At 34.3% G+C, this 50771-nt stretch carries 50 protein-coding genes (1 of these 50 only partly in view); 24 read left to right on the top strand and 26 right to left on the bottom strand.

Going from position 1 to position 50771, the window contains the following annotated elements; all coding sequences use genetic code 11:
• Positions 1-292, top strand: a 292-nt coding sequence (locus BUC23_RS14365; RefSeq protein WP_139259895.1) for an IS3 family transposase, incomplete at its 5' end; no start/stop codon positions are given.
• Positions 293-341: 49 nt separating this feature from the next.
• On the opposite strand, the gene BUC23_RS14360 is transcribed toward BUC23_RS14365, so the two are convergent.
• From BUC23_RS14360 to dnaA, 11 genes are all read right to left on the bottom strand, one after another.
• Positions 342-875 carry a hypothetical protein gene (locus BUC23_RS14360; protein WP_073210600.1) on the bottom strand — a complete coding sequence of 178 codons (534 nt, stop codon included), beginning with the start codon at positions 873-875 and terminating at the stop codon, positions 342-344.
• 345 nt (positions 876-1220) lie between these two features.
• Entirely contained in the window at positions 1221-3359 is a 2139-nt protein-coding gene (scpA, locus tag BUC23_RS14355; protein ID WP_073210597.1) for a methylmalonyl-CoA mutase, read from the bottom strand.
• 68 nt (positions 3360-3427) lie between these two features.
• Positions 3428-4792 (bottom strand): methylmalonyl-CoA mutase subunit beta, encoded by a 1365-nt coding sequence (locus BUC23_RS14350; protein WP_073210595.1) that lies wholly within the window; start codon positions 4790-4792, stop codon positions 3428-3430.
• A 36-nt stretch (positions 4793-4828) separates the two neighbouring features.
• A complete protein-coding gene (locus BUC23_RS14345; protein ID WP_073210593.1) occupies positions 4829-5152 on the bottom strand; it encodes an FtsB family cell division protein in 324 nt (107 codons plus the stop codon).
• Between the two features lie 152 nt (positions 5153-5304).
• Positions 5305-5913 (bottom strand): uridine kinase, encoded by a 609-nt coding sequence (udk, locus tag BUC23_RS14340; RefSeq protein WP_073210591.1) that lies wholly within the window; start codon positions 5911-5913, stop codon positions 5305-5307.
• Between the two features lie 252 nt (positions 5914-6165).
• Positions 6166-7047 carry an SDR family oxidoreductase gene (locus tag BUC23_RS14335; RefSeq protein ID WP_073210589.1) on the bottom strand — a complete coding sequence of 294 codons (882 nt, stop codon included), beginning with the start codon at positions 7045-7047 and terminating at the stop codon, positions 6166-6168.
• 75 nt (positions 7048-7122) lie between these two features.
• Positions 7123-8253 carry a methionine aminotransferase gene (locus BUC23_RS14330; protein ID WP_073210587.1) on the bottom strand — a complete coding sequence of 377 codons (1131 nt, stop codon included), beginning with the start codon at positions 8251-8253 and terminating at the stop codon, positions 7123-7125.
• Positions 8254-8336: 83 nt separating this feature from the next.
• Complete coding sequence (locus BUC23_RS14325; RefSeq protein ID WP_073210585.1) at positions 8337-8864, bottom strand: hypothetical protein; 528 nt, start codon at positions 8862-8864, stop codon at positions 8337-8339.
• Positions 8865-9389: 525 nt separating this feature from the next.
• The gene (locus BUC23_RS14320; RefSeq protein WP_073210584.1) at positions 9390-10112 is read right to left on the bottom strand and encodes an SAM-dependent methyltransferase; all 723 of its coding nucleotides are present in this window, start codon (positions 10110-10112) and stop codon (positions 9390-9392) included.
• 93 nt (positions 10113-10205) lie between these two features.
• Complete coding sequence (locus tag BUC23_RS14315; RefSeq protein WP_073210582.1) at positions 10206-10673, bottom strand: low molecular weight protein-tyrosine-phosphatase; 468 nt, start codon at positions 10671-10673, stop codon at positions 10206-10208.
• 8 nt (positions 10674-10681) lie between these two features.
• The gene (gene dnaA, locus BUC23_RS14310) at positions 10682-12109 is read right to left on the bottom strand and encodes a chromosomal replication initiator protein DnaA (RefSeq protein ID WP_073210580.1); all 1428 of its coding nucleotides are present in this window, start codon (positions 12107-12109) and stop codon (positions 10682-10684) included.
• 186 nt (positions 12110-12295) lie between these two features.
• Here dnaA and BUC23_RS14305 point away from each other — a divergent pair, with 186 nt between their 5' ends.
• Complete coding sequence (locus tag BUC23_RS14305; protein ID WP_073210578.1) at positions 12296-12700, top strand: acyl-CoA thioesterase; 405 nt, start codon at positions 12296-12298, stop codon at positions 12698-12700.
• Between the two features lie 29 nt (positions 12701-12729).
• On the opposite strand, the gene BUC23_RS14300 is transcribed toward BUC23_RS14305, so the two are convergent.
• Genes BUC23_RS14300 through ribD form a run of 3 tightly spaced genes read right to left on the bottom strand, consistent with a single transcriptional unit; the run spans position 12730 to position 15011 of the window.
• Positions 12730-13359: an IMPACT family protein gene (locus tag BUC23_RS14300; protein WP_073210576.1), complete on the bottom strand. Its 630-nt coding sequence runs from the start codon at positions 13357-13359 to the stop codon at positions 12730-12732.
• A 13-nt stretch (positions 13360-13372) separates the two neighbouring features.
• Positions 13373-13975, bottom strand: a complete 603-nt coding sequence (locus tag BUC23_RS14295; protein ID WP_073210574.1) for an HAD family hydrolase — start codon at positions 13973-13975, stop codon at positions 13373-13375.
• Positions 13968-15011 (bottom strand): bifunctional diaminohydroxyphosphoribosylaminopyrimidine deaminase/5-amino-6-(5-phosphoribosylamino)uracil reductase RibD, encoded by a 1044-nt coding sequence (gene ribD / locus BUC23_RS14290; RefSeq protein ID WP_073210572.1) that lies wholly within the window; start codon positions 15009-15011, stop codon positions 13968-13970. Before ribD ends, BUC23_RS14295 begins: the two co-directional genes overlap by 8 nt.
• A gap of 117 nt (positions 15012-15128) precedes the next feature.
• On the opposite strand from ribD, the gene BUC23_RS14285 reads away from it, so the two are divergent.
• The gene (locus BUC23_RS14285; protein ID WP_073210570.1) at positions 15129-15614 is read left to right on the top strand and encodes a GNAT family N-acetyltransferase; all 486 of its coding nucleotides are present in this window, start codon (positions 15129-15131) and stop codon (positions 15612-15614) included.
• A 45-nt stretch (positions 15615-15659) separates the two neighbouring features.
• Positions 15660-16547 (top strand): peptide chain release factor N(5)-glutamine methyltransferase, encoded by an 888-nt coding sequence (gene prmC, locus BUC23_RS14280; protein ID WP_073210611.1) that lies wholly within the window; start codon positions 15660-15662, stop codon positions 16545-16547.
• A gap of 220 nt (positions 16548-16767) precedes the next feature.
• Here the strand turns inward: prmC and BUC23_RS14275 are convergent, their stop codons facing one another.
• Entirely contained in the window at positions 16768-18009 is a 1242-nt protein-coding gene (locus BUC23_RS14275; protein ID WP_073210569.1) for an ABC transporter permease, read from the bottom strand.
• A 370-nt stretch (positions 18010-18379) separates the two neighbouring features.
• Between BUC23_RS14275 and hisS the strand changes: the two genes are divergently transcribed.
• From hisS to BUC23_RS14230, 9 genes are all read left to right on the top strand, one after another.
• Positions 18380-19750, top strand: a complete 1371-nt coding sequence (hisS, locus tag BUC23_RS14270) for a histidine--tRNA ligase (protein WP_073210567.1) — start codon at positions 18380-18382, stop codon at positions 19748-19750.
• Positions 19751-20055: 305 nt separating this feature from the next.
• Positions 20056-20628, top strand: coding sequence for a nucleotide exchange factor GrpE (locus BUC23_RS14265; protein WP_073210565.1), 573 nt, complete (start codon positions 20056-20058; stop codon positions 20626-20628).
• Positions 20629-20708: 80 nt separating this feature from the next.
• Positions 20709-21824: a molecular chaperone DnaJ gene (dnaJ, locus tag BUC23_RS14260; RefSeq protein WP_073210610.1), complete on the top strand. Its 1116-nt coding sequence runs from the start codon at positions 20709-20711 to the stop codon at positions 21822-21824.
• A gap of 135 nt (positions 21825-21959) precedes the next feature.
• A complete protein-coding gene (locus BUC23_RS14255; RefSeq protein WP_073210563.1) occupies positions 21960-22880 on the top strand; it encodes an ABC transporter ATP-binding protein in 921 nt (306 codons plus the stop codon).
• 72 nt (positions 22881-22952) lie between these two features.
• The gene (locus tag BUC23_RS14250; protein WP_073210561.1) at positions 22953-24269 is read left to right on the top strand and encodes an ABC transporter permease; all 1317 of its coding nucleotides are present in this window, start codon (positions 22953-22955) and stop codon (positions 24267-24269) included.
• Between the two features lie 81 nt (positions 24270-24350).
• On the top strand, positions 24351-25514 hold the full coding sequence (locus BUC23_RS14245) for a sigma-54-dependent transcriptional regulator (protein ID WP_073210559.1): 1164 nt from the start codon (positions 24351-24353) through the stop codon (positions 25512-25514).
• A gap of 64 nt (positions 25515-25578) precedes the next feature.
• Positions 25579-26313, top strand: a complete 735-nt coding sequence (locus tag BUC23_RS14240) for a DEAD/DEAH box helicase (RefSeq protein WP_084538359.1) — start codon at positions 25579-25581, stop codon at positions 26311-26313.
• A gap of 21 nt (positions 26314-26334) precedes the next feature.
• Complete coding sequence (locus tag BUC23_RS14235; protein WP_073210556.1) at positions 26335-26553, top strand: DUF2007 domain-containing protein; 219 nt, start codon at positions 26335-26337, stop codon at positions 26551-26553.
• Between the two features lie 24 nt (positions 26554-26577).
• Positions 26578-27375, top strand: coding sequence for a Cof-type HAD-IIB family hydrolase (locus BUC23_RS14230; protein ID WP_073210554.1), 798 nt, complete (start codon positions 26578-26580; stop codon positions 27373-27375).
• 185 nt (positions 27376-27560) lie between these two features.
• Here the strand turns inward: BUC23_RS14230 and BUC23_RS14225 are convergent, their stop codons facing one another.
• Complete coding sequence (locus BUC23_RS14225) at positions 27561-28142, bottom strand: hypothetical protein (RefSeq protein ID WP_073210552.1); 582 nt, start codon at positions 28140-28142, stop codon at positions 27561-27563.
• 132 nt (positions 28143-28274) lie between these two features.
• On the opposite strand from BUC23_RS14225, the gene mtaB reads away from it, so the two are divergent.
• Entirely contained in the window at positions 28275-29603 is a 1329-nt protein-coding gene (mtaB, locus tag BUC23_RS14220) for a tRNA (N(6)-L-threonylcarbamoyladenosine(37)-C(2))-methylthiotransferase MtaB (protein WP_073210549.1), read from the top strand.
• A 133-nt stretch (positions 29604-29736) separates the two neighbouring features.
• Here the strand turns inward: mtaB and BUC23_RS14215 are convergent, their stop codons facing one another.
• Both BUC23_RS14215 and BUC23_RS14210 read right to left on the bottom strand, forming a co-directional pair.
• Positions 29737-30453 (bottom strand): 3-ketoacyl-ACP reductase, encoded by a 717-nt coding sequence (locus tag BUC23_RS14215; protein WP_073210547.1) that lies wholly within the window; start codon positions 30451-30453, stop codon positions 29737-29739.
• 131 nt (positions 30454-30584) lie between these two features.
• The gene (locus tag BUC23_RS14210; RefSeq protein ID WP_073210545.1) at positions 30585-31421 is read right to left on the bottom strand and encodes a DUF6929 family protein; all 837 of its coding nucleotides are present in this window, start codon (positions 31419-31421) and stop codon (positions 30585-30587) included.
• Between the two features lie 151 nt (positions 31422-31572).
• Between BUC23_RS14210 and BUC23_RS14205 the strand changes: the two genes are divergently transcribed.
• The 3 genes from BUC23_RS14205 (at position 31573) to BUC23_RS14195 (ending at position 35953) form a co-directional block, all read left to right on the top strand.
• Positions 31573-32454: a PPK2 family polyphosphate kinase gene (locus BUC23_RS14205; RefSeq protein ID WP_073210609.1), complete on the top strand. Its 882-nt coding sequence runs from the start codon at positions 31573-31575 to the stop codon at positions 32452-32454.
• A gap of 187 nt (positions 32455-32641) precedes the next feature.
• A complete protein-coding gene (locus tag BUC23_RS14200) occupies positions 32642-34090 on the top strand; it encodes a PhoX family protein (RefSeq protein WP_073210543.1) in 1449 nt (482 codons plus the stop codon).
• 87 nt (positions 34091-34177) lie between these two features.
• Positions 34178-35953, top strand: coding sequence for a cytochrome-c peroxidase (locus BUC23_RS14195; protein ID WP_073210541.1), 1776 nt, complete (start codon positions 34178-34180; stop codon positions 35951-35953).
• 53 nt (positions 35954-36006) lie between these two features.
• On the opposite strand, the gene BUC23_RS14190 is transcribed toward BUC23_RS14195, so the two are convergent.
• Positions 36007-36534 carry a hypothetical protein gene (locus BUC23_RS14190; RefSeq protein WP_244153813.1) on the bottom strand — a complete coding sequence of 176 codons (528 nt, stop codon included), beginning with the start codon at positions 36532-36534 and terminating at the stop codon, positions 36007-36009.
• A gap of 281 nt (positions 36535-36815) precedes the next feature.
• Here BUC23_RS14190 and BUC23_RS14185 point away from each other — a divergent pair, with 281 nt between their 5' ends.
• From BUC23_RS14185 to BUC23_RS14170, 4 genes are all read left to right on the top strand, one after another.
• A complete protein-coding gene (locus BUC23_RS14185) occupies positions 36816-38195 on the top strand; it encodes an MATE family efflux transporter (RefSeq protein WP_073210537.1) in 1380 nt (459 codons plus the stop codon).
• A 74-nt stretch (positions 38196-38269) separates the two neighbouring features.
• On the top strand, positions 38270-39178 hold the full coding sequence (locus BUC23_RS14180) for a prohibitin family protein (protein WP_139259893.1): 909 nt from the start codon (positions 38270-38272) through the stop codon (positions 39176-39178).
• A gap of 274 nt (positions 39179-39452) precedes the next feature.
• Positions 39453-39680 (top strand): hypothetical protein, encoded by a 228-nt coding sequence (locus BUC23_RS14175; RefSeq protein ID WP_073210534.1) that lies wholly within the window; start codon positions 39453-39455, stop codon positions 39678-39680.
• 226 nt (positions 39681-39906) lie between these two features.
• Positions 39907-40722, top strand: coding sequence for a hypothetical protein (locus BUC23_RS14170; protein WP_073210532.1), 816 nt, complete (start codon positions 39907-39909; stop codon positions 40720-40722).
• 35 nt (positions 40723-40757) lie between these two features.
• Here BUC23_RS14170 and meaB read toward each other — a convergent pair whose 3' ends face one another.
• Positions 40758-41846 carry a methylmalonyl Co-A mutase-associated GTPase MeaB gene (meaB, locus tag BUC23_RS14165; protein WP_073210530.1) on the bottom strand — a complete coding sequence of 363 codons (1089 nt, stop codon included), beginning with the start codon at positions 41844-41846 and terminating at the stop codon, positions 40758-40760.
• A 194-nt stretch (positions 41847-42040) separates the two neighbouring features.
• On the opposite strand from meaB, the gene BUC23_RS14160 reads away from it, so the two are divergent.
• The 3 genes from BUC23_RS14160 (at position 42041) to BUC23_RS14150 (ending at position 45125) form a co-directional block, all read left to right on the top strand.
• Positions 42041-42952 (top strand): AEC family transporter, encoded by a 912-nt coding sequence (locus BUC23_RS14160; RefSeq protein WP_073210527.1) that lies wholly within the window; start codon positions 42041-42043, stop codon positions 42950-42952.
• Positions 42953-43005: 53 nt separating this feature from the next.
• Entirely contained in the window at positions 43006-44223 is a 1218-nt protein-coding gene (locus BUC23_RS14155; protein WP_073210525.1) for an MFS transporter, read from the top strand.
• Between the two features lie 263 nt (positions 44224-44486).
• Positions 44487-45125 carry a peroxiredoxin gene (locus BUC23_RS14150; protein ID WP_073210524.1) on the top strand — a complete coding sequence of 213 codons (639 nt, stop codon included), beginning with the start codon at positions 44487-44489 and terminating at the stop codon, positions 45123-45125.
• Between the two features lie 91 nt (positions 45126-45216).
• Here BUC23_RS14150 and BUC23_RS14145 read toward each other — a convergent pair whose 3' ends face one another.
• From BUC23_RS14145 to BUC23_RS14120, 6 genes are all read right to left on the bottom strand, one after another.
• Entirely contained in the window at positions 45217-46098 is an 882-nt protein-coding gene (locus BUC23_RS14145) for a DMT family transporter (RefSeq protein WP_073210522.1), read from the bottom strand.
• A 3-nt stretch (positions 46099-46101) separates the two neighbouring features.
• A complete protein-coding gene (gene nudK, locus BUC23_RS14140) occupies positions 46102-46683 on the bottom strand; it encodes a GDP-mannose pyrophosphatase NudK (RefSeq protein WP_073210520.1) in 582 nt (193 codons plus the stop codon).
• 47 nt (positions 46684-46730) lie between these two features.
• A complete protein-coding gene (locus tag BUC23_RS14135) occupies positions 46731-47759 on the bottom strand; it encodes a cellulase family glycosylhydrolase (RefSeq protein WP_139259891.1) in 1029 nt (342 codons plus the stop codon).
• Between the two features lie 92 nt (positions 47760-47851).
• Entirely contained in the window at positions 47852-49123 is a 1272-nt protein-coding gene (locus BUC23_RS14130) for an adenylosuccinate synthase (RefSeq protein ID WP_073210516.1), read from the bottom strand.
• A gap of 44 nt (positions 49124-49167) precedes the next feature.
• A complete protein-coding gene (locus tag BUC23_RS14125) occupies positions 49168-49638 on the bottom strand; it encodes a Fur family transcriptional regulator (protein WP_073210514.1) in 471 nt (156 codons plus the stop codon).
• Between the two features lie 147 nt (positions 49639-49785).
• Positions 49786-50771, bottom strand: the 3' end of a protein-coding gene (locus BUC23_RS14120; protein ID WP_073210512.1) for a RelA/SpoT family protein. The gene runs 1240 nt beyond the window's last position; the window shows 986 of its 2226 coding nt (coding positions 1241-2226); its start codon lies beyond the right edge, outside the window; the stop codon is at positions 49786-49788.

The following is a 50771-nucleotide window of genomic DNA, read 5'->3' as shown; positions in this document are numbered from 1 at the left end:
ACACTCAGATCAAGGCTGGCAATATCAAATGAAACAATACCAATACTTGTTAAAAGAAAAAGGAATTAAACAAAGTATGTCTAGAAAAGGGAACTGTTTAGATAATGCCATTATTGAAAACTTCTTTGGAATACTAAAATCAGAACTGTTTTACATACAAAAATTTGCAAGTTTAGAAGAACTAAAGCGGGAAATTAAAAAATATATAAACTATTACAATAGCATAAGAATTAAATCAAATTTAAACAAAATGAGCCCGATACAATATCGAGCTCATTATTATCAAAATTAATTATAAATTTGTCCAAACTTTTGGGTTCAGTCTAAAAGACAGGTTTTTTTTATTTTATTAATGTTGGTTTACTTGTTTTGACAATATCTCCATTCGGTTTAACTACTAATTTAATAACGTCCTTATCTTTTTTGATTTTTAAGTTATACTGTTTTTTAGTAACATCACCTTTCTCTTGGGTATAAAGGAATTTGTCATTAACAATTGTCCATCCTGGATAGGTTCTGTAAACCGAGTAAATCACCTGATTAGGAAGTCTGACATTTTTGAATTCTTCTACCACACGGATCAATTTCCCTTTGTCATCATAAGTTGCTGCCAAAGAACCATTTTTTGCTTTCATAATCACAAGATATTCTTCAGCTCCTTCAGCGTCTTTACCAAGGTCATACGCAATGAATTTTTGTTCTACAGCTTTTACTCTTTGATCCGGACTATTACTTGGTAAATAAACGGAAAAATCTTTTCCTGCTCTTTTAATGATAACTTCGGGTAATTCTTCTATTTTAATTTTCCCAGTTTCTTGCGAATAGGACGAAGTTGATATGGCCAAAAAGACTAAAATAATAATAAATGTTTTCATAATGTTCAATTTTAAATTAGTAATGGTTTTTAATTTTTTAAAAATATTTAATTGAATTTTTGTTTATTATTTTTTAATGAATTGTAAATCAAATTTTTGTATTTATATCGCTGGCTAAAAGTAAAAGTGTTACTAGTAAATTTAGGTTTTTTATTAAGAACTTTCAGTTAATATTTACTATAAATTTTGTTAATATAAATTGACTTTATATTGTTTTTTTAACAGGAAAAATGTTGAGTTATTATGAGTAAATAAAAAAAGCACCAATTACTAAAATTGGTGCTTTCAAATATCATTATTGTACTTTTTTGAGTGTTGGGGCCAAAAAAAGATTGCTAGAAGGAATTATTCCAATCCGTCCATTAAGATTTCTAATATCTTAATTGCTGCTTCACTAATTTTAGTTCCAGGACCAAATACGGCAACCGCGCCTGCATCAAACAAAAATTGATAATCTTGCGCAGGGATTACCCCGCCAACAACTACCATAATGTCCTCACGACCGTATTTTTTAAGTTCTTCAATTACTTGCGGAACCAGTGTTTTATGTCCTGCTGCAAGAGAGGAAACCCCTAGAATGTGTACATCGTTTTCTATGGCTTGTTTGGCAGCTTCCGCCGGTGTTTGAAAAAGTGGGCCAATGTCTACATCAAAACCTACATCGGCATAACCGGTAGCGACAACTTTGGCTCCACGATCGTGTCCGTCTTGTCCCATTTTGGCAATCATAATTCTTGGTCGACGGCCTTCTTTTTTAGCAAATTCATCAGCCAGTTGTTTCGCTTTTTCAAAGCTTTTGTCGTCTTTTATTTCTTTGCTATACACGCCACTAAAGGATTTAATTTGTGCTTTGTATCTCCCGAAAACGGTTTCTAAGGCATCACTGATTTCGCCTAAAGTAGTTCGGTTTCTTGCGGCTTCAACGGCAATTTCCAGTAAATTACCTTCACCGGTTTGAGCACAAAGGGTTAGTTTTTTAAGTGAATTTCGTACTTTTTCGGTATCTCGGGTTGCTTTAATTCGGTCTAATTGTTCCAGCTGCTGTTTGCGTACCATTTGGTTATCAACATCCAGGATTTGCAAGGGATCTTCCTTTTCTAATCGGTATTTATTAACACCTACAATAATATCTTGGCTGCTGTCTATTCTTGCTTGTTTTCTGGCAGCTGCTTCTTCGATACGTAATTTTGGTATTCCAGATTCAATGGCTTTGGTCATTCCTCCAAGTTCTTCTACTTCTTCGATTAGTTTCCAGGCATTTTCGGCAATCTCATTCGTCAGACTTTCAACATAATAACTGCCTGCCCACGGGTCAACAGTTTTAGTAATCTTAGTTTCTTCTTGTAAAAATATCTGAGTGTTTCGCGCAATCCTTGCAGAGAAATCGGTTGGTAAGGCAATAGCTTCATCTAAAGCGTTTGTGTGTAAGGATTGTGTTCCTCCAAATGCGGCCGCTGAAGCTTCAATGCAGGTTCGAGCCACATTGTTAAAAGGATCTTGTTCTGTTAAACTCCATCCTGAAGTTTGACAATGGGTGCGCAAGGCTAATGATTTATCATCTTTTGGGTTGAATTGTTTTACCAGTTTTGCCCAAATCATTCTACCGGCGCGCATTTTAGCAATTTCCATAAAATGGTTCATCCCAATGGCCCAAAAGAAAGAAAGGCGAGGAGCGAACTCATCAATTTTCATTCCTGTGGCAAGTCCGGTTCTAATGTACTCCAATCCATCAGCAAGGGTGTATGCCAATTCGATATCAGCAGTTGCACCGGCTTCCTGCATGTGATAACCTGATATCGAAATCGAATTGAATTTCGGCATTTTTTTGCTGGTGAATTCAAATATATCAGCAATTATTTTCATTGAAGGAGTTGGCGGATAAATATAAGTGTTACGAACCATGAACTCTTTCAATATATCATTTTGTATCGTTCCTGAAAGTTTTTCCGGTTTTACACCTTGCTCTTCGGCAGCGACAATATAAAAAGCCATAATTGGTAAAACGGCACCATTCATTGTCATAGAAACTGACATTTCATCTAAAGGAATTTGATCAAATAATACTTTCATATCCTCAACCGAGTCAATTGCGACTCCCGCTTTTCCTACATCGCCCACAACACGTTCGTGATCTGAATCGTATCCTCGATGTGTAGGTAAATCAAAAGCGATTGATAATCCTTTTTGCCCTGCGGCAAGATTTCTTCTGTAAAAAGCATTGCTTTCTTCAGCGGTCGAAAATCCGGCATACTGTCTCACTGTCCATGGTCTGCGCACATACATCGTTGCATAAGGTCCGCGTAAATTTGGTGCAAAACCAGCTCCAAAATCAAGATGATTAAGGTTCCCAATGTCTTGTTTTGAGTACGTTTCTTTTAAGTCAATCCCTTCGGCAGTTATAAATTCTTTCGAATTTACAGTTCCAATTATCGAATTTAAATTAGATGTATTAAGGATTATATGTTGTAAGTCTTTCCTTTTCATTTTTTTAGCTAAAGTCCGAAGCGTCGGGATTATTAGTTGGAATGTTTTTATTTTCTTATGACTCTTAATTACTCTTTGTCCAGTCTCTCTTGCTCTATTTTTTCTGACAGACGTTTCTCGATTATCGGAGTGATTAAGGTTTTTCTAGGATTTTGTTTTACAAAAGGGAATAGTTCTAAATCGTGTTTCATTCTATCATCCTTATTAGGATATTTATTGGTTCCTAATAAGATTTCCTTTCCAGTATCAAATAATTCTTGTTCTTTGTCTGCGCTTTCCTGGATTTTGCGCTTGATTAAACCATCGTTTAATTGTTTTAAGAAACCACCGTTGGCTTCAATATCTTTGAATAAAGCCAAAGATTTTTCAGCTAATTGATTGGTAATATTTTCTATATAATAACTTCCATCGGCTGGATTATTTACTTTGTCAAAATAGCTTTCATGCTTAAGAATCAATAATTGATTTCTGGCAATTCGATCGCCAAATTCATTATCTTTATGATACAAGGCATCATAAGGTAAATTTGCAATAGCATTCGCACCACCTAGAATTGCCGACATACACTCTGTGGTGGTTCGTAACATATTTACGTTATAATCATAAAGTGTTTTGTTGCGTTTCGTTGGAGAAACTATAATATTACAGTCCAAGTTATGATTGTATTCTTTTGCAATTATATTAAAAAGCAATCGTAATGCACGAAGTTTTGCGATTTCAAAAAAGTAATTTGTTCCTACAGCAACTTCAAAAACAATAGGCTGATTTATGATTGTAATTTTGTTGAAATATTCATTGGCATGCGCTAAACTATAAGCGATTTGCTGCACCATGTTAGCTCCCGCATTTTGATATAACGCGGAATTAATACTTATTAAAGAAGTAGTTGTTTCTTCTTTTGAAAGTAAATTCAGTGTTTCAAAATTATTTTTTTCTTTGGTAATAAACCAGTTTCCGTCTTTAGCCAGTTGTCCGATAGGATCCAGATTGCAAAAGATTGTAGCGTTTTTTTCTTTTGCTATTATTTCAATTTTTTTTACGAAATCGATTGAAAGAAAAGTCAAATTAAAGTGAAGGGTTACCTTTTCTAAAGGAAGTTTAGCTAACAATTTTTCAATATCAATGGTATCATTTTCTATAGTAAAACGTAAGCTTTCTGCACCTCGATTTATGGAGTCTAAAGCTCTTTCGATGGATTTTTCTACATCATAAACAAAGATGTTTTGACATATTTTAAATTCGGTTGCTTTTGTAGAAACTGGATAAGCTTTCGTAAATTCATCTTTATGATAAAATGGTTTTACCTTAATATCTTCAGGTGAATTCCAAATTAAGGTTTCATTGTAGTCGGCTCCATTGAGTTCAAATTGGATTTTTTGCTTCCATTCTTTGGAAGAAACGGGATTGAAATCATCGAAAAGGTTTGTAGCCATTTTGCTTGTTAATTATGGTATTGTGAAAATTAAATTTTATTTTTTTTCAACTGTGTCACCTTCGAATTCGATGATATAAATATCTTCACTATCTTTTTTCATATAGTATTTTTCGCGGGCGTATTTTTCTATTTGTTCTGAATTTTTTAATTGTTTGATATTTTCTTGGTCTTTCTTTATTTCGCCTTTATAATAAGCAGCATTGTCTTCGAGTTCGTCCATTTGCTTGTCCAGAAAACGGTGATCGAAGTACGAATAGTTGTCAAGAAAAATCATCCAGGTACTAAAAAATAACAAGACCCAAACATACTTGTTACTTAAGAATTTAAACCAAGGTTTGTTTTTATGTGGATTTGTCATTTAAATATATTTTTATAGCCCCGAGTGAAGTGAAAATCCTTTGTAGTTCTGAACTTGTTTCAGGATACTGAAAACAAGTTCAGAACTACAAAGATTGTAACGTAAAGCGGGAAATAGCTCCTAATAATTAATGCAATAAAATTACAATAAAATTATAGAATTTTTTGATTTATTACCGCACGAACTACTTCTATAGCTACAGTATTGTATTTGTCGTTTGGTATTATGATATCGGCAAATGCTTTTGTAGGTTCTATAAATTGTTCGTGCATTGGTTTTAATGTCGTTTGATATCGATTGATAACTTCGTGCATGTCTCTGCCGCGTTCTACTATATCCCGTTTCATTCGGCGTATTAATCTTTCGTCAGAATCAGCGTGAACGTAAATTTTTACATCAAATAGGTCTCTTAATTCTGGATTTGCCAAAATTAAAATACCTTCGACAATCATCACTTTTCGGGGGTGTGTAAAAACGGTATCGTCAGTTCTATTGTGTGTTACAAAGGAGTAGACGGGTTGATTGATGTTGTTTCCTTCTTTTAATTCCTTAAGGTGTGCTACCAGTAATGGGAAATCAATGGCACGCGGATGATCAAAATTGATTAATGCTCTTTCGTCAAAGGATAGACCATGGTTTTCTTTATAATAGGAATCTTGAGAAATAATACCTACTTCCGTTTCCGGTAATTCATTCATAATTTGATGAACTACGGTTGTTTTTCCGCTTCCCGTTCCGCCTGCAATTCCTATAATGAGCATAAATTTTTTGTTATGTTTCTATCACGCAAAAATAGGAATTAAATTGCGAGTGAATTTTATTTTGGAGAAATATTTGCTAATTTAATATAGGTGTTGGTTAATGAGGTTTTTGTTTTTTTTAAACGTATTCTACACCGCGAAGTTTAAATTCACAACTGCACCAGACTTTTCTTTCTATAAAAATTCCCCCAAATAGCGTCTAACTTTTTGGGGGAACTGCAATTTATTTGAAGCTTTTTTTACTTGTAAAGCTTATTTGTTCTTCTTTGCTTTAATCATCATTTCCAATTGATCCCAAAGTTCTTCGGGAATAGCTTCAAGAATATTGAATTGCCCCGCGCCTTTTAACCATTCTCCTCCATCAATGACAACTACTTCACCATTTACATACGCTGAAAAATCAGAAACTAAATAAGCAGCTAAATTGGCTAATTCCTGGTGATCACCTACACGTTTCAAAGGTACTTTCTTTGCCATATCAAACTTTTCGGCTAAATCCCCGGGTAACAATCGATCCCAAGCGCCTTTAGTTGGGAATGGTCCCGGAGCAATCGCATTAGAACGTATTCCGTATTTTGCCCATTCTACCGCTAGGCTTCGTGTCATGGCTAGAACTCCAGCTTTTGCCGTTGCGCTAGGCACTACATAAGCGGAACCTGTCCAGGCATAAGTCGTTACGATATTCAAAATGGTAGATGATTTTTGTTTGGTATCAATCCAATGTTTTCCAAAAGCAAGGGTGCAATTTTTAGAACCTTTTAATACAATATCGATTACAGTGTCAAATGCATTGGCAGATAATCTTTCGGTCGGTGAAATAAAATTCCCTGCTGCATTGTTCAATAATACATCAACCTTTCCAAAAGCTTTTAAAACTTCTTGCAACATGTTTTCCACTTCTTCGTAATGACGCACATCACATTGAAGAGGTAAGCAAATTCCACCTGTTTCTGTTTCGAGTTCTGAAGCCGTATTCTTTAGTTTCTCTAAATCTCTTGAGGTAATGGCAACTTGCGCACCTAGTTCCAAAAAATATTTAGTCATTGCTTTGCCTAATCCGCTTCCGCCTCCGGTTACAACAATTACTTTGCCTTTAAGTGCATCATCGCGTAACATTTTATCTGTATAACTCATAGTGTTTTATATTTTGAATTGTAAATATAATTAAATAGTATGCGTGCATAGTAAAAAAACAATGTTTTATTTTTTTTACTGAATAGCACATAATCTTTTAGCTGCAGCCTCTAGTGTGGCATTATCTTTGGCAAAACAAAAACGTATTAGTTTAAGGTCTTTTCCATCGGCATGAAAAGTTGAAATAGGAATAGCGGCCACTCCATGTTCTACTATCAACCATTTACAGAAATCGACATCATTTTTATCAGAAAGTGAAGCGTAGGATGCGACCTGAAAATAAGTTCCTTCGCAAGGCATTAGTTCAAATTTACTTCCCTTTAATAATTGCCTAAAGTAGTTCCGTTTTTCCTTATAGAAGCTTCCGATTTCATTCACAGAAACTAAATCTAGATACTCGCTAATGGCAACCTGACAAATGCTGTTTACGCTAAAAACCAAAAATTGATGTACTTTTTTGATTTCTTTCATTAAATATTCCGGTGCGACTAAATAACCAATTTTCCATCCGGTAACATGAAATGATTTTCCAAACGAAGAAACCATCACGCAACGATTTAGTAATTTTTCTCTAGTATGTGCTGAAATATGTTTTTCTTCGAAAGTGATGTATTCATAGACTTCGTCCGATAGCACAGTGATTTTTGGATATTTTTCCAGTAATGATTCCAAAATTTCAAAATCGGATTCATTCAAAATTTTCCCCGTCGGATTATGCGGATTATTGATGATGATCATTTTGGTTTTCGAACTGCAAGCTTTTTCTATCCTGTCCCAATTTGGCGTGTAGTCATCGTTCAACGAGACCCGAACCGTATTTGCGTTGCATAACAATACGGGTGCTTCGTAGCAATCATAGCTTGGATCTAAAATAATTACTTCATCATTGGTTTCTACCAAAGCTTGAATTGTGGTAAAAATGGCTTGAGTAGCACCTGCGGTAATTAATAGTTCTGTTTCCGGTTGAATAGCTCGTCCATAGGAATTCTTAACTAGTATTGCTATTTTTGACAATAATGGAGGATATCCTGACATGGGTAAATATTGGTGTACATTTTGCTTTGCAAGCTTGGCTACAATATCTGTTAATCGTTCATCGACTGGAAAGTTTGGAAAACCCTGCGAAAGATTGATAGCATTATATTCGGTTGCCATTTTAGACATTATTGTAAATATGCTAGTGCCAATATGTGGAAGTTTGCTCATAAAAAAGACATTTGTTATTAATCAGAAAAGTATAAAAAAAAAGCCACCCGAAGGCAGCTTATGAAAATTAAAGTTAATTGTAGTTACTTGCCTTTCATGATTTCTCCGTCTGCGCTAACTACCAGTTTTCGAGTTTCTTTATCTTTTTTAATTTTAAGATTGTATTCTTTTTTAACGACATCACCTTCTTCTTGAGAATACAAATATTTGTCATTAATTATTTGCCATCCTGGAAATGCTTTGTAAACCGAGTAAACCACACTACTAGGAAGTTTTACATTTTGATATTTTTCAACAACTCGTGTTAATTTTCCGTTTTCGTTATAAGTAGCGGATAAGGAACCACTTTTAGTTTCCATTATCACCAAATAATTTTCGTATCCTTCATAATCTTTGCCCAGATCGTAGGCGATAAATTTATCTTCTAAATTTCTCACTTTTAAATCAGGGTTTCTGTCCGGTAAATATACAGAAAAGTCTTTTCCAGCTTTTTTAATAACAACGGCTGGTAATTCTTCTATTTTAATATTCCCATCAACTTTAAGCGTGTCTTGCGAATAGGAGATCGTAGTTATGCTTAAAAAAAACAAAATAACAATAAATGATTTCATAATAATAGTTTTAAAATTATAATTATTTACAAAGAATTATAATGATGTATTAATTATGACAAGGCTTACGGTTTTCTTCCCCTTTTAATTTATTAGATTAATATAAATCATTATTATTCAGAATATTAACAATTTTTTTTCTTAAATTTTAAAATCAAGAAAATGTTGGGCACAAGTAAAATTAACACTTTTTTTAGAATTTTAGGGTTAATGATTTCTATAATTAATGTTAAATAAAGCTGCTTTTTTCTTCTAATTATTAATCGGAAAAACCGTTATTAATAATATAAAGTTGGATAGTTTTGTTTTAAGAGAAACTATTTTTTAAGGTTCAAGAGTATTAAATAAAAAGTATTATTTACTTTTTTGTTTCTAAGATAGCTGAGTGTTTATTTTAGAATGAAATGTTTTTTTAAATAAAGAAAATTATAATTTATTGAGGATTTTCTATGTCTTTGGTAACTTATAAACAATAGAAATTACTGTAAATGGATTGTTTAAACGATAATTTGTAATGTACAAACTTTACATTTTGTGTATGATAAAAATTGTCGGACGTTTATGTAAATCGATGGTTTCTTTTTTCCAAGCTGCAATTTTCTTAGTCTTGATATATTCTGTTGGTAAAGTGATATCAGTTGCAATACATAAATGTGTCTCTGGATGGAGTGTTTGCAATAAATCTTCTAATAATTTATTGTTGCGATATGGAGTTTCGATGAAAATCTGAGATTGATTTTTTTCGAAAGATACTCTCTCTAAGGTTTTAAAACTGGCTTTCTTTTCGTCTTTTTCAATAGGTAAATAGCCATGAAACGTAAAACTTTGCCCGTTCATTCCTGACGCCATCATGGCCAAAAGAATAGAAGAAGGACCTACCAACGGAATAACCTGGATTCCTTTTTCATGGGCTAATTTTACAATTACTGCACCGGGATCTGCCACTCCGGGACAACCCGCTTCACTCATTAAACCTACATTTTTACCTTCCAATAAAGGTTTGATGAAATCTAAATGTTCTTTCGTTTCGGTGTGCTTGTTCAAAACATAAAGCTTTAGCTCTGATTGTTTCTTCTCGGGACTAACTTCTTTGATCGATTTACGAGCTGTTTTGTCATTCTCAACAATATAATAATCAATAAAATCAATACTTCTTTTTATGGTCTGTGGTAAAACATCCATAGGGTCACAATCACCCATAGTGGTAGGGATTAAGTAGAGTTTTCCTAAAAGAGTATTTGATTTCATAGGTCTAATTTTATATTTCGAAGCTAAATGTATGAGGATAGAATTAATTAAAAATAATGAAGCTGTTTTTAAAAATCTTTTTAAAGTAGAAATTTATTGATGTTTGGCTATTAATTCTTTGGCAATCACGTCGCATGCATTATCTAGCATATTGTAAATGATTTCAAAACCGTTTGGTAAGCCAAAGTAAGGATCGGGAACATCTACGTTTTCGTTAGGGAATAAAGAATTTAATACAAGATGAACTTTTTCCCTTTGTTCTTGGTTTTGGGCAAGTTGAACTACATCATCATAATTGGTATTATCCATTACAAAAATATAGTCAAAAGTATTGAAATCACTAGTACTGAATTGTCTCCCTTTTTGTTCTGAAATATCTAAATTATATTTCTTTGCAACAGCTATTGAACGATCATCAGGTGAACGACCTATATGCCATGACCCTGTTCCTGCTGAATCAACTTGGAATTTATTCTTTGGAAGTTTAGAAGCCAATATTCCTTCAGCCAAGGGTGACCGACAAATATTACCTAAACAAACCATTAAGATTTTTATGGGCATAATGCTTTTTATAGCGTTAATTTCTTATTAATGTCATCAACAAATTTTTTGAATTGTTTGTCGGTAGCCATCAAATTATCAACGGTTTTACAAGCGTGTAATACTGTAGCATGATCACGATCACCAATTTGTGAACCAATGTTCGCCAGAGACGCTTTTGTGAATTTTTTAGCAAAAAACATAGCTAATTGTCTTGCCTGAACAACATGCCTCTTTCTGGTTTTGGATTGAAGTGTTTCTAAATCCAATTGGAAGTAATCAGAAACAATTTTTTGAATGTAATCAATAGAAATTTCTCGTTTTACATTCTTGACAAATTTCTCAACGACGCTTTTTGCAAGTTCCAGCGTCACTTCTTTTTTATTGAATGACGATTGCGCAATCAAGGAAATAATAGCGCCTTCCAATTCCCGTACATTCGATTTGATATTACGGGCAACGTATTCTATAATTTCCTCTGGAATTTCTACACCATCTCTGTATAAAATATTTTTAAGGATAGAAATTCTGGTTTCATAATCGGGTTGGTGCAATTCAGCAGATAATCCCCATTTGAAACGAGATAATAAACGTTGTTCGATATCTTGCATATCAACAGGTGCTTTGTCCGAAGTCAAAATTACCTGTTTACCATTTTGGTGTAAATAGTTAAAAATATGGAAAAATACATCTTGAGTTCCAGATTTTCCAGAAAGGAACTGAACATCATCAATAATTAAAACATCAATTAATTGATAGAAATGGATGAAGTCATTTCGGTTATTTTTCTTAACCGAGTCAATGTATTGTTGGGTGAAAATTTCAGCCGAAATGTATAGAACCGTTTTCTCTGGATATTTATCTTTTATTTCAACGCCAATAGCATGCGCTAAATGTGTTTTTCCTAAACCAACACCACCAAAAATCAACAATGGATTAAATGAGGTTCCGCCTGGTTTATTGGCAACAGCCATTCCGGCAGATCTTGCTAATCTGTTTGAGTCTCCTTCCAGAAAATTATCAAAACTGTAGTTCGCATTCAATTGCGATTCAATTTTCAAATTGCGAATTCCCGGAATAACAAATGGATTTTTTAATTCAGGGTTTAAATTCTTGAACGGAGCATCAACTTCCTGAGGTTTCATTGGAACTCTGTTGGCACTTGGCAATTGCTCCGTAAACGGTTGTTTGTTGCCATAAGTGTTTTCCATTCTGATTTTATAAAGTAACTTAGCGTTTTTTCCAAGTTCTTTAGTAAGTGCTACTTTTAATAATTTAACATAGTGCTCTTCTAACCATTCGTAGAAAAATTTACTTGGAACCTGAATATATAATGCGTTATCGGTAAGTTCAACTGATTTGATTGGTTCGAACCAAGTTTTGTAAGCTTGATCCTGAATGTTGTCTTTTATAAAAGACAGACAGTTTTCCCATACTGATTGAGCAGTTTTGTTCATAGATTCTGTTAAATTATTTTTATTTGGGGTATTTATTATCCTACAAAAAAAAAAGAGTGTTTCTGTTATTTTTCAGGGTAACAAATATGTGAACAATTTTCTGTAAAAAAAAATATAATAGGTGATAATTTTATAAATTATTGTTGTAAGGAGCTTTTTAAATTTTAAATTTTTAATAAATAATTAATGAAAGATCATCAAATTGAAGTGCGGGTTCGCTACTCAGAAACGGACCAAATGGGCGTTGTTTATCATGGAAATTACATACCTTATTTTGAGATAGGAAGGGTTGAATGGCTCAGAAACAAAGGGATTTCATATAAAAAGATGGAAGAAAGCGGGATTGCTTTGCCAATAGTTTCTATGAATATAAATTATAAAAAATCAGCACGATATGATGAGTTGCTTACTGTTCATACGGTTTTCAAAAGTCAGACTTCTGTGAAGATAGAATTTGATTGCGCTATTTATAATGAAGCAGAGGAGTTATTAACAACTGCACAATTTATTTTGGTTTTTGTGTCCTTAAAAACGGGTCGTCCAATCGCTCCGCCGGATTATATTTTGGAATTGTTAAAAACTATAGAATAACTTATCAAAGAAGCAATTTCACATCAAAATTAGAGTCGTTTTATATTGATTTCAAAAATAGAATTAAAAATGTCGAAAATCATTTCGGCATTTTTTTTTCGAGTTTTAATTTCGATTTTCCCAATCGGAAGTCCTGAATTTTCATTTATTTCCATTTCCTGTGTCACAATTTCCAGTTTCTTTTCCTTAATTACTCGCATCACTTTATTCATGTTGATGTAATCAAATGAGATTATAAAATGGAGATCAATTGTTTTTTCTACTATTTCACACGTTTCAAGAATCATTTGGGCAGTAGTTTTATAAGCAGAGATTAATCCTCCTACGCCTAATTTAACGCCGCCAAAAATACGAACCACTATAATGAGTGCATTGGTGACAGAAAATGACTGAATTTGGCCATAAATTGGCATACCGGCACTGTTGCTTGGTTCTCCATCATCATTTGCTCTGTACGTTATGGAGTCAGTTCCGATTTGATAGGCATAACAAAAGTGTCCGGCAGTAGGATGTTGTTTTCGCAAGCTGTCAATGATGGGTTTAACTTCGTCTTCGGATTGAATTGGGAAAGCATAACCAAAGAATTTGCTGTTTTTTTCTTTGAATAATACTGCGGAAGGCGAAAAGTCAATGGTGTTGTAAGTGTCTTTAAATTCCAAAAGGGATTGTTTTCTAAATTATTTTTTTGTCAAATAAATCAACGATATCTTCTTTGCCAACTTTAAGATGCCAAACTTCAAGCCCTAACTTGTGTGCTGCATCAGTATTTTCTTTTTTGTCATCAATGAATAAAGTCCTCTTTGGAGACAATTCATGGTTGTTTAGTATGTAATTGAAAATTTCAGGACTGGGTTTCCTGAGTCCAACTTCAAAAGAAAAATATACTTTTTCAAAACATTGGTAAAAATCGCTGTAAAAGGAAACTCCAGTTTTCTGTTCGAAAGTTTCTATGTGAATGGAATCCGTATTACTCAGTAAAAATAATCGGTATTTTTTAGAAAGCATTTGAAGAAATTCCAAGCGATAAAGAGGAAAGTCCAAAAGTATCGCGTTCCACGCAGCTAATATTTCTTTAATACTTGCATTTGGAATGTGTTTTTGAATGCCAAAAAGGAATTTTTCTCGTGAAATTTTACCCATTTCAAACTGATGGTTTAGTTGGTCTAAATCATCATTCCACTCAGATAAGCCTAATTTTTTTAGCCCGTTCATAGTGGCATTCTTATCTAAATTGATAAATATATCTCCAAAATCAAATATAATAGTATTAATCATCGTTTCTAGATAGTATTAGTTCATCATTGCCAATTGAAAGTTTTTCGAATGATTTTTTAACCAATGTAGGAGCTTTTATTCCTTCCTTAATTTTGATGTTTCCAATAAAAATCCGTGCTTCGTCCCAGAGATTTGAATCAATAAAAGTCTGCAAAGTTTGTCTGCCACCTTCAATAATAACAGATTGGATTTGATGCTGATATAGTTTTTGAACTATTTGTGTTGCTATATTTTGTTCGAAATCAATTACTTCAAAGATAATATTTTCTTTTTCAACTGGAGATTTTAATTTTGAAAATACAATTGTTTTGGTCTGACCGTCGAATATTTGGCTGTCATTTGAAGCGCGATTGTTTTGGTCTAGAACGACCCGTATAGGATTGTTTCCGGTCCAATCTCTCACGTCTAATTTTGGATTGTCATCAATCACAGTTTGGGTTCCCACAAGAATGGCTTGCTCTTCGCTTCTCCATTTATGTACCAATTGTCTCGAATAACGATTGGTGATCCAAACTGGTTTTTTTTCTAATTTCTCTAAAGGAGCGATAAAACCATCTTGGCTTTCGGCCCATTTCAAAATGATGTAAGGCCTTTTCTTTTCGTGAAAAGTAAAAAAGCGTTTATTTAGTTTGTTACATTCAGCTTCAAGAATGCCAACTGTAACATGAGTTCCGGCTTCTAACAATTTTTTGATGCCATTTCCAGCCACTTTCTCATTAGGATCAACAGTTCCAATAACTACATTTGGAATTTTATTTTTGATAATTAAATCACAACAAGGTGGCGTTTTTCCAAAATGACTGCACGGTTCTAAACTCACGTAAATAGTCGCTTTTTTTAACAGCGATTTGTCTTTTACGGAATTTATCGCATTTACTTCGGCGTGAGGTTCGCCAGCTTTTTTATGCCAGCCTTCGCCAATGATTTTATCGTTATAAACAATCACGCTTCCGACCATAGGATTGGGATAAGTTGTTCCCAAACCGTTTTTGGCCAATTCGATGCATCGTCTGATATATTTTTCATGTATTTTCACAACACAAAAGTAGTTATTTTTGAGTTTAGCCCCGAAACTTCCCGATTTGTTTTAAAACTTTCGAAAATTACAATAAACAATTTCTACTTTTGTGAGTAAAATTAGCGGTGTTAAAAAATGGAAAATTACAGTATTAGAAAAATAAAAAAAGAAGACAATAGCGCAGTTGCAGCATTGATAAGAGCTGTTTTTGACGAGTTGAATATTCCAAAAGTGGGAACGGCCTATGAAGATCCTTATTTGGATTTAATGTTTGAGGAATATAGTAAGCCAAAATCGGTTTATTATGTTGTTGAAAAAGAAGGCAGAATTATCGGTTCGGCAGGAGTGGCACCACTTGAAAATGAAGCGGAGACTATCTGTGAATTGCAAAAAATGTATTTTTTGCCAGAAACACGAGGTTTGGGAATTGGAAGCCAAATGATGGCTAAATGCTTACAAAGTGCGAAGGATTTCGGTTTTGAAAAATGTTATTTGGAAACGATGCCGTTTATGCTCGATGCTCAGAAATTATATAAAAAAGTTGGCTTCGAATACATTTGCTCGCCAATGGGAAGCACGGGTCACACTTCATGTCCAGTTTGGATGTTGAAAGAGCTATAAGTTTTGAATTGAACGTTTTAATTCATGAATAGATATCCCAATAAAATGAAAATAAAAGAATACAGAACGCAATTTATTCAAGAACTCACTTCCATCTATGATGCGGGCGAGGCGGAGAGTTTTTTCTATTTAATTCTGGAAGAAAAAAAGCAGCTCAAAAGAATTGATTTGGCTTTGCGTCCTGAGTTAGATTTTTCAGAAGAAGAAATTGTGGTTTGGAACTCGATTTTGGAACAGCTAAAAAAGGAAATTCCAATTCAGTATTTGTTGGGTAAAACCAGTTTTTACGGTTTGGATTTTGAAGTAAATGAAAGCGTTTTAATTCCGAGACCGGAAACCGAAGAATTAGTGGATTGGATTTTGTCTACCAATCGAATAATCCAAGAGTCTAATCCCGAAACTTCGGGACTAAAGATTCTGGATATTGGAACGGGAAGCGGTTGCATCGCCATTTCATTGGCAAAAAATATTCCGAGTTCACAGGTTTATGCGATCGATGTTTCCGAAAGAGCTTTGGCTACGGCCAATAAAAATGCGGAACTCAATAACGTAAATGTTACGTTTATCAATCAGAACATTCTTGAAACCCAAGATTTGAAGCAGCAATTTGATATTATTGTTTCGAATCCGCCGTATGTTCGAAATCTTGAAAAAGAGGAAATCAAGAAAAATGTTTTGGATAATGAGCCTCATTTGGCTCTTTTCGTGGAAGATAATGATGCGCTGATTTTTTATAGAAAAATAGCGGAACTGGCTCAGAAAAACCTTTCTGAAAAAGGACAATTATTTTTTGAAATCAATCAATATCTAGGAAAAGAAATGATTGATTTACTGGAAAAAATGAATTTCAAAAAGATCGAACTTCGAAAAGATATTTACGGAAATGACAGAATGATTAGTTGTCATTGCGAGGAACGAAGCAATCGCATTTAGCTTTAGTTGTTGTATACCAAAAGTTCTGGTTTTGCAGGGTCTGCGTGAGGGGTAGAAGCTAGTTACCTTGTAACGCGAATGACCCGACCGCATTAAAAAAAGGGGCAACTAACGCGTATGATTAGTTAGCCCCTTTTTTTAATGGGGTCACGCCCAAATTATTTTGGAAAATACGGAATGTGACTGCCTCGTTCCTAGCAATTACTTTGACTACTGCAAACTATTCATATCGCAAAGCTTCAATTGGATCCAGCACGGCTGCTTTTACAGCAGGATATAGACCTGAAAATATTGCGACAAGAAAACTGGTAATAAAAGCTGCTAATATGGCGCCCCATGGAATTACAAAAACAAAATCAACGGCTGTTGCAATTCCGAAACCAATCAATATTCCAAAAATAATTCCTACTAAACCGCCTAATTGACCAATTAGCAAAGTTTCTATAAAAAATTGAACGGCAATTGTTGTTTTTTTAGCGCCCAGTGCCTTACGGACACCTATTTCACGGGTGCGTTCCGTCACGGAAACAATCATGATATTCATCAAGGCGATAGAAGACCCAAAAACGGTAATGATACCAATAAGCCAAGACGCAAGTCCAAGATATTTAGTGATTCCCAAGATTCGATTTATAAGATCATCACTGCGAACCACGCCAAAATTATTGTCTTTTACCGGACTTAATTTTCGAACACTTCGCATCGTGCTTATGGCGTTGTCAATGGCCTGATCCAGTAATTCTTTTCTGGAAACCATGACGCTCGTCGTATAATTTATATTCGGCGCCGTAAAAAGCGAACGCGCAACTTGAATAGGAATTAGAATCCTTAAATCTTGCTTATTGCCAAAAGTGGCTCCTTTTTCTTTTAAAACGCCAATGACTCTAAATCGGGCTCCTCTAATAGAAATGATTTTGTCAATTGGGTTGACATCTTTTAGTAATCCTTTTTCAAAATCAGAACCTACAACACATACGTAAGCATTATTTTGAATGTCAAATCCAGTGAAATTTCTTCCGCTACTTGTTTCCAAACCTGAATTAGTCATGAAATATTCGTCGACTCCAACAATTGCATTTTCAGGGTCGGTTTTAGCGCCTTCATACTTCACTTCGGCAGTAGTTGTAGCCGTAAAAGAAAGTGAAGTTTCGGTAAAAGGATATTTATATTTATTTTTGAAAGCAACGGCTTCCGGGTAGGAAATAACTGGATTTATGATTTTTCGTTCCTCACCACCTTGTCTTCGAGCGGTATTTTCATACTGATTTACATTAAATGTGTTGGCTCCCATAGAAGCAAAATCAGATGAAATCGTGTTTTCTAAAGCAGCAACAACAGTCAGAATTCCAACCAGTGCAGTAATTCCAATAGCAATTATCAAAACCGTAAGAATGGTTCTTAACAGCTGCGTTTTGATAGATCCTAAAGCGATCCGAATATTTTCTTTGAATAATTTTAGCATAGTTCTTATTTGACACGAAAATACAATTTTTGTTACAAATTTTCTTTTCTAAAAAACTAATTTATTTTTAGGAGCTGTTTCCGGCTTTCGTTACAATAAAGCTGTCAAAATAATTTATTTTCAATTGTCAAAAAGGAGCTTCCTTTGGTCGCTCTTTTCGCCAAGAAAACAATATTATTTCTAGCGCTTAATTTCCGCTCTAATCCGGGCTAGCGATTTGGGAAATAAAATGCGAATTTTTTTAGAAAGAAATATTTTAAAAAGTAAGATATTTGCAAGGAATTACAATTTTAGAAAATACAACCTTCGATTTTAAGGTTGATCCTTTTTTTAGATTCGTAATTCATAATTCGTAATTCGTAAATCAACAATGGCATCAAAACCGAGCATTCCAAAAGGTACAAGAGATTTTTCACCAACTGAGGTGGCAAAACGTCAATATATCATTCAGATTATAAAAAGTAATTTCGAGAAATTTGGTTTCCAACCTATAGAAACGCCTTCATTCGAAAACTCCGAAACCTTAATGGGAAAATACGGTGAAGAAGGCGATCGATTGATTTTTAAAATATTAAATTCAGGAGATTATTTGGCGAAAGCCAATGCAGCCCATTTAGAAAATAAAGACAGTACCAAACTGACATCAAGTATTTCTGAGAAAGCGTTGCGTTATGACTTAACTGTTCCCTTTGCTCGTTACGTTGTACAACACCAAAACGAAATTGAATTTCCGTTCAAAAGGTATCAAATTCAACCTGTTTGGCGCGCCGATAGACCGCAAAAAGGACGTTTCAGAGAATTTTTTCAATGCGATGCTGATGTGGTAGGTTCTAAATCGTTGTGGCAAGAAGTAGAATTAGTACAGTTATATGACACTGTTTTTACTGCTTTAGGTTTAAACGGAGTTACCATCAAAATCAACAATAGAAAAATATTATCTGGAATTGCCGAAGTAATTGGCGCCTCAGATAAATTAATTGATTTTACGGTGGCACTTGACAAACTGGACAAAATAGGCGAAGATGGTGTGAAGAAGGAAATGATGGAGAAAGGGATTTCTGAAGAGGCAATCCTAAAAGTGCAGCCGCTTTTCAGTTTTACTGGAACCATTTCTGAGAAAATAACGCAGCTTTCTGAATTGCTTTCTGAATCAGGAGAAGGAATGAAAGGAGTGGAGGAATTGCGTTTCATTTGTGAAAATGTGATGAAATTGGGATTGAATAATTCCATTTTAGATTTAGACGTTACATTAGCAAGAGGATTGAATTATTACACAGGAGCTATTTTTGAAGTGGCCCCACCAAAATCAGTTGCAATGGGTTCCATTGGTGGTGGCGGTCGATATGATGATTTGACAGGAATTTTTGGACTCAAAAATATGAGCGGTGTGGGAATATCGTTCGGATTAGACCGAATTTACTTGGTCATTGAAGAGTTGAATTTATTTCCGGAAACTGTTACAGCAACTTCTAAAGCATTATTTATTAATTATGGAGATCAAGAAGCTTTTTATGCTTTGCAAGCCATTCAGAAATTGAGAGCTTCAGGTGTAAAAGTAGAGTTATATCCAGATAATACAAAGGTGGCGAAACAATTTCAGCATGCTGACAAAAGAGGAATACCGTTTGCGGTTATAATTGGAGAGCAGGAAATGACTTCCAATTCTTATTCCCTTAAAAATCTGGTTACCGGAGAACAAGTTTCTGTTGATTTTGAAGGTTTACTAGTAGCACTTTCCTAATTTCATGACTTTATACCATAAAAAAAGCTTCGTTTAAAAACGAAGCTTTTTTTAATATAATACAATGGTGAATTAATAATTTTTTAGGGAACCTTCGTTTTTATTTTAAACTTAAAAAAAACTTACACAAATCTATGTAAACTATATCGAGATAATCATAAAATTATATTAAAATTTATAGATTAAAGATGAAATTGTTTTAAAAAGAATTTAATGAAAATTAAATGGCGTTTAATAAAAGAGTGACAATTTGACATTTTAAAAGAATTGGCAGTACTTTTGCAATCCATAGAAAAGAATAAAAAATGAAGTTTAAGAATATTTTTAAAAATATAAGTAATATGACTACTGAAAATACAGAAATCGATCAAGAAATAGACGAAGTAACATTAGAGAATAATGCGAACGGAGAACAACTTATTATTGAGGAATTAAGTGTAGAAGAGCAATTAACACAAGACTTAGCGAAGGAAAAAGATAAGTATTTGCGATTATTTGCTGAATTTGAAAATTACAAACGAAGAACTACAAAAGAGCGTATCGAGTTGTTTAAAACGGCAAACCAAGAGGTTTTATTGGCGATGCTTCCTGTTTTAGATGATTTTGACAGAGCTATGGTTGAAATAAGCAAATCTGAAGATGAACTTTTGTTGAAAGGTGTGGAACTTATTCACGAAAAATTGAAAACTACTTTAGTTTCCAAAGGATTAGAGCAAGTTGAGGTTAAGGCTGGGGATGTTTTTGATGCTGATTTTGCGGAAGCAATTACTCAAATTCCAGCTCCTAAGATGAAAGGGAAAATTGTTGATATTCTTGAAAAAGGATACAAATTGGGAGATAAAATCATTCGTTTTCCTAAAGTGGTTATAGGGCAGTAATTGAACCCTGAATTAATAATGTCTTTGATATTATGCGTAGAGACGCACTCCAGTGCATCTCTACAAAAGAAAAAATAAAAATGAAAAAAGATTTTTACGAAATATTAGGCATTTCAAAAAGTGCCGATGCTGCCGAAATTAAAAAGGGTTACAGAAAGCAAGCAATTGCGCATCATCCTGACAAAAATCCTGGAGACAAATCGGCAGAAGAAAAATTCAAATTAGCAGCCGAAGCTTATGAAGTACTAAGCGACCCTCAGAAAAAAGCCAAATACGATCAATACGGTCATCAAGCATTTGATGGTTCAGGCGGTTTTGGCGGAGGTGGTCACGGCGGAATGAATATGGATGACATATTCAGTCAGTTTGGTGATATCTTCGGAGGTGGTTTCGGAGGTTTTGGTGGCGGTGGCGGTGGCGGAGTTCGTCGCGCTAAAGGAAGCAACCTACGTATCAAAGTGAAATTGACATTAGAAGAAATCGCTAATGGTGTTGAGAAAAAAGTAAAAGTAAAACGTAAAGTTCAAGCTCCGGGTGTTTCCTATAAAACTTGTTCTACTTGTAATGGTCAAGGTCAGGTAATGAGAGTTACCAATACCATTTTGGGTAGAATGCAATCTGCTTCAACCTGTCCGACCTGCGGAGGTTCTGGCCAGATTTTAGATAGAAAACCAGCCGAAGCAGATTCACAAGGAATGATTCTTGAAGATGAAACGGTTTCAATCAAAATACCAGCGGGTGTCGTTGACGGAATGCAATTGAAAGTATCTAATAAAGGAAATGATGCTCCGGGAAATAGTATTCCGGGAGATTTAATTGTTGCCATTGAAGAACTGGAGCATGAGTTCTTGAAACGCGAAGGAGAGAATTTGCATTACGATTTATACATCAGTTTTGCTGAAGCTGTTCTTGGAATTTCTAAAGACATCGAAGCAATCAACGGTAAAGTGAGAATTAAATTGGAAGAAGGAATTCAATCCGGTAAAATTCTTAGATTAAAAGGAAAAGGTATTCCAAATATCAACGGTTATGGTAGTGGAGATTTATTAGTGCATGTGAATGTTTGGACGCCAAAAACATTAAACAAAGAACAAAAACAGTTTTTTGAAAATGCATTAACTGATGAGAATTTTATTCCAAATCCTGAAAAATCGGATAAATCATTTTTCGAGAAAGTAAAAGATATGTTTTCGTAATACAGACTTAATTTATTCTGTTTGTATTAAAATATAAAAAAACCCATCCCGGTAAAACAAGGATGGGTTTTTTATGTAACAATTATAAGTATTTCGGTACTAATTATTTACTTTTACACCAATTAAAAATTCAGCATGAGTAATATACTTGAAGTTAATAAAGTCGTGAAGCAATACGGTGATTATGTAGCGCTTAACGAGGTTTCATTAACTGTTCCTAAAGGCAGTATCTACGGACTTTTGGGTCCAAACGGAGCAGGAAAAACATCACTTATCAGAATCATAAATCAAATTACTTTACCTGACAGCGGCGAGATTATCCTTGATGGTGAAAAGCTACAGCCCAAACACGTTCAATATATTGGGTATCTTCCGGAAGAAAGAGGATTGTACAATACGATGAAAGTTGGGGAACAATGCTTGTATTTGGCTCAAATGAAAGGACTTTCAAAAGCAGAAGCCAAAGCGCAACTAGAATATTGGTTTGACAGATTAGAAATTCAAGGTTGGTGGAACAAAAAAATTCAAGAATTATCTAAAGGAATGGCTCAAAAAATTCAATTTGTTGTTTGTGTTTTACACAAGCCGAAATTGTTGATTTTTGACGAACCTTTTTCCGGTTTTGATCCTGTAAATGCGAATGTCATAAAGGATGAAATTTTGAAGTTGCGAGAAGATGGAGCTACGATAATTTTTTCGACTCACCGGATGGAAAGTGTGGAAGAATTGTGCGATCATATCGCTTTAATTCACAAATCAAATAAGTTGATTGAAGGAAAGCTAGATGATGTCAAAAGACAATTCAAAACCAATAGTTACGAAGTAGGCGTTTTATCGGATAACGTAGAAGGTTTGATGTATGATATTACACAAAAATTTACTGTTGGTCCTGCTAATTTCAAATCGCTTAACAACGAATTAAAACTAGAAATTCAATTAGGGAATGCCATGCCAAACGAGTTGTTGAATGTCCTTACACAACGTGGACAAGTAACGCATTTCGTAGAGAAAATTCCAAGTGTAAATGATATTTTCATTCAAACAGTTACAAAATAGGCTTTCAGATTATTTGACATTTCGATTTTTCGAAAAATCTAATAATCTAACAATCCAATAATCTAAATATAAATGAGCATAATTTCATTAATCATAAAAAGAGAATTTATTGCCAAAGTCCGTAATAAGTCTTTCATTGTAATGACTTTCCTGAGTCCGTTATTATTCGTTGGAATAGCGGCGTTTGTCGGGTATTTGAGTTCTATGAAAGCAGATACAAAACGAATTGCTATTCATGATGAATCGGGTTTATTTGCCAAAGAATTCACTTCGCAAAACACGAAGAAAGGGGAGTATAAATACCTCGATTTGTCTTTGATTGATTTGAAATTTCTTAAAGACAGTATCACAAATGAAAGCTACGAAGGTTTGTTATATATCCCAAAAGAAAAAAATATAAAGGATTTTGAAAGTAAGATACAGTTTATTTCGAACAACAGTCCGAGTATTTCTTTCATCGAGAATGTTCAGGATGTAATTGCGAAGAAATTGACCAAAACGAATCTGGAAAATGCACATCTTGATACTTTAGCCATAAAAAATGCCGAATCGAAAGTGAATATCAGCTTAGCAAAAGCTTCGGGAGAGGAAAGTGTAAAAGGACTCAACGAAATAAAAATAGGGATTGGCGGCGCCTTTGGATATCTCATTATGATGTTCATCATCATTTATGGAAACATGGTGATGCGCAGCGTAATAGAGGAAAAAACAAATCGAATTGTCGAAATTATCATTTCCTCTGTAAAGCCATTTCAACTGATGATGGGTAAAATCATAGGGACTTCATTGGCAGGATTATTGCAATTCTTTATTTGGGCCATTATCGGAATGTCATTAATGTTTGCCGCTTCTGTATTTTTTGGAGTAAATGTAGGACCTACAGCCAGAATTTCACCTGAATTAATGCAAAGTGCCCAACAAGAATTTGCCGGAACTGCTCAAATGTATATCAAAGAATTATGGAATTTGCCTATTGCAAGCATTCTGGTGGGATTCGTGATTTATTTCATTGGAGGCTATTTTCTTTACAGTTCATTTTATGCCGCAATTGGCGCTGCTGTTGACAATCAAACCGACTCACAACAATTCCTTTTACCTATCATTATGCCATTAATGTTGAGCGTATACATCGGTTTTTTTACGGTCATAAATGATCCACACGGGACAATTGCAATTATATTTTCTATGATTCCGCTCACGTCACCCATTGTTATGCTTATGCGAATTCCGTTTGGCGTACCTTTGTGGCAAATTGCAATATCGGTAACACTATTATTTGGTACCTTCTTTTCCGTAGTTTGGTTTGCTGCAAAAATATATCGAGTGGGAATACTTATGTATGGCAAAAAACCAACGTGGGGCGAATTGTATAAATGGTTGAAGTATTAAATCTAGGTTAATCGCTTAGCTGTTTATTCGTTTAATCGATTAAACAAATAACCGAATTAATGATTAAACAAATTATCAAAAATGAGTAAAATATTAATCATAGAAGACGAAGCCGCTATTCGAAGAGTACTTACAAAAATACTTTCCGAAGAAAATGACACCTATCAGGTTGAAGAAGCTGAAGACGGTGTTTCAGGCTATGAAAAAATAAAAAACAACGATTACGACCTCGTTTTGTGCGATATCAAAATGCCAAAAATGGATGGTGTCGAAGTTCTTGAAGCGGTCAAAAAAATCAAACCTGAAATTCCGATGGTTATGATTTCGGGTCATGGTGATATGGAAACAGCCATTAATACAATGCGTCTGGGTGCGTTTGATTACATCTCAAAACCACCAGATTTAAATCGATTGTTGAATACAGTTCGCAATGCTTTAGACAAAAAACAGCTTGTTGTAGAAAATAAAATTCTGAAGAAAAAAGTCAGTAAAAACTACGAGATGATTGGCGAAAGTGACGCCATCGATCATATCAAGCTGATGATTGAAAAAGTAGCACCAACCGAAGCTAGAGTTTTAATCACGGGACCAAACGGAACCGGAAAAGAATTGGTTGCGCATCAATTGCACGAAAAAAGCGAAAGAGCTAATTTTCCTTTAATCGAAGTGAATTGTGCCGCTATTCCTAGTGAATTGATAGAAAGCGAATTATTCGGTCACGTAAAAGGAGCGTTTACGTCAGCCGTGAAAGACCGCGCAGGGAAATTTGAAGCAGCTGATAAAGGAACCATTTTCTTGGATGAAATTGGAGATATGAGCCTTTCGGCGCAAGCCAAAGTATTGCGTGCTCTACAAGAAAGTATGATTACCAGAGTGGGTGCTGATAAAGACATCAAAGTAGATGTGCGTGTCGTTGCGGCTACCAATAAAGATTTGAAAGTCGAAATTGCCGAAGGTCGTTTCCGTGAAGATTTATACCATCGTCTCGCTGTTATCTTGATAAAAGTTCCATCGTTGAATGATAGACGGGATGATATTCCAATGTTGATTTCGCATTTTGCAGATAAAATTGCTTCCGAACAAGGGAATGCAATTAAAAAGTTTTCAAAAGAAGCTATTAATTTATTGAAAGAATACGATTGGACAGGAAATATTCGTGAATTGCGAAATGTTGTGGAACGTTTGATAATCCTTGGCGGAAGCGAAATTTCCGAAAATGATGTGAAGCTGTTCGCATCGAAATAAAATTAATTTAATGATTAAAAGATTTGGCAATAGCTTTAATCTTTTAATCTTTCAATCATAAGAAATGAAACTAAAAAAAATAAACGAAAAGTTACAAGAAGCCTTAATTGAAAACGGTTTAACCGAAGCTAATGCGATGCAAAAAGAAACATTTTCGACACTCAAAAGTGGTTCGGATTGTATTATTATTGCTCCAAAAGGTAGCGGGAAATCAACAACAATTGTGCTGAATGTGATTCAGAGATTGGCGGGTTCAAACGAAGAATCACCAAGAGCTTTGATTATTGTCGAAGACAAAGCCAAAGTATTGGAAATGGAATCGTTTTTTGAAAAATACGGAAAAGAATCTGATTTAGAAGTCTATGGTGTCCATGATAAAGGGGACATGGAGTACGATAAAAATTATATTTCCAGCGGAATTGATGTGTTGATTGGAACTCCGAATAAATTGAGCGAAATGTTTACCACAGCTGGATTTAATGTAAACCGATTGAAAATGTTTGTTTTGGATGATGCCGATCCCATTTTGAAATTGCGTCATGAAACTAAAATCATGCGCATTTCGAACAGTATCAATAAAACGCAGCGTATAATTTTTTCGGAACAATTCACAGAGCGAATAGAAATCCTTGCTGAAAAAATGCTAGTGGAACCTTTTGAATTCGATTTTGATGAGGATGATGAGGATGATGAGGATGAAGAGGAAGAAGAAGATTTTGAGGAAGAAGAAAATTTTGAACCTGAAGCAACAGATGATTTTGAGGAGCTAGAAGGAGATGAAGAAAACGGTAATAAATAATAATAAAAAATAAAGAACAAGATGGGATTAATGAAAGTGTTTTCGGGAAGTGAAATTCTAGCAATGGCTTTACAAGAAAAAATCGAAGCGATTGGTGTAGATGTAGTAGTGAAAAATAATATACAATCGGCTCGATTGGGTGGATTTGGAAATTCAGATTTAGCGGTTGAATTGTTTGTTCAGGAAACCGAGTTTGCAAAAGTAAACCCAGTTATTGAAGAATTCAGAATGAGTATTTAATTCATTCACAATAAAAGAAATAGAATGAAATATAAAATGTTGGTTTTGGACATGGATGATACTTTGTTGAACGACGATCATATCATTTCAAACGAGAATAAAGTGATGTTATCTAAGGCAAGAGAATTGGGTGTTCATATCGTTTTGGCTTCCGGAAGACCAACTCCAGCGATGACGGCATATGCCAAAGAACTACAATTGGATAATTCGTATATGATATCGTATAATGGCGCTGTTATTACAGATTTGAAGGAGGATCAAGTTATTTTTGAGCAAACGTTAACGCAAAAACAAATCCATGAATTGTATGATTACAGTTTGAAAAGTAAGACACACATTATTACTTACGTTAATGGGAAAATTGTAAGTGAAACGGATTCTGAATATATTGAAATCGAAAAGAACATCACCGGTTTAGTGCATAACAAAGTGGTGAGTTTTAAAGATGAAGTGCAGTCTTCAGCTGTCAAATGTATTTTATTAGAAGAGCCAAGTTATTTAAAAGAAGTAGAAAAAGACTTGAAAGCCGCAATGCCACATCTTAGTGTGAGTATGTCAAAGCCCTTTTTTCTTGAAGTAGCGCAAAATGGAATTGATAAAGGAGCCAGTATCAAATTTTTGGCTGAAAAACTGGACATACTTCAAAGTGAAATTATTGCTGTAGGAAATGCAGGGAATGATTTAACAATGATTGAATATGCTGGATTGGGCGTTTGGGTTGATAATGTAGATCCTGAATTGAGAGATAAAGGAGATTTTATCGTAGCGTCAAATAATGATCATGGTGTTGCAGAAGTTGTCAGGCGATTTATCTTGAATTAGAATTTTCAAATTATAATTAAAACCATTAAGAAATTAAGGTAATTTAAGAGCAGTTCTTAATAAACTTAATTTCTTAATGGTTTTTGTTTTTAGAAATTAGTTGAGTTGCAAATGCATTATCTTGTTTACGAAATAAGTTGGCACTCGACATAATCAGGCGCTAAAGTAAAAAGATCTATCTCTAACTAAGATTTTTTCTTTGGAGGTTTACAACTTTTGCAAAAATCAGGATATTCTTGTATTCTTTTAAGGATATCAGCTCGGATTTCTAAAAGTTTTTTCTCATTTTGTCCAAGGTCTGTTATTTTTGAAGCAGTTGCATGCTCATCGGTGTATTGTTTTTCAATAGTATTATAGATAACTTGTAAAAAACTGACGTCAGAAAAAGTGCCTTTTTGCATGTAAATTTCTTTTCGCAATTTTCGGGCATAGAGTTCAGATAAATCAAATTCATACTGCGCAAAATTTACTAAATAATTAGCTGTACTACTGTCAGTCGCAATAATGGATGCGGCATCACGCTTGAATATACAACTTACTTTAGAATTAAAATTTTTAGTGAACATAAACTCAACATTGCTCATTTGAAATGCAAAATCAAGACTTGAAGCAGTATGAATACTATTAATTTTTACATTCCCAATTTGCGTGGCAACAGATTGAAAATCGGAAAGTTGTAGTTGATATATACCATCCCATTCAATGGTGTTTTGGGCATTTATTTGAACTGCAACCAAAAGAAATAGAATAGTAATTATTTTTTTCATTTTTTATAGTCTAATTATTTGTGTAAAATATGCTAATATATAGAAAATTATTGATTTCGTTTTCCAGAATATTGTGCGTAAATTTGTAGACTTAAATTTTTTGACAACGATTTCATTAGTTTAAGACAAATTATGGAAAATAGAAAAAAAGTTGCTTTTTATACGCTGGGTTGCAAACTGAATTTTTCGGAAACATCAACAATTGCCCGTTCTATTCAGGACGAAGGATTTGATCGTGTAGATTTTGAAGAAGTGGCTGATATGTATGTAATCAATACCTGTTCGGTAACTGAAAATGCAGATAAACAATTCAAACAGATTGTAAAAAAGGCAATGAAGCTAAATAATAAGGCTTTTATTGCTGCGGTAGGTTGTTATGCACAATTGAAACCGGAGGAATTAGCTGCGGTTGATGGTGTTGACTTAGTTCTTGGCGCAACGGAGAAATTTAAAATTACCGATTATATAAATGATTTGTCCAAAAATGATATGGGGGAAGTTCATTCTTGTGAGATTTCGGAAGCTGATTTTTATGTGGGAAGTTACTCTATTGGTGACAGAACGCGAGCTTTCTTAAAGGTGCAAGATGGATGTGATTATAAATGTACGTATTGTACGATTCCATTAGCAAGAGGAATCTCGAGAAGTGATGAATTGGAAAATGTGTTGAAAAATGCAAAAGACATTTCAGCTCAAAATATCAAGGAAATTGTTCTTACCGGAGTCAATATTGGCGATTACGGAAAAGGAGAATTTGGAAATAAAAAACACGAACATACTTTCTTAGAATTAGTTCAGGAATTAGATAAAGTGGAAGGAATCGAAAGATTGAGAATTTCGTCTATTGAACCTAATTTGTTGAAAAATGAAACAATAGAATTTGTGTCGAAAAGCAGAACTTTTGTGCCACATTTTCACATTCCGTTGCAATCGGGAAGTAATGATATTCTGAAGCTAATGAAACGTCGCTATTTACGTGAGGTATATACCGAAAGAGTAAATAAAATACGGGAAGTAATGCCTCACGCTTGTATTGGCGTGGATGTGATTGTTGGATTTCCTGGTGAAACCGATGAGCATTTCTTGGAGACGTATAATTTCCTGAATGAAATGGATATTTCCTATTTGCATGTTTTTACGTATTCAGAACGTGATAATACAGAAGCAGCTGACATGAGCGGAGTTGTTCCTGCTAATGTTCGCGCAAAAAGAAGTAAGATGATGCGCGGTTTATCAGTTAAAAAGCGTCGTGCTTTTTACGAAAGTCAGTTGGGAACTGATAGAACCGTTTTGTTCGAAAGCGAAAATAAAGAAGGCTATATTCACGGATTTACCGAAAACTACGTGAAAGTAAAAACACCATGGAATCCAGAATTAGTCAATACGTTGCATGATATTAATTTGACTAAAATTGGTGAAGACGGAAGTGTGCGAATAGATTTTGTTACGGCTTTGGTTTAGTTTTTAAACATATAGGTATATAAGCAAAAAATTAAAAAACCATTAAGGGATTAAGTTCATTAAGTTTTACGCTTAATTTTCTCAATCCCTTAATGGTTTAAAAAACTTATATGACTTATATTGTTGAAAATTTTTATGGATTCGTAGACCAAATACTGCTGTTTTTGATAAATACTCGTCGGTTTAATTTGAGTTGTGCGATGATTAATTCGGCCATGTCTTCGGCTTGCATTACGGTTTCTGGATTTCCGTCAGTCAATTTTAATTCTTTGGCCATGTCAGTGGCAACAGTGCTTGGTGTTAATGCCGTTACGCGGATATTATGCTTGCGAACTTCCTGCATCAACGATTCCGTCAATCCTAAAACGGCAAATTTTGAAGCACTGTAGGCACTTGTTAAAGCATTTCCGCTTAATCCTGCTGTTGAAGAAATGTTAATAATATCACCTGTTTGTCTTTCGATCATATTGGGTAAAACGGCACGTGTCATATAATACGTTCCCATCAAATTTACCTGAATAATGCGTTCCCAATCCGTTGGTTCCAATTCTAAGAATTTTCCAAAAGCAGCTATTCCGGCATTGTTGATTAATATATCAATAGTTCCAAATTCAGCTAAGGCTTTTTCTACTGCACTATTTACCGAATTGATGTCAGCAACATCAGCGGTTATAGCTAATGCTTTTACTCTTAAAGAACGTACTTTTGCCGCTACGCTGTCTATTTCTTCTTGTGTACGTGCTACCAAAATTATATTTACGCCTTCTTTGGCTAAGGCCAAAGCGATTGCTTTTCCAATTCCTTTTCCTGCGCCGGTAATTAGGGCGTTTTTATTTTTTAAGTCAGTCATTTTTTAATTATTTATGCCAATAAATGGCTTAGTTTACTGTAAAAGTACCTCGTTTTAAATTTGAAATCTATTTTGGTTTTCTATTTAATCTAAATTTAACGTTATATTATTTTGGCAGAAAGAAACTTTTTTTATCTGATTGACTTTGATTTTAGATCTAATGTCAATTTGTAAATTGCTGTTTCCAAATCTTCGGTGTCTTTGTCTTCGCAGAGCAGGAATTCGATTTTTTCTTTTGAAGTGCTGAATAAAGTCAACCCTTCGAATTTATGAGTTTCCGAAATTTTTTGGGAAAATGTCAGTTCGAAAGTGTCTAATGACAACGCGCCAATGAAACTTCCCAGGACTTCTCCGTCATCATAGGTTGAGGTCGTGTTTTCGACAGCTGCCAAGAAATAGATTTTATCTTCTACGAGAATAGCATCGGTAAAAGTGGCTTCTATGTTTTGGATTTTTGGCAATGGGATTGGGGCAAAATGAATGTCATTTCCTTCTTTATCTAAAACAAAAATGCCATTTTTAGATTGTGCTCCATTTCCTCGTTGGAACAAATGCCATTTTTCATTGTGAAATAAAGCACCTTCCAAATTTAAATCATCATCCGAAATAGAAGCGGTTTGTTTTAGTTTTTCATAAATAGTGGATAAGTCTTTTTCTTCTATTGCTTTAGAAGTAAGATCGTAACTGACGCGTTTGTTTCTGTTAGGTGTGGAGCCAGAACCGAAAAGATATAATTTATTTCCTTTTTGAGTTATGGATTCAAAATCGAATTTGTCTTTTTTTGGAATGTTTTCCTGACTGTTTTCGAAGAGTTTTATTTTATGGAGTTCTTTTTCCTTGATCGAGTATTCGTAAAGGAAAGAGCTGTTATCAGAGATTATAAACAAGGAATCGTCTTTATGAATCAGTCCTGATGCTGAACCAATGCCGATGATTTGAAATAGTAATTCGAGTGTAAATTTTTCCATGATGTTTATTTTGAAAAGGAATGCCCTAGCCCTGATGGAAGCGGTATCCTTTTTCTTTTTTTCTTTAAAAAAAGAAAAAGATACAAGTGTACAGCAGGAAATAGCTCCTTATTATTTCTTATATTTGAGATGTAAAGATAAAATATTTCCTATGAAGTCTATAAATCCCGACGATTTTAAAGTGACTGGCAAAATTGATTTGTCCAGTATTCCTACGAACCTATTTAGTGGAAATAGTGATGATGAAAAGGAAGAGAAATTAGATAAGGTGCAAGTGAAATTGAGTGAGATACAGGATGTCATGTATGCGCACAATCGCTATGGTGTTTTGATTTGTCTGCAAGGCATGGATACTTCAGGGAAGGATAGTTTGATTCGGGAAGTTTTTCAGGAGTTTAATTCTCGTGGTGTTGTGGTGCATAGTTTTAAAACACCAAATTCAAGCGAGTTAGAGCATGATTATTTGTGGAGACATTATTTGGTTTTGCCTGAAAAAGGAAAGTTTGCGGTTTTTAACCGATCGCATTATGAAAATGTTTTGGTCACGAGAGTGCATCCCGAATATATTATGAATGAAAATTTGCCGGGTATTGCAAAAGTAGAAGATATTACACCTCAGTTTTGGGAAAATAGAATGCAGCAAATCAATAATTTTGAGAAGCACATTACCCAAAATGGAACTATTATTCTGAAATTCTATTTGCATATGAGCAAAGAGGAGCAAAGACAGCGCTTGTTACGCCGACTGGAAGAACAAAAACACAATTGGAAATTCTCGACAGGCGATTTGAAAGAAAGAGATCGTTGGGATGATTACATGCATTATTATGAAGAAGCAATTAATAATACTTCTACTGAATATGCGCCTTGGTATGTCATCCCAGCTGATGATAAAGAAATGGCACGTTATATTGTAGCCAAAATTATTTGGGAAGAAATGCAAAAACATACTGATATACAAGAGCCTAAAATGGATGAAAAAGTTAGGGAAAATATCGAAATGTATAAAGAGATGTTAAAGAAAGAGGATTAGATTAAAATGCTATTTCATTCTGTGTTAAGCGAAATTCATTATATAATTACTATAAAGTTAGTACGTTAATTAATTGTTTTTTTGAATTAAAAACCAGCTAAATTATTGGTTTTTTCTTAATATTCTATTCATTTAAAGTTAAAATTCAGTGCATTTCTTTGCCTTGAATTTTAAACTATCGACCAAAATGAAAAGAATTATTTTACCAATGTTATTTTTAGCCTCATTAATTTCTTGTGAGAATGATGCTAAATCTTCAAGCGAAACTACAAGTGTGGTTTTAGCCAATCAATCGACAACTCCTGTATTATTAAAAAAGCAAGCCGGTTTTGAAAGCTTGGAGCTTTTTTCATTAATTACTTCAGATGATGTTTTGGCAGGGAGTCCAAATTATGTTTTTGGGGGTTCTGCAGATGGATCAGGATTATTAAAAAATGAGGATGGTACTTTTACTTTTTTAGTAAATCAGGAAGATAACTTTTCGGTTTCCAGAATTACTTTAGACAAAACATTCAAACCTACAAAAGGAGAGTATTTATTGAATTCTAATGGAGGAACCTGGAGATTGTGCGGTGCTACTATGGCAACTGTTGCTGAACATGGTTTTGGACCATTGTATTTAACCTGTGGAGAATCTGGCGAAGAGTCTCGTACTCATGCCGTAAATCCTTTTGGAGATGTTGGAGCTGCTTCGGTTTCTAAAGAATTACCAGGTTTAGGAAGATTGAGTGCAGAGAACGCTTTACCATTAAGAAAGACTGCTTTTGCAGGTAAAACAGTTGTTGTGATAGGTGATGATGATTCAGGAACTTATGGAGGTCAGGTGTTCATGTATGTTTCCAATACTGTTGGTGATTTGGCAAATGGTTCTTTATATATGATGAAAAGAACAGATGATAATCAGAGAGAAAAAGATATGGTTACTGGGCAAACCTATCCTGTTTCGTTTGTAAAAATTGAAAATCATACTACAATGACCGGTGCTCAAATTAATGCATCAGTAAATACATTGAAAGCAATAAAATTTGGTAGAGTAGAAGACTTAGATTATAGAAAAGGTGGAGATGCGGCTGATCGTGAGATCTACTTTAACGCTACAGGACAAAATACTACAGGGACAAATGCCGATGCTTCAAGAACAAAATACGGTAGAGTTTACAAGTTAAATTTAGACGCTGCAAACCCATTGGCAGGAACTTTACAAGTAATTCTTGATGGAGATGATCGCACTGGAATTGCAGGGAAATTTCAAAATCCAGATAACATTTGCGTAACTAAAAACTATGTATATGTGGAGGAAGATGCAAACGGATATGGGGATGAAACGCATGACGGGTACATTTATCAGTACAATATTGCTACTAAACAATTGAAAGTTGTTGTAGAATTAGATCACCGTCGCGATGCTACTGATGCTGCAAAGTATAATGTAGGCGGAACAAGTAAATTTGGAGATTGGGAATATGGAGCATTAATTGATATTTCTGAACAAGTAGGAATTGATCATACTTTTTTATTAAGTGTTCAACCCCATACTTGGAGAGGAACAAAATACAAAGGAGTTGATGGAGGAACAAATCGTCCAAATGAAGATCAAGCCAGCCAAATTGTAATCATCAAAGGACTTGCCAGATAATTTATTTCTAAAGTAAATAGTTATAAAAATCCACGGTTTCTTATTTGAAATCGTGGTTTTTGCTTTTCTCCATTTTTAAAATTTATTATGAAAAAAATCTTTTTTCTTTTACCATTGATTCTCTTTTTCTCTTGTAAAAACCAACCTAAACATAAAGAAATTAATGATTTGTTTCAATCCGATATTCAGGTTTTGATTCAAGATGTTTCGCGGCTGGAGCTTTTGGTGAAATCGGATTCGATTTCGACACAAATTCAAAAACAGTTTCTTAATGCACATCAAAACTATAAAAAAGTAGAAATGCTCAGCGAATATTATTTCCCTGTTGTTTCTAAAGCGATTAACGGCCCTGCATTAGATGAATATGAAGAAGATGAAGGTAAAACGGTACCTCCAGAAGGATTTCAAGTAATTGAAGAATTGCTTTTTCCTAAGTATGACCATAGATCAAAAGAGGAACTTTTAAAAGAGCTTGGGATTCTTTCGGCTAATTTAAAACGATTGGATAAAGTGTCGCAAACCAATGAGTTGACAGATTCTCATGTTTTTGATGCAATGCGTTTGGAGGTTTTTAGAATCATAACTTTGGGAATTACGGGATTTGATTCTCCAATTGCTCAAAATTCCGTTAGAGAAGCATTATCGTCATTAGAAAGTGTCGAAAAATATTACCAAATTTATGCTGACAATTCAGAGGTTGCCAATTCTAAATCAGTTTTAAAAACGATTGAAGACGGGAACGAATATTTGAAAAAAAACACCAAGTTTAATGAATTTGACCGAGCTGTTTTTATTCGGAAAATTGCTAATCCGTTAAGTATAGGTTTGTATAAAACGCAAATGGATTTGAAAATTCCCTTGATTAAAGAAACAAGAGGATTAAAAACAACTGCCCAAACACTTTTTGATAAAAATGCTTTTGATGCAGAAGCTTTTTCTGCATTTCCAGATTATGAAACGACCCCAGAAAAAGTTGAATTAGGGAAATTATTGTTCAATGATCCTATTTTGTCCGGAAATAATTCTCGTTCCTGTGCTTCCTGTCATCATGCTGACAAAGCATTTACCGATGGATTAGAAAAAGCAGTTTCATTAGACGGAAAATCATTGGTAAAAAGAAATACGCCAACACTTTCTAATATTGCTTTTCAACGTGTTTTCTTTTCTGATTCCAGAGTTAATTATCTGGAAGACCAAGCTGTAGCGGTAATAATTAATGAAAATGAAATGCACGGTTCTTTGAAAAAAGCAGTTTTGGCTTTGAGTAAAAATGAAAATTATAAAACGAAATTTCAAAAAGCCTTTCCGAAAAAAGTAGTAGATGAATTTGCAATAAAAAATGCATTAGCATCTTACATACGTTCGTTGAGTGACTATGAATCCAAGTTTGATGGATATATGCGAGGAAATGAAACGTTCAATTTGGATGAAATTACTGGATTTAATTTATTTGCTGGAAAGGCAAAATGTGCAACCTGTCATTTTATTCCATTGACAAACGGGACAGTGCCTCCAAGTTTTGTAAAATCTGAAAGTGAAGTATTGGGTATTCCTGATACCCATAAAAAATTAGATGCTGATTTAGGAAGATTTGAATTGACACATGCAGAAGTCAATCGCTATTCATTTAAAACGCCAACAATCCGTAATATAGAATTGACAGGACCTTATATGCACAATGGTGTTTTTAAAACTTTGGAAGAAGTAATGGATTTTTATAATGATGGAGGAGGAAAAGGATCGGGATTTAATTTGGAAAATCAAACGCTGCCAGAGGATAAACTGAATTTGACATCCATAGAAAAAAAGCAACTTATTGCCTTTATGAGAACCCTAACGGATAAAAAATATTTAAAAAATTAAAAAAAAAATGCGCTGAAACTCAGCGCATTTTTTTTAACTAATTCAAAATAGTTTTATAGTTCAAAACCATAAGCTAAACGAACACCTACTTGTCCAACTCCTCTACCAAGAGAACCGTTACTGTTTAAACGATCAAAATGATTGTAGTGTGTATAGTTCAAAGAAATATCTATGTATTTAGTAGCGTAACCTAAACTTGGAGATAACAATAAAGAAGTTTTGTCTCTTGTATTGTCTACATTACTTACTGCAAATGCTGCACCAGCTTCTCCCATAACGTAAAATTGGTCATTCCATACGAAAGCTTTAAAACCTGCTTTAGCTGGGATGATACCTAAATCTTTTCCTTCTTGACCAGTAAACCCTTCAGCTTTGCTTACAAATAAATTAGTGTAACCTGTAGTCAACGTCAATGAGTATCTTTTTGATAAATCATATTGTCCTCTTACATCTGCACCAAGTGATAATTTGTAAGGATCGTTAACTGAATATCCTGCATTTGCACCTACTCCTAAACGGAAACTTTGATCGTAATTTTTAACTTCTTTTGTTTCTTGAGCTTCAACGTTGCTTGCGAACATTGCTGAGATTGCTAATACTAATACTGTTTTAATCTTTCCTGAAATTTTCATAATTGTAATATTTTATTTAATAATTGGTTTTGTCATTTTGTTTCTTAATCTTACAAAACGACTCTGCAAATGTAGTAGTAGAGTAAGTCTGCAATGTTATAGAATTATTGGGTTTTGTTATAGAATTCCTTGTTTTGTGCAGATAACGGCTTTGATTAGGGTGATATATTACTAATAGTACTGATAAAATTGAAACCATATAATTATCTTTACCAAAAAAACAGCAAAAAGTGAATTTATCTCAATATACTAAAGAGTTTTCTTATAATATCAAATTGGCGTATCCTGTGATTTTAGGAATGCTGGGACATACATTAATAGGTATAGTTGATAATTTCATGGTCGGAAAGCTTGGTTCGACAGAACTAGCTGCAGTTTCGTTAGGTAACAGTTTTATTTTCATAGCCTTATCTTTGGGAATAGGATTTTCTACAGCCATTACGCCATTGGTTTCTGAGGCTAATGCGGAACAAAACGAGAAAAAGATACGCACCACTTTTCACCACGGTTTATTATTATGTACCGTTTTGGGAGTTGCTCTATTTATTCTGACGGTATTGTCTAAACAAGTGATGTATCTGATGCACCAACCTAAAGCAGTTGCCGATATGGCTGCTCCTTATATTGATTGGGTGGCTTTTTCTTTGATTCCAGTTATTATTTATCAGGGCTATAAGCAATTTGCAGACGGTCTAGCGGAAACTAAATATTCCATGTATGCTATATTTATGGCTAATGTGGTTCATATATTTTTCAATTACGTATTGATTTATGGAGTTTGGATTTTTCCAAAACTTGGGATTCTGGGCGCAGCATTAGGAACTGTGATTTCCAGGATTATGATGGTAGTTTTTATGGATTTACTGATGAGACATAATAAAGCATTTAAAAGCTATTTTAAGAATTTTAGTTTCAAAGAAATCCGCAAATCAATTCTAAAAAAAATCATAAATCTTGGTTTACCTTCAGCAATGCAAATGTTGTTTGAAGTAACCTTGTTTACCGCTGCAATTTGGCTTTCGGGCTCATTAGGTAAAAATAATCAGGCAGCCAATCAAATTGCACTTATTCTGGCATCATCAACTTTTATGGTTGCTATGGGTTTGAGCGTAACCGCTATGATTAGAGTGAGCCACACTAAAGGAATGAACGATTATAAAGGTTTGATTGTTGTAGCTCGATCTATCTTTTTATTGGCCATTATTCTAGAAACTTTTTTTGCGGTAATTTTTGTAGTATTCCATAATTTTCTGCCTCATTTATTTTTGAATATGAATGATTCTGCTCAAATTATTGATAACTCAGAAATAATAGTAATAACTTCCAAGTTGCTTTTAGTAGCCGCTGTTTTTCAAATTTCAGATGGAATTCAGGTAGTGGTTCTGGGAGCTTTAAGAGGGTTGCAAGATGTGAAAATTCCAATGTATATCACTTTTGTGGCGTATTGGGTGATTGGTTTTCCCATTTCATATTATTTAGGAAAATACACGTCATTACAAGCGGTAGGAATTTGGATTGGGCTCCTGGCAGGATTGTCTGCTGCAGCTTTGTTTCTGTACATTCGTTTTGCAAGATTAACAAGAAAATTAGTTTTAGAGAATCATAAATAATAATAATGTTCTTACAATGTAACTTCTAATTTCTTTTCTCGTATAATAAGCATACAAACCAAACCAATCAAAAAATGATACTATTTATTATTCTTGGAATAATTTTATTAATTGTAAGTTTTACATTAAAAAGTAATGTAAATCCATTTTCGAAATTTGCAAATGTTCTGAAAATTATTGGAATTTTAATAATTACATTGGGATTTTTTTCTTCCATGTTCAAACAAATTGATGCAGGAAAAGTAGGAGTTCAATCTCTTTACGGTAGTGTGCAACCAGATGTTCTGGAGAGTGGATTGCATTTGATTAATCCGCTTTTGGATGTAACCGAATTTGATATTCAAACTCAAAATTATACCATGTCAGCCGTTCATGGCGAAGGTGCTCAAGAGGGAGATGATGCAATTCGTGTTTTGTCAAATGATGGACTGGAAGTAGTAATTGACTTGACAGTTTTATTCAGAGTTTCACCAGAATCAGCTCCAAAAATTTTCAAACAAATTGGGGTAAATTATTCTGATAAAATTGTGCGTCCCGTAACCAGAACCCGTATTCGTGACAACGCTGTTTATTATGATGCAGTAGCATTATATTCTACCAAAAGAAATGAATTTCAACAACGAATTTTCAAAACTATTGAAGCTGATTTCAAGTTAAGAGGATTAGTTCTAGAGCAATTGTTAATTAGAAACATCAATCTTCCAACATCAGTAAAAGCGTCGATTGAAAGTAAAATTAACGCCGAGCAAGATGCTCAAAAGATGACTTTTATTCTTCAAAAAGAAAAACAGGAAGCCGAACGTAAAAGAGTGGAAGCACAAGGTATTGCTGATTATCAACGAATTATTTCAACTGGTTTATCCGATAAGCAATTGCAATACGAGCAAATAAAAGCGCAAAAAGAATTGGCTGCTTCTCCGAACACTAAAATCATTTTTATGAATGGTAGAGGGAATGCACCGGTTATTCTTTCTGATAAATAGGAGGTTTTGTAGCAGAAAATAAGTGTTTTCAAAACATAATTCCACCCGCCGTGCGCTATATCTTTGTGCCCGAAACCCGGGCACAAAGGATGCCGCTTCCATCGGGGCTAAACTACAAGGTAGGTGTGTTTTACACCTTCTGTAAAAAGAAGAAGAAAGACAGTTTCAAACGTATTAAATATATTTTTAGATTTCAATCCCTATAAAAAATTAATAAATTACCTATTTTTACAGCATTACAATTTACAGCAATACATTATACAAAATTTGAAATATGGAATTACCAAAGTTTTTACTAGGCGACAATACTGATTTCCCGGAAGATATTTTTATCATTCACTTGGATTACCCTCGATTTATTATCAATCTAAAAGATGATGAAGTAGAGTTTATGGAAGAGGCAGAAGACCTTGATGAAGGGGAATTAAATGCAGAAATGGAGGGATTAATCGTTCTTGCCAACGAATTTTACGATAGAGAGATTAAGCTTTACGAGGAGTAAAAGTTTTTTCAAGAAAATTGAATGGCGGTTGCAAAAGGTGAAATGTCATCTTTTGTAACCGCTTTTTTCTTTGTAAATACATATGTTTTTGATGATTTAAATCTAATTTAGTAACTTTAATGCTTTAGTGTTGAGGTGATTCAAGTAGGATTGCTTTATAAATCTAAATAAGGTACTAAAAATGATTCTTAATTGATAGAGTATAAACCATTAAAAATAAATTACGATGATACATTTAAAAACAATTTCAAAAGTTCTTATTGTTCTTCTTTTATTGGGGCAAAATAGTTTTGCTCAGCAGAAAAGTTCAGATCAATCTATGACAGACAAAAAAGTACAAATGGGCGCTAATATAAATGAAAAAGAAGCAAAGGCAATGCCCGTCATGACAGTTAATAGTAAAAGCAATATAAACAACATTAATGGAGGAATGCCAAACCGAATCTCGATGAATGTAACGGTGGCTAAACAGACACAAGGTGCAACATTTGGTGAGAAAGTAAATGCAAGTAAAATAAACGTTACGTTAATTGAAAATGGATGTGTGGTTTTGTTTCCTGCGAATGCAGGGTATAAAGTTAATATTCGCAACATGAGCATTACGGAATTGTCAGTAAACGAAAGCCTTGCTTTTGGTGAAAAAGTGAATCAGGGCTTACATGCTTCGGGTAGTGCATTATCGCAAGGCGCTTCTTTATTGGGTGGCGCTTTACCAGGTGGCGCAATTATATCTGCAGCGGTTTCCAGTGTGGGCAATTTAGCGGGTGGTGCCGGAGGTGGTGCTGCTGCAGCTTCTTATGCGAAAAATGCAAAAATAGTTTTGAAAATACAAGACGCAGATAGTGATTCAGTAATGGAATTGCCAGATGGTGAATATCAATTGGGATTCGTTATTGTTGAAAATCAAACTGCCGGTGTAAAAGCGATTTCAGGTGTAAAAGATACTTTGCAAACTCAAGTTCTTATTGTTTTTACCATAGAAAACGGTGTGTTAAAAACGAAACATGATACTGCTAAAAATTCGGTCGGGAACATTCGTTAGAAAATATTTTTTGTAGAAAGTATACCCTTTGTGCACTAATCTTTAAAATACGTTTTCAATAGTAAACTGGCGGCTGCAAAGGGTGAAATTTCATCATTTTGCACCGCTTTTTTCGTTGAATCCAGTAATTTTTGAATTTCAGGATGGTTGTAAAAATTCAGCTTTAATTGTTCATTGATGGTTTCCAACATCCAATATTGGTTTTGTTCTTTTCGTTTTTCAAATAAGGAATTGTTACCTTTTGTAAGTTCAAGAAACTTTTGAATGGTTTCCCATACCTCTGGAATGCCCTCATGAGTGATAGCACTACAGGTAGAAGTTGTAGGTGTCCATCCGGATTTTTTGGCTGGGAAAAGATGTAGTGCTCTATTGAATTCCAATTTAGCAAATTGGGCTTTTTTGATGTTATCGCCATCAGCTTTGTTGATGACAATAGCATCGGCCATTTCCATAATCCCGCGTTTGATACCTTGTAACTCATCGCCGGCACCTGAAATTTTCAAAAGTAAAAAGAAATCTACCATGCTGTGAACAGCAGTCTCGCTTTGACCAACCCCCACAGTTTCAATAATAATTGTATCAAAACCACATGCTTCACAAAGCGTAATGGTTTCCCGTGTTTTTCGAGCCACACCGCCCAAAGTTTCTCCCGAAGCCGAAGGCCGGATATACGCGTTTTTATCTTTTACCAATTCCTCCATTCGGGTTTTATCTCCCAGAATGCTTCCGTGCGAAATCGTACTGCTGGGATCAACAGCAAGAACTGCCACTTTTTTTCCTAAACCAGTTAAATATTTTCCGAAAGCTTCAATAAACGTACTTTTCCCAACGCCGGGAACACCGGTAATTCCTATTCGGACCGATTTGTTGGCATGAGGCAAACAGGCATTGATTACTTCATTGGCTTTTGCCAAATGGCCACCATTAGTACTTTCCACCAAAGTAATCGCACGACTTAATGCCGTTATATTTCCTGCTAAAATTCCGTCAACTAATTCTGTTGATGAAGGTTGTACTTTTCTAAATTGCTGAATATTTTTCACGGATTCAGAACTGATCATTTCCGGTGGAGAAATTCCAGCTTTTTCGTGTAAAGCACTTGGATGGGATTTTTTATTTGGCAAAGTGTAGTATTTGAAAAGTAAAAGTAGTGAAAATACTTATTTCTGCGGTGATAAAAGTTTTAGGATATTATATATTGCAGTATAAAAACCCCAAAGGAATAAGCGGCGTGAAATCCGCGTTTTTTATTGAAACTTAAAGTGCAATTTCTTTCTTGCAATAATTTTAATAGTATTTTTGTGGTCAATTCAGTGCTATGTACAACTTCATTATAATCTTCGTTTTTTTACTGCTGGGAATTGTATTGCAAAAGGCAAAATGGGTGCCGTTCAATACTCATAAGGTCATAAACAACATTGTGATTTATATTTGCCTTCCTGCTTTAGCTTTATATTACATACCTAAAATAGAGTGGAGCAGCGAATTGTTATTTCCCATAAGTGTGGCGTGGATTGGATTTATTGTTTCGTACTTGTTTTTTAGTTTTTTGGGCAATAGATTGGGATGGTCTAAAAAACTTACTGGTTGTTTAATTATAACTGCCGGACTAGGAAACACATCGTTTCTCGGTTTTCCCATAATTCAAGCATTATATGGCGAAGAAGGTTTAAAAACGGCTATTTTGGTTGATCAGCCGGGCTCCTTTGTGGTTCTTTCAACTTTAGGAATTCTGGTGGCTACTTTATATTCTACAGGAAGCCCGAACGGACTTCATATTGCAAAAAAAATACTTTTCTTTCCGCCATTTATTACTTTTCTGGTAGCATGCCTAATGAATAATTTTAACTTCGATTTCCACCAATATATTCAGTTTGGCTTGCAAAAAGTAGGTAGTTTGATGACTCCTCTGGCAATGCTTTCCGTAGGATTGCAATTGCGATTTGATAAGAGAAGCCAACACTGGCGATTTTTAGGGTTGGGACTTTTGTATAAATTAATATTGACTCCGGCCCTCATTTATTTATTGTATGTCGTAATTTTGCACCAGCATTCAAAAACCATTCAAGTTGCCATCATGGAGTCTGCAATGGCTCCCATGATAACAGCAAGTATCTTAGCATCATCACATGGTTTAAAACCTAGATTAAGCAGCATGATGATAGGTTTTGGAATACCATTATCGTTTATCACCTTGATATTTTGGTACTTTGTAGTACAGTTTATTTAATTTTTATGAATCCATTTTTTGCGATTTAGTGTTAATATTATTTTAATTAGAATATGAATATTTCCTCAGCGACAGCTACAAAAACTATCCAAACGCCTTTAGTCCAAAAAACAGTTTATTCTGTCCTGTTTTCTATAGCTTTTGCCCATTTGTTAAATGATTTGATGCAATCCGTTATTCCTTCGACGTATCCAATACTAAAAGAAAATTTCAATCTTAGTTTTACTCAAATCGGATTGATAACATTCGTTTTCCAACTGACAGCTTCTATTTTGCAGCCTTTTATAGGTTTTTATACTGATAAATATCCAAAGCCCTACTCTTTAGTTATTGCGATGTTATTTACTATTACGGGATTGGGATTTTTGTCGATTTCAACTTCTTTCTGGATGTTGCTTGTCTCCGTTGCATTTGTAGGAATTGGTTCTTCCATATTTCATCCGGAGGCTTCTCGCGTTGCTTATTTAGGTTCTGGAGGAAAGCGGGGTTTGGCGCAATCTATTTTTCAATTGGGAGGGAATTCAGGCAGCGCAATTGGCCCTTTATTAGTGGCATTAGTCGTGGCTCCTTTTGGACAATCCAATATAATATGGTTTGTGATTGCAGGTATTTTTGGAATTATTATTTTGTCTCGAATTGCAATTTGGTATCAAAATCATTTGAGTCTTCGAGCTGCAAAAAAAATAGTAGCTGAAGATCTCGCTGTTCCATTATCCAAAAGAAAAATCAATTTATCAATAGCAGTTTTATTGCTTTTGATATTTTCAAAATTTTTCTATATGGCTAGTATGTCCAGCTATTTCACTTTTTATCTCATGCATAAATTTGGATTAACCATACAAGAATCGCAGTTTCATTTGTTTATTTTCCTGGCTTCTGTAGCAGCGGGAACACTAATCGGAGGTCCTTTAGGAGACCGTTTTGGAAGAAAATACATCATTTGGATTTCTATACTTGGCGCAGCGCCATTTACACTGCTGTTGCCTTACGCTAATTTATTTTGGACCGGAGCATTATCGGTTATTATCGGAATAGTGATTGCTTCTGCATTTTCAGCAATTTTAGTTTTTGCACAAGAATTAATGCCTGGAAAAGTAGGAATGATTTCGGGATTGTTTTTTGGTTTTGCCTTTGGTATGGGCGGTTTGGGTTCGGCTATTCTAGGATATGTTGCGGATCAAACCAGTATCGAATACGTGTATAAATTAAGTTCTTTTCTGCCGCTGATTGGCGTTTTTACTTATTTCCTGCCAAATATGAAAAAGAAGTAATCCTTTTTTTAGGCGCTTTTTCCCGCTATTCGTTGCAATCTTTTTCAATCCTGTCAGGGTTCAAAACCCTGACAGGATTTAGAAAAAGGATTTTCACTGCTATCGGGGCTAGGTATTTCGGTTATCTAAGTTGTTTTTTATACTTAGAAAAAGCAGAAGCATCATTCTGTTGATTTTTATTACAAGTTTAAGAGTTGTTTTAACTTTTATTGCTCTTAATTCAATAACTTAGATTGTTAATAATCAATAAAAAGGAAATTAGTATGGCATCATTACGATTAGGCGATATCGCTCCGGATTTCGAAGCAGAAACTACGCAAGGAAAAATAAAATTTCACGAATGGTTGGGTGATTCTTGGGGCATTTTATTTTCGCATCCTGCAGATTTTACACCAGTTTGTACCACTGAATTAGGGACAGTGGCAAATTATTATCCTGAATTTGAAAAAAGAAATGTAAAAGTTATCGCACTGAGTGTGGATGGATTAGAGTCTCACATGGAGTGGATTAAAGACATCAATGAAACGCAGAATACAACAGTCAATTTCCCTATTATTGCTGACGAAGACAAACATATAGCAGAATTGTATGATATGATTCATCCCAATGCGAATGAAAGTTTTACAGTTCGTTCGGTTTTTATCATAGGACCAGACAAAAAAATAAAATTAATGTTGACTTACCCAGCATCAACAGGAAGAAATTTTGATGAATTACTTCGTGTAATTGATAGTTTGCAGTTGACCGCGAATTATAGTGTAGCAACACCGGCAAATTGGAAAGATGGTGAAAGAGTGGTGATTTCGACAGCAGTAAAAGACGAAGATATTGCTGCTAAATTCCCAAAAGGGTACGAAAGAGTGAAACCGTATTTAAGAATGACTCCACAACCTAACAAATAGCAATTTTGGATAATAATTATTTTGTTAAAAAAAGGTGCGATGAAAAAATCTTCATTGCACCTTTTTTATTTTTATTATTGCTTAAAACTCACTACTTCCGGTTGGTTATCAATAAACCGGTAATAATGATTCCCATACTTATAATCTGAGTGATTACAATAGCCTGACCCAGAAAAACATAGGCCAGAATTCCACTGAACACTGGAATTAAATAATAAATTAATGCTGTTTTTGAGGTACCTATCAACCGAATCGCTTCGTTCCACAAATAATAGGAAACAAGTGAAGCAAATATCCCAACATAACTGGTTGCTAATACTGTTTTAGCATCAAAAATTACTTTTTTATAAAATAAATGCTCCCAAATATAAAAAGGGAATAGGAAAATGGTGCCGATAATAAAAACACTAAATAAAAATACTTTAGGTGTTAACTCCTCTGGTTTTTGTCGAACTAGTATCGTGTAATAGGCAAAAAAGAAACAGGCCACCAGCATCAATAGATCTCCAATTGTAAAGTTGATATGAAGCAAGGCTTGCAAAGAACCTTTGGTAATGAGAACTAGAACACCTGTGATTATAGTTGCAATTCCCACTATTTTTATATTCGAAACTTTCTCTTTAAAAATAATCCTGGAAAGGACAACAATAAAAAGTGGAATCGAAATGGCAATTAACGATAAATTGACTGCACTTGTTGTTCTTCCTGCAAAGTAAATGAGCGTATTAAAAATAGTGATGCCCAGCAATGCGGTAAGCATAAGATACCGAATGTGTGTTTTTATAATTTTGAAATTTTCAATAGTACTTTTTATGGCAAATGGAGCCAAAACGATACACGCAATCGTCCACCTCCAAAAAGCTAGTCCAACAGGCGGAATGTGACCTTTAATTCCGCTGGCGATTACCATATTAACGGACCAAAGTAGAGTGGCTAATAAAGCAAATAGTGCTCCTTTGATTTGATTGCTCATTTATTAAACGAGATTTTTTATTTTTGCATATTGCAATAACATAATGGTCTTGGCATCTGTTATTTCCCCGGATTCAATCATAGAGTAGGCTTCATCATATGTCATTTCCATGACATCTATATTCTCCTCTTCATGCGCAACTCCACCACCGTCACTAACTTTCATAGATTCATCGTATTCGCCAACAAATAAATATAAAATCTCCGTTACAGCACCTGGCGACATATACGTTTCCATGATTTTAGTGACTTTTGTAAGTCGGTATCCTGTTTCTTCTTCTGTCTCTCGAATGATGCATTGTTCTGGATGGTCTTGGTCCAAAAGACCTGCGCAAACCTCAATCATCATTCCGGTTTCATTGCCGTTAAGATAGGTTGGTAAGCGAAACTGACGAGTCAAAATCACCGTTTTTTGGGTTGAATTGTAAAGCAAAATCGCAGCTCCATTTCCTCGGTCATAGACTTCTCTTTTTTGAGTTATCCATGAGTCGTCTTTTTTTTGATAGTCAAAGGTCACTTTATTTAAAATGTACCAATTATCAGAAAGCAATTCGGTTTTTTGTAATATAATCGTTGGATTTTTCATTCGTTTGGAAGTGATTGTAGTAGTTTTGTTTTTAATCCTAAAGGTTGCTATGGTTTTCGAACTTTCGATGTTAAGTTCTTATATGTAGTTCCCCAATTATTGTTATTGTTGTCATTTGGCGATCCTGTTGCTGTTAATAAAGCATCTTTGTCGTTCTCATCCTTTTTCCAAACCCAAGCACAAACAGAAAGACCTCTGTTATAAATGATGTTTAAAAAAGAGTTTGGATTCATTAAAATTCCTGCATTCAGCGGGGCCGTTTCGCCAAAAAGGATAGGGATATTTTTAAGTTTTAATTGCTCTAAACGATTATTTATTGAAGAGTTATTATCCAAAAGCCATTTTTCGTAGGCATGAATATCATAAATTATATTCGATTTATCAGTTAGAAATTCATTTCCCTTGTTGATTAAAACACTTTCGTCTTGGCCTTGCTGTGCGCAGGGCACTAAAATAATATTTTGATTGCCAGTATTTCGAATAATCCCAACCATTTCGTTCATATCATTCATCCAGACTAAATCAGTATAGCCATCAGCGCAATCATATCGATAAGGTTCATTCCATACTTCAATCCATACATCCGGTTGGTCTTTGAAGTACATTGCCCATGACTTCAGTTTTATTTTGTAATCATTCCACCATGTTGTTTGAGTAGGGCTTTTACCGGTGAACTCGGTTTCATTTTTTCCGTCCCAACCAAAAGCGCAAATAATAGTAATTCGATTATTAAGTCGGTTGTCGTCAATGATATTTTGTAGAGAATATAAATAGGCTCCATTGCTATCTTTGATAGGATTTCCTTGCAGTTGTGTTTCTTTTATGTTACCAATAAACTCCCTTGATATATCAATATTCCAGCTATTCATATCAGTACTGCCAGCACTAAAAACATGAAAAGCATTAGCTCCTATAAGTTGAATGGGTTGCGAATTTGAAAGTATTTTCGATCCTGAGGTTGTGTATTTTTGTAAAGAATTATTCGGCATAGGCAGTTCGTCTTTTTTACAAGAAAAGAAGATGTTCAGACTAATAATTGTCAGCAGCGAAAGTAGAAGAGTTTTACTTTTAAACATGAATGTTATTTGGATCCTGTTATTTTCAAATGATATAAAAGTACACTTTTTTCAAAAAAAAACGCTCTGAATTTTCAGAGCGTTAATTATTTTTATTTAAGAATAGTTTGCTTTCTGTCAGGTCCTACAGAAACTATTTTTATTGGAACTTCCACTTCTTTTTCGATGAACTCGATATATTCTTTTAATTCAGCTGGTAATTCATCGTAAGTTGTCATACCGGTCAAATCAGCTTGCCATCCTTTGAAATCCTGGTAAACAGGAGTTACATTTTCTGGCTCGATGTTGTATGGAAAATGAGAAATATTCGCTCCTTTATAATTGTATTCTGTACATACTTTTAAGGTTTCAAACCCAGAAAGAACATCACCTTTCATCATCATTAATTGTGTAACACCATTAACTTGAACTGCATATTTAAGGGCTACTAAGTCTAACCATCCACAACGTCTTTGTCTTCCTGTAACAGAACCAAATTCATTTCCTACGCGTGCCATAGTTGCACCATCCTCATCAAAAAGTTCTGTTGGGAATGGACCGCTACCTACACGTGTTACGTAAGCTTTGAAAATTCCGTATACTTCTTTGATTTTATTAGGAGCAATACCTAAACCAGTACAGGCACCTGCAGCGGTTGTGTTTGATGAAGTTACAAATGGATACGTTCCAAAATCAACATCCAGTAATGAACCTTGAGCTCCTTCACATAATATTGATTTACCTGCTTTTTGAGCCTGGTTTAAATATTCTTCACTATCAATAAAATCTAATTTTTTTAATTCTTCGATAGCTTCAAAAAATTCTTTTTCTAATTCTTCTAAGTTGTATTGGATAGCAACATCATAGAATTTAATCATTGCTTCATGCTTATCAGCCAAAGCTCTGTAACGTTCTTTGAAATCTTCTAATTCAATATCTCCTACACGAATTCCGTTTCTTCCGGTTTTGTCCATATAAGTTGGACCAATTCCTTTTAGCGTAGAACCAATTTTCGCTTTTCCTTTAGACGCTTCCGAAGCTGCATCTAACAATCGGTGTGTAGGTAAAATTAAATGCGCTTTTCTTGAAATAATTAATTTGCTTTTGATGTCTAAATTAAATTTTTCCAGACCTTCGATTTCTTTTTGAAAAACAACAGGATCTATTACAACTCCATTTCCAATAATGTTTATGGCAGTTTTATGAAAGATACCAGAAGGAATAGTTCTTAGAACATGTTTTATTCCGTCAAATTCCAAGGTGTGTCCTGCGTTAGGTCCGCCTTGAAAACGAGCAATAATATCGTAATTTGAAGTAAGAACGTCAACAATTTTTCCTTTTCCTTCATCTCCCCATTGTAATCCTAGTAATAAATCTACCGTCATTCTGTATGTTATTTGTAGTTAATTTTTATATCAAAGACATCTAATTAGCTGTCTAAATTGTCTTTTTGTCTTTTTATTCCATATAGATATAAGGAATGATTGGTAATCTCAATGTCGAATATTTCTTCGATTGTTTTCTTAATACTTTGAATTCTTGGATCACAAAATTCGATAACTTCGCCAGTATCGGTCATGATAATGTGATCGTGTTGCTTATCAAAATACGATTTTTCGTAATGTGCCTGATTTTGTCCAAATTGGTGTTTACGCACTAAAGCACAATCTAATAGCAATTCGATTGTATTATAAAGCGTAGCCCTGCTGACACGATAATTTTTGTTTTTCATTTTGATATACAAATTCTCTACATCAAAATGTTCTTCGCTATCGTAAATTTCCTGAAGGATAGCATAACGTTCGGGAGTTTTGCGATGTCCTTTTTTTTCAAGATACATTGTAAATACATTTTTTACAATTTCTTGGTTTTTAGTATTATCTGTGGAAATGAGTGTCATATGCTGGCAAAGATAATTTTTTATTTTTTAAAGTTTAAAGTTTAAAGTTGAAAAAATCAAATAGTTTAAAATGGACTGATTTGCTTTTTCGTTTTATTTTAGAGACCCTATGATAGCAATCTATAAAATTGTATGCAATAGCCTTTCTTATGTTTTATAAACTCGGGTTACTTTATCGATACCATCAATTTTCTTAATGTTGCTAATCATCTTTTTCAAAATGGTATTATTTTGAACGATAACAGCCACTTGACCGTGAAAGATTCCAGCGTCAGTGCTTAACGAAATACTCTGGATATTTACATGCATATTATTAGAAATTACCTTTGTCAGCTGGTTTGTCAATCCTAAAATGTCCATTCCGGTAATGTTTATGATTGCTTTGAATTCCTCTTGAGAAGAGTCAATCCATTTAGCTAACAATATTCTATAAGCATAATTAGATTGCATTCCTATGGCGTTTGGGCAGTCTTTTTTGTGTACTTTGATTCCTTCGTTTATGGTCACAAAACCAAAAACATCATCACCAGGGATTGGATTGCAACAAGGCGATAATTTATAATCTAATTTGTCGTGTTCTTTGCCAAAAACGAGTAAATCATAATTGCTGCTGATAACTGGTTTATGAATATCCTCATCAGCTGTACTGCTAGAAGAACGTTTTATTTTGTTTTTGAAAAAATTAATAAAAGTGTTACTTTTTTGCGCCGCATAGTCTTTTAACTGTTGGTTTTCTATAGCACCAATTCCTACACGGTAAAATAAATCTAAACTTGTTTTCAATTTGAAAAAGTTGACTAACTCGTTGACAACCGATTCGTTTAAAGTTATTTTTAAATGTTTTAATTTTCGAGTTAGTAGTTCTTTTCCTTCCTCACCAATTTTCTTGGTATTTTCGTTTAGAACGTTTTTTATTTTAGTTTTAGCTCTGGAAGTTGTCACATAATCTAACCAGTTGATTGTTGGTTTTTGATGTTGAGACGTAATGACTTCAATTTGATCACCGCTTTTTAATTCGAAGTTCAAAGGAACTAATTTGCCGTTAACACGTGTTCCTCGGGTGCGAATTCCTATTTCCGAGTGAATACTGAATGCAAAATCAAGGGAAGTAGCTCCCTTTGGCAATGATTTAA

The sequence above is a fragment of the Flavobacterium xinjiangense genome, from assembly GCF_900142885.1.
GTDB classification, from domain to species: Bacteria; Bacteroidota; Bacteroidia; order Flavobacteriales; family Flavobacteriaceae; genus Flavobacterium; species Flavobacterium xinjiangense.
The sequence above is the reverse complement of the archived record's forward strand: the minus strand, read 5'-3'. Positions and strand labels throughout refer to the sequence as shown.

Bases quoted from the DNA above. Each gene is read 5' to 3' on its own strand.
- BUC23_RS14360 (WP_073210600.1), bottom strand. From the start codon at position 875: ATGAAAACATTTATTATTATTTTAGTCTTTTTGGCCATATCAACTTCG.
- scpA (WP_073210597.1), bottom strand. From the start codon at position 3,359: ATGAAAAGGAAAGACTTACAACATATAATCCTTAATACATCTAATTTA.
- BUC23_RS14350 (WP_073210595.1), bottom strand. From the start codon at position 4,792: ATGGCTACAAACCTTTTCGATGATTTCAATCCCGTTTCTTCCAAAGAA.
- BUC23_RS14345 (WP_073210593.1), bottom strand. From the start codon at position 5,152: ATGACAAATCCACATAAAAACAAACCTTGGTTTAAATTCTTAAGTAAC.
- udk (WP_073210591.1), bottom strand. From the start codon at position 5,913: ATGCTCATTATAGGAATTGCAGGCGGAACGGGAAGCGGAAAAACAACC.
- BUC23_RS14335 (WP_073210589.1), bottom strand. From the start codon at position 7,047: ATGAGTTATACAGATAAAATGTTACGCGATGATGCACTTAAAGGCAAA.
- BUC23_RS14330 (WP_073210587.1), bottom strand. From the start codon at position 8,253: ATGAGCAAACTTCCACATATTGGCACTAGCATATTTACAATAATGTCT.
- BUC23_RS14325 (WP_073210585.1), bottom strand. From the start codon at position 8,864: ATGAAATCATTTATTGTTATTTTGTTTTTTTTAAGCATAACTACGATC.
- BUC23_RS14320 (WP_073210584.1), bottom strand. From the start codon at position 10,112: ATGAAATCAAATACTCTTTTAGGAAAACTCTACTTAATCCCTACCACT.
- BUC23_RS14315 (WP_073210582.1), bottom strand. From the start codon at position 10,673: ATGCCCATAAAAATCTTAATGGTTTGTTTAGGTAATATTTGTCGGTCA.
- dnaA (WP_073210580.1), bottom strand. From the start codon at position 12,109: ATGAACAAAACTGCTCAATCAGTATGGGAAAACTGTCTGTCTTTTATA.
- BUC23_RS14305 (WP_073210578.1), top strand. From the start codon at position 12,296: ATGAAAGATCATCAAATTGAAGTGCGGGTTCGCTACTCAGAAACGGAC.
- BUC23_RS14295 (WP_073210574.1), bottom strand. From the start codon at position 13,975: ATGATTAATACTATTATATTTGATTTTGGAGATATATTTATCAATTTA.
- BUC23_RS14285 (WP_073210570.1), top strand. From the start codon at position 15,129: ATGGAAAATTACAGTATTAGAAAAATAAAAAAAGAAGACAATAGCGCA.
- prmC (WP_073210611.1), top strand. From the start codon at position 15,660: ATGAAAATAAAAGAATACAGAACGCAATTTATTCAAGAACTCACTTCC.
- BUC23_RS14275 (WP_073210569.1), bottom strand. From the start codon at position 18,009: ATGCTAAAATTATTCAAAGAAAATATTCGGATCGCTTTAGGATCTATC.
- hisS (WP_073210567.1), top strand. From the start codon at position 18,380: ATGGCATCAAAACCGAGCATTCCAAAAGGTACAAGAGATTTTTCACCA.
- BUC23_RS14265 (WP_073210565.1), top strand. From the start codon at position 20,056: ATGAAGTTTAAGAATATTTTTAAAAATATAAGTAATATGACTACTGAA.
- dnaJ (WP_073210610.1), top strand. From the start codon at position 20,709: ATGAAAAAAGATTTTTACGAAATATTAGGCATTTCAAAAAGTGCCGAT.
- BUC23_RS14255 (WP_073210563.1), top strand. From the start codon at position 21,960: ATGAGTAATATACTTGAAGTTAATAAAGTCGTGAAGCAATACGGTGAT.
- BUC23_RS14250 (WP_073210561.1), top strand. From the start codon at position 22,953: ATGAGCATAATTTCATTAATCATAAAAAGAGAATTTATTGCCAAAGTC.
- BUC23_RS14245 (WP_073210559.1), top strand. From the start codon at position 24,351: ATGAGTAAAATATTAATCATAGAAGACGAAGCCGCTATTCGAAGAGTA.
- BUC23_RS14240 (WP_084538359.1), top strand. From the start codon at position 25,579: ATGAAACTAAAAAAAATAAACGAAAAGTTACAAGAAGCCTTAATTGAA.
- BUC23_RS14235 (WP_073210556.1), top strand. From the start codon at position 26,335: ATGGGATTAATGAAAGTGTTTTCGGGAAGTGAAATTCTAGCAATGGCT.
- BUC23_RS14230 (WP_073210554.1), top strand. From the start codon at position 26,578: ATGAAATATAAAATGTTGGTTTTGGACATGGATGATACTTTGTTGAAC.
- BUC23_RS14225 (WP_073210552.1), bottom strand. From the start codon at position 28,142: ATGAAAAAAATAATTACTATTCTATTTCTTTTGGTTGCAGTTCAAATA.
- mtaB (WP_073210549.1), top strand. From the start codon at position 28,275: ATGGAAAATAGAAAAAAAGTTGCTTTTTATACGCTGGGTTGCAAACTG.
- BUC23_RS14215 (WP_073210547.1), bottom strand. From the start codon at position 30,453: ATGACTGACTTAAAAAATAAAAACGCCCTAATTACCGGCGCAGGAAAA.
- BUC23_RS14210 (WP_073210545.1), bottom strand. From the start codon at position 31,421: ATGGAAAAATTTACACTCGAATTACTATTTCAAATCATCGGCATTGGT.
- BUC23_RS14205 (WP_073210609.1), top strand. From the start codon at position 31,573: ATGAAGTCTATAAATCCCGACGATTTTAAAGTGACTGGCAAAATTGAT.
- BUC23_RS14200 (WP_073210543.1), top strand. From the start codon at position 32,642: ATGAAAAGAATTATTTTACCAATGTTATTTTTAGCCTCATTAATTTCT.
- BUC23_RS14195 (WP_073210541.1), top strand. From the start codon at position 34,178: ATGAAAAAAATCTTTTTTCTTTTACCATTGATTCTCTTTTTCTCTTGT.
- BUC23_RS14190 (WP_244153813.1), bottom strand. From the start codon at position 36,534: ATGTTCGCAAGCAACGTTGAAGCTCAAGAAACAAAAGAAGTTAAAAAT.
- BUC23_RS14180 (WP_139259893.1), top strand. From the start codon at position 38,270: ATGATACTATTTATTATTCTTGGAATAATTTTATTAATTGTAAGTTTT.
- BUC23_RS14175 (WP_073210534.1), top strand. From the start codon at position 39,453: ATGGAATTACCAAAGTTTTTACTAGGCGACAATACTGATTTCCCGGAA.
- BUC23_RS14170 (WP_073210532.1), top strand. From the start codon at position 39,907: ATGATACATTTAAAAACAATTTCAAAAGTTCTTATTGTTCTTCTTTTA.
- BUC23_RS14160 (WP_073210527.1), top strand. From the start codon at position 42,041: ATGTACAACTTCATTATAATCTTCGTTTTTTTACTGCTGGGAATTGTA.
- BUC23_RS14155 (WP_073210525.1), top strand. From the start codon at position 43,006: ATGAATATTTCCTCAGCGACAGCTACAAAAACTATCCAAACGCCTTTA.
- BUC23_RS14150 (WP_073210524.1), top strand. From the start codon at position 44,487: ATGGCATCATTACGATTAGGCGATATCGCTCCGGATTTCGAAGCAGAA.
- BUC23_RS14145 (WP_073210522.1), bottom strand. From the start codon at position 46,098: ATGAGCAATCAAATCAAAGGAGCACTATTTGCTTTATTAGCCACTCTA.
- nudK (WP_073210520.1), bottom strand. From the start codon at position 46,683: ATGAAAAATCCAACGATTATATTACAAAAAACCGAATTGCTTTCTGAT.
- BUC23_RS14135 (WP_139259891.1), bottom strand. From the start codon at position 47,759: ATGTTTAAAAGTAAAACTCTTCTACTTTCGCTGCTGACAATTATTAGT.
- BUC23_RS14130 (WP_073210516.1), bottom strand. From the start codon at position 49,123: ATGACGGTAGATTTATTACTAGGATTACAATGGGGAGATGAAGGAAAA.
- BUC23_RS14125 (WP_073210514.1), bottom strand. From the start codon at position 49,638: ATGACACTCATTTCCACAGATAATACTAAAAACCAAGAAATTGTAAAA.